The sequence below is a fragment of the Amycolatopsis sp. NPDC041971 genome (assembly GCF_055588925.1).
Map to the genome: position 1 here is coordinate 106693 of NZ_JBVJCE010000023.1, position 43240 is coordinate 149932.

Annotated in this window: 38 protein-coding genes; 19 read left to right on the forward strand and 19 right to left on the reverse strand. The window is 68.9% G+C overall.

The annotated features are described in order from the left end of the window. Positions 1 to 196: 196 nt before the first annotated feature. The gene (rpmB, locus tag ACZ6DT_RS35120; RefSeq protein WP_007031450.1) at positions 197 to 388 is read right to left on the reverse strand and encodes a 50S ribosomal protein L28; all 192 of its coding nucleotides are present in this window, start codon (positions 386 to 388) and stop codon (positions 197 to 199) included. A 133-nt stretch (positions 389 to 521) separates the two neighbouring features. Here rpmB and ACZ6DT_RS35125 point away from each other — a divergent pair, with 133 nt between their 5' ends. The 5 genes from ACZ6DT_RS35125 (at position 522) to ACZ6DT_RS35145 (ending at position 7335) form a co-directional block, all read left to right on the forward strand. Further along, positions 522 to 2108 carry a DAK2 domain-containing protein gene (locus tag ACZ6DT_RS35125; RefSeq protein WP_465603337.1) on the forward strand — a complete coding sequence of 529 codons (1587 nt, stop codon included), beginning with the start codon at positions 522 to 524 and terminating at the stop codon, positions 2106 to 2108. Between the two features lie 4 nt (positions 2109 to 2112). After that, positions 2113 to 4266 (forward strand): ATP-dependent DNA helicase RecG, encoded by a 2154-nt coding sequence (recG, locus tag ACZ6DT_RS35130; RefSeq protein WP_465603339.1) that lies wholly within the window; start codon positions 2113 to 2115, stop codon positions 4264 to 4266. Positions 4267 to 4349: 83 nt separating this feature from the next. Next, positions 4350 to 4739, forward strand: coding sequence for a hypothetical protein (locus ACZ6DT_RS35135; protein ID WP_465603340.1), 390 nt, complete (start codon positions 4350 to 4352; stop codon positions 4737 to 4739). After that, the gene (locus ACZ6DT_RS35140) at positions 4736 to 6829 is read left to right on the forward strand and encodes a caspase, EACC1-associated type (protein ID WP_465603341.1); all 2094 of its coding nucleotides are present in this window, start codon (positions 4736 to 4738) and stop codon (positions 6827 to 6829) included. Before ACZ6DT_RS35135 ends, ACZ6DT_RS35140 begins: the two co-directional genes overlap by 4 nt. A gap of 2 nt (positions 6830 to 6831) precedes the next feature. Next, entirely contained in the window at positions 6832 to 7335 is a 504-nt protein-coding gene (locus tag ACZ6DT_RS35145; protein ID WP_465603343.1) for a GNAT family N-acetyltransferase, read from the forward strand. 777 nt (positions 7336 to 8112) lie between these two features. On the opposite strand, the gene ACZ6DT_RS35150 is transcribed toward ACZ6DT_RS35145, so the two are convergent. Beyond that, positions 8113 to 8721, reverse strand: coding sequence for a TetR/AcrR family transcriptional regulator (locus ACZ6DT_RS35150; protein WP_465603345.1), 609 nt, complete (start codon positions 8719 to 8721; stop codon positions 8113 to 8115). 31 nt (positions 8722 to 8752) lie between these two features. On the opposite strand from ACZ6DT_RS35150, the gene ACZ6DT_RS35155 reads away from it, so the two are divergent. The 5 genes from ACZ6DT_RS35155 (at position 8753) to ACZ6DT_RS35175 (ending at position 16800) form a co-directional block, all read left to right on the forward strand. After that, positions 8753 to 9913: an erythromycin esterase family protein gene (locus tag ACZ6DT_RS35155; RefSeq protein ID WP_465603346.1), complete on the forward strand. Its 1161-nt coding sequence runs from the start codon at positions 8753 to 8755 to the stop codon at positions 9911 to 9913. Positions 9914 to 9982: 69 nt separating this feature from the next. Continuing rightward, positions 9983 to 10882 carry a S8 family peptidase gene (locus tag ACZ6DT_RS35160; protein ID WP_465603443.1) on the forward strand — a complete coding sequence of 300 codons (900 nt, stop codon included), beginning with the start codon at positions 9983 to 9985 and terminating at the stop codon, positions 10880 to 10882. Between the two features lie 88 nt (positions 10883 to 10970). Beyond that, positions 10971 to 14348: a pyruvate carboxylase gene (locus tag ACZ6DT_RS35165; protein ID WP_465603348.1), complete on the forward strand. Its 3378-nt coding sequence runs from the start codon at positions 10971 to 10973 to the stop codon at positions 14346 to 14348. A gap of 150 nt (positions 14349 to 14498) precedes the next feature. Next, the gene (locus tag ACZ6DT_RS35170; RefSeq protein ID WP_465603445.1) at positions 14499 to 15290 is read left to right on the forward strand and encodes an arginase family protein; all 792 of its coding nucleotides are present in this window, start codon (positions 14499 to 14501) and stop codon (positions 15288 to 15290) included. A 220-nt stretch (positions 15291 to 15510) separates the two neighbouring features. Next, entirely contained in the window at positions 15511 to 16800 is a 1290-nt protein-coding gene (locus tag ACZ6DT_RS35175) for a PucR family transcriptional regulator (protein ID WP_465603350.1), read from the forward strand. A gap of 113 nt (positions 16801 to 16913) precedes the next feature. Here the strand turns inward: ACZ6DT_RS35175 and ACZ6DT_RS35180 are convergent, their stop codons facing one another. Next, positions 16914 to 17438: an AbfB domain-containing protein gene (locus ACZ6DT_RS35180; protein WP_465603352.1), complete on the reverse strand. Its 525-nt coding sequence runs from the start codon at positions 17436 to 17438 to the stop codon at positions 16914 to 16916. A gap of 160 nt (positions 17439 to 17598) precedes the next feature. Further along, positions 17599 to 17841, reverse strand: coding sequence for a hypothetical protein (locus tag ACZ6DT_RS35185; RefSeq protein ID WP_465603353.1), 243 nt, complete (start codon positions 17839 to 17841; stop codon positions 17599 to 17601). Positions 17842 to 17853: 12 nt separating this feature from the next. Between ACZ6DT_RS35185 and ACZ6DT_RS35190 the strand changes: the two genes are divergently transcribed. Both ACZ6DT_RS35190 and ACZ6DT_RS35195 read left to right on the forward strand, forming a co-directional pair. Then, positions 17854 to 18207, forward strand: a complete 354-nt coding sequence (locus tag ACZ6DT_RS35190; protein WP_465603355.1) for a hypothetical protein — start codon at positions 17854 to 17856, stop codon at positions 18205 to 18207. Continuing rightward, positions 18123 to 18638 (forward strand): hypothetical protein, encoded by a 516-nt coding sequence (locus ACZ6DT_RS35195; RefSeq protein WP_465603357.1) that lies wholly within the window; start codon positions 18123 to 18125, stop codon positions 18636 to 18638. Before ACZ6DT_RS35190 ends, ACZ6DT_RS35195 begins: the two co-directional genes overlap by 85 nt. 3 nt (positions 18639 to 18641) lie before the next feature. Here the strand turns inward: ACZ6DT_RS35195 and ACZ6DT_RS35200 are convergent, their stop codons facing one another. Both ACZ6DT_RS35200 and ACZ6DT_RS35205 read right to left on the reverse strand, forming a co-directional pair. Next, positions 18642 to 20018, reverse strand: a complete 1377-nt coding sequence (locus tag ACZ6DT_RS35200) for a DUF6801 domain-containing protein (protein WP_465603358.1) — start codon at positions 20016 to 20018, stop codon at positions 18642 to 18644. Positions 20019 to 20099: 81 nt separating this feature from the next. After that, positions 20100 to 20726 carry a DUF6801 domain-containing protein gene (locus tag ACZ6DT_RS35205; protein WP_465603359.1) on the reverse strand — a complete coding sequence of 209 codons (627 nt, stop codon included), beginning with the start codon at positions 20724 to 20726 and terminating at the stop codon, positions 20100 to 20102. 345 nt (positions 20727 to 21071) lie between these two features. Here ACZ6DT_RS35205 and ACZ6DT_RS35210 point away from each other — a divergent pair, with 345 nt between their 5' ends. Beyond that, entirely contained in the window at positions 21072 to 21986 is a 915-nt protein-coding gene (locus tag ACZ6DT_RS35210; RefSeq protein ID WP_465603360.1) for an RCC1 domain-containing protein, read from the forward strand. A gap of 63 nt (positions 21987 to 22049) precedes the next feature. Here the strand turns inward: ACZ6DT_RS35210 and ACZ6DT_RS35215 are convergent, their stop codons facing one another. From ACZ6DT_RS35215 to ACZ6DT_RS35270, 12 genes are all read right to left on the reverse strand, one after another. Then, positions 22050 to 22709, reverse strand: a complete 660-nt coding sequence (locus tag ACZ6DT_RS35215) for a hypothetical protein (RefSeq protein ID WP_465603361.1) — start codon at positions 22707 to 22709, stop codon at positions 22050 to 22052. Between the two features lie 63 nt (positions 22710 to 22772). After that, positions 22773 to 23369 (reverse strand): hypothetical protein, encoded by a 597-nt coding sequence (locus ACZ6DT_RS35220; protein ID WP_465603362.1) that lies wholly within the window; start codon positions 23367 to 23369, stop codon positions 22773 to 22775. Continuing rightward, entirely contained in the window at positions 23366 to 23869 is a 504-nt protein-coding gene (locus ACZ6DT_RS35225; RefSeq protein ID WP_465603364.1) for a hypothetical protein, read from the reverse strand. Before ACZ6DT_RS35225 ends, ACZ6DT_RS35220 begins: the two co-directional genes overlap by 4 nt. Beyond that, positions 23854 to 25047, reverse strand: coding sequence for an MCE family protein (locus tag ACZ6DT_RS35230; RefSeq protein ID WP_465603366.1), 1194 nt, complete (start codon positions 25045 to 25047; stop codon positions 23854 to 23856). The genes ACZ6DT_RS35225 and ACZ6DT_RS35230 overlap by 16 nt, the downstream gene beginning before the upstream one ends. Beyond that, the gene (locus ACZ6DT_RS35235; RefSeq protein ID WP_465603367.1) at positions 25047 to 26102 is read right to left on the reverse strand and encodes an MCE family protein; all 1056 of its coding nucleotides are present in this window, start codon (positions 26100 to 26102) and stop codon (positions 25047 to 25049) included. The genes ACZ6DT_RS35230 and ACZ6DT_RS35235 overlap by 1 nt, the downstream gene beginning before the upstream one ends. Next, positions 26102 to 27094 (reverse strand): MCE family protein, encoded by a 993-nt coding sequence (locus ACZ6DT_RS35240; protein ID WP_465603369.1) that lies wholly within the window; start codon positions 27092 to 27094, stop codon positions 26102 to 26104. Before ACZ6DT_RS35240 ends, ACZ6DT_RS35235 begins: the two co-directional genes overlap by 1 nt. Continuing rightward, complete coding sequence (locus tag ACZ6DT_RS35245; RefSeq protein ID WP_465603371.1) at positions 27091 to 28080, reverse strand: MCE family protein; 990 nt, start codon at positions 28078 to 28080, stop codon at positions 27091 to 27093. The genes ACZ6DT_RS35240 and ACZ6DT_RS35245 overlap by 4 nt, the downstream gene beginning before the upstream one ends. Then, positions 28077 to 29084, reverse strand: a complete 1008-nt coding sequence (locus ACZ6DT_RS35250) for an MCE family protein (RefSeq protein WP_465603373.1) — start codon at positions 29082 to 29084, stop codon at positions 28077 to 28079. The genes ACZ6DT_RS35245 and ACZ6DT_RS35250 overlap by 4 nt, the downstream gene beginning before the upstream one ends. Then, positions 29081 to 30340 carry an MCE family protein gene (locus ACZ6DT_RS35255; RefSeq protein ID WP_465603375.1) on the reverse strand — a complete coding sequence of 420 codons (1260 nt, stop codon included), beginning with the start codon at positions 30338 to 30340 and terminating at the stop codon, positions 29081 to 29083. Before ACZ6DT_RS35255 ends, ACZ6DT_RS35250 begins: the two co-directional genes overlap by 4 nt. Next, positions 30337 to 31200 (reverse strand): MlaE family ABC transporter permease, encoded by an 864-nt coding sequence (locus tag ACZ6DT_RS35260; RefSeq protein ID WP_465603376.1) that lies wholly within the window; start codon positions 31198 to 31200, stop codon positions 30337 to 30339. The genes ACZ6DT_RS35255 and ACZ6DT_RS35260 overlap by 4 nt, the downstream gene beginning before the upstream one ends. Beyond that, positions 31200 to 31994, reverse strand: coding sequence for an MlaE family ABC transporter permease (locus ACZ6DT_RS35265; RefSeq protein ID WP_037311541.1), 795 nt, complete (start codon positions 31992 to 31994; stop codon positions 31200 to 31202). The genes ACZ6DT_RS35260 and ACZ6DT_RS35265 overlap by 1 nt, the downstream gene beginning before the upstream one ends. 423 nt (positions 31995 to 32417) lie before the next feature. After that, a complete protein-coding gene (locus tag ACZ6DT_RS35270) occupies positions 32418 to 33413 on the reverse strand; it encodes an LLM class flavin-dependent oxidoreductase (RefSeq protein WP_465603378.1) in 996 nt (331 codons plus the stop codon). A 174-nt stretch (positions 33414 to 33587) separates the two neighbouring features. On the opposite strand from ACZ6DT_RS35270, the gene ACZ6DT_RS35275 reads away from it, so the two are divergent. Further along, complete coding sequence (locus ACZ6DT_RS35275) at positions 33588 to 37403, forward strand: nSTAND1 domain-containing NTPase (protein ID WP_465603380.1); 3816 nt, start codon at positions 33588 to 33590, stop codon at positions 37401 to 37403. A 268-nt stretch (positions 37404 to 37671) separates the two neighbouring features. Here ACZ6DT_RS35275 and ACZ6DT_RS35280 read toward each other — a convergent pair whose 3' ends face one another. Next, on the reverse strand, positions 37672 to 39786 hold the full coding sequence (locus ACZ6DT_RS35280) for a HelD family protein (RefSeq protein WP_465603381.1): 2115 nt from the start codon (positions 39784 to 39786) through the stop codon (positions 37672 to 37674). Positions 39787 to 39910: 124 nt separating this feature from the next. Between ACZ6DT_RS35280 and rsmD the strand changes: the two genes are divergently transcribed. The 5 genes from rsmD (at position 39911) to ACZ6DT_RS35305 (ending at position 43137) form a co-directional block, all read left to right on the forward strand. After that, positions 39911 to 40465, forward strand: coding sequence for a 16S rRNA (guanine(966)-N(2))-methyltransferase RsmD (gene rsmD, locus ACZ6DT_RS35285; protein ID WP_465603383.1), 555 nt, complete (start codon positions 39911 to 39913; stop codon positions 40463 to 40465). 53 nt (positions 40466 to 40518) lie between these two features. Beyond that, on the forward strand, positions 40519 to 41001 hold the full coding sequence (gene coaD / locus ACZ6DT_RS35290; protein WP_465603385.1) for a pantetheine-phosphate adenylyltransferase: 483 nt from the start codon (positions 40519 to 40521) through the stop codon (positions 40999 to 41001). 99 nt (positions 41002 to 41100) lie between these two features. Further along, positions 41101 to 41793, forward strand: a complete 693-nt coding sequence (locus ACZ6DT_RS35295; protein ID WP_465603387.1) for a ribonuclease domain-containing protein — start codon at positions 41101 to 41103, stop codon at positions 41791 to 41793. Positions 41794 to 41860: 67 nt separating this feature from the next. After that, complete coding sequence (locus ACZ6DT_RS35300) at positions 41861 to 42376, forward strand: SigE family RNA polymerase sigma factor (protein WP_465603389.1); 516 nt, start codon at positions 41861 to 41863, stop codon at positions 42374 to 42376. Continuing rightward, a complete protein-coding gene (locus ACZ6DT_RS35305; protein WP_465603392.1) occupies positions 42376 to 43137 on the forward strand; it encodes a hypothetical protein in 762 nt (253 codons plus the stop codon). The genes ACZ6DT_RS35300 and ACZ6DT_RS35305 overlap by 1 nt, the downstream gene beginning before the upstream one ends. Positions 43138 to 43240 lie beyond the last annotated feature (103 nt).

A 43240-nucleotide genomic window follows, 5' to 3' on the forward strand; every position in this document is an offset into this window, starting at 1 on the left:
TCCTCGCCTCGCGCCCCCCTACCTCCTCTCCCCCTCCCTCCCTTCCCCCCCCCCCCCCCCCCCCCCCACCCACCCCACCCCCCCCCCCCCCCCCCCCCCCGGCGGGCCCACCGGACCCGTGAGAGTCCCAGCGCACCCGGTCCATAAAAAATGGCGGGTGCTCCGAAGAGCACCCGCCATTCCCCAAAAACCCGGCTCAGCCGCGAACGACCTTGCCCGCCTTGATGCACGAGGTGCAGGCGTTCAGGCGCTTGCGCTGGGACAGACCGATCTTGGCGTGAACGGTCTGGATGTTCGGGTTCCACCGGCGGTTGGTACGCCGGTGGGAGTGCGAGACCGACTTGCCAAAGCCCGGTCCCTTGCCACAGACGTCGCACACGGCAGCCACGTCGAACTCCTCTGGATCTGGGACAAAGAATGATGCGCCCAGCATGCTGGGCAACTCGACCATAGTAACCAGTGGCTCAGAGCCCTCCGGCACCGGGTCGATACCCTCGCTGGAACAGCTAGGAGGTTACGGGGTGCGGGTGCTGGACGTGGCGGCGGTGTCGGCCTGGTCGGCGGCCTGTGTGCACAGCCTGTCGGTGCTGCGGCCGGCGATCGACGACATCAACGTCTACCCGGTCGCCGACTCCGACACCGGCTCCAACCTGCTGTTCACCATGACCGCGGCCCGTGACGCGCTGGCGGAGGCCGAGCCGGCGACGACCGCCGAGGCGCTGGCGGTGTTCGCCAAGGGCGCGGTCGCGGCGGCCAAGGGCAACTCGGGGGTGATCATGTCGCAGGTCGTACGCGGGATCGCCGAGTCGGCGGCGGTCAGGGACATCGACGGGCACGGTCTCGCGGAGGCGCTCGGGTGCGCGGACAGGGCCGCGACGGGGGCGGTGAGCCGTCCGGTCGCCGGGACCATCCTGACCGTGCTCCACACCGTCGCCGCGTCCGTCCGTGACGCGACAGGGTCACTCGAAGAGGTGGCCGCCGCGGCGGCGAGCGTCGCCGCCGAAGCCCTCGAAGAGACCCCGAAACAGCTGCCCGTCCTGGCGGTGGCAGGTGTGGTCGACGCGGGCGCCCGCGGCCTGGTCGCGGTCCTCGACGCCCTTTCCGGAGTGATCTCGGGCAGCCTCGTCGAGCCGGAGCATCCGCTCGAGGCACATCATCACCCTCACCCGGTCGACGCGCAGACGGCCTGGGAGGTCATGTACCTGCTCGACGACGTCGACGAAGGCAGTCTCCCCGGGCTCCGCAGGACCCTCAGCGGCCTCGGCGACAGCGTGACGGTCGCCGGGGACGGCGCCGGCGCGTACGCCGTCCACGTGCACTGCGCGGACATCGGCGCGGCGCTGGAGGCCGGGATCGAGCTCGGCCGTCCCCGCAGGGTCCGGGTCGAGCCGCTGATCACGCCCACTCCGGTCGAGGTCGGCGGTGGTATCGACCGTTCGGTGGTCGCCGTGGTCCACGGCGGGCCGCTGGCCGAACTGCTGCGGGCCGAGGGGGTCGCGGTGCTGTCCGTGCCGCCGGGTGTCGCGCCGACGGTCGAGGAGATGCTGGGCCTGATCAACGAGGCCGCCGGACGTCACGTCACCGTCCTCCCCGGTGGTCAGGAGCTGACCGCGGCGGCCGACGCGGCGGCGGGTCACGCGATGGCCGCGGATCGCGACGTCGTGGTCATCCCGTGCGTGTCACCCGTCCAGGTGCTCGCCGCGCTGGCCGTCCACGACAAGGATCGCCGCACCAACGACGACGTGGTCGCGATGGCCGAAGCGGCCGCCGCCACGAGGCGTGGCGAACTGCGGATCGCGCAGGAGGAGTCGCTAACCTGGGTGGGCCGGGCGCAGGCCGGTGACGTCGTCGGCCTCGTCGACGGCGAGGTCGTGTTGATCGAGCCCGCGCCCGCCTCGGAGGCGAGCCTGGTCGTGGCGGCGGTCGGCGTGCTGAACCGGATGCTGGCCCTCGGCGGCGAACTGGTCACCGTGCTGACCGGGGCGGACGTGCCGGTCCGGTTGCCCGGTGAGCTGGCCGATCAGCTGCGCCTGGAACATCCCGAGGTCGAGTTGACGAGTTACGCCGGCGGCCAGTCCGACGCCGTGCTGCTGATGGGGGTGGAGTGACCGGATGACGAACCTGCGCGCGGACCTCAAGCTGGTCGTGGGCGCGGCGACGGCGAAGGCACTCGCCAAGGGCCTCAAGATCGAGACGGTCAGCGACCTCCTGCGCCACTATCCCCGCCGCTACGCCGAACGCGGCCAGCTCACCGACATCGCCGGGCTCGAACTCGGCGAGCACGCGACCGTGATGGCACGCATCGAGCGGGTCAACAAGCGCCGGATGAAGGCACGCAGCGGCACGCTGCTCGAGATGGTGATCACCGACGGCAAACGTCGCCTTCAGTGCACCTTCTTCAACCAGGCCTGGCGCGAAAAGGAACTCGTGCCCGGCAAGAACGGGCTGTTCGCGGGCAAGGTCACGGCCTTCCGCGACGTCCTGCAACTGGCGAACCCCGAGTACGAACTGTTCGACGCCGACCGTCAGGCCGAGGCGATGGACGACTTCCTCGCCGAGATCATCCCGGTGTACCCGGCGGCGCAGGGGATTCCGACCTGGGTGATCGCCAAGGCCGTCCGGCAGGTGCTGGACGTGCTGGAGGTCGACGAAGACCCGATGCCGATCGAGCTGCTGGCCCGGTACGGCCTGCCCAGCCTGGAAAGCGCGCTGCGTGGCATCCACCGTCCGTCGAGCTGGCAGGCGCTGAACTCCGCGCGGGACAGGCTCAAATGGGACGAAGCCATGGCCGTACAGCTGATTTTCGCGCAGCGGCGGCATTCCCTGGTGTCGCGGCCCGCGAAAGCCTGCCCGCACGCCGAGGGCGGCATCCTCGACGCCTTCGACAAACGGCTCCCGTTCGCGCTGACCTCAGGGCAGCAGGAGATCGGCGAGGAGATCGCCGGGGATCTGTCCACCGAGCATCCGATGAACCGGCTGCTGCAGGGCGAGGTCGGTTCCGGCAAGACCGTCGTCGCGCTGCGCGCCATGCTCCAGGTCGTCGATTCCGGGCGGCAGGCGGCGATGCTCGCGCCGACGGAGGTCCTCGCCGCGCAGCACGCCCGGTCGCTGCGCGAGATGCTCGGCGACCTCGGGCAGGCGGGTGAGCTCGGTGCCGCGGAGAACGCGACGCGCGTGACCTTGCTGACCGGTTCGATGGGTGCCAAGGAACGCAAGAAGGCGTTGCTGGAGACGGTCAGCGGCGAGGCCGGGATCATCGTCGGCACGCACGCGCTCATCCAGGACACGGTTTCCTTCGCGGATCTCGGCCTGGCCGTGGTCGACGAACAGCACCGGTTCGGGGTGGAGCAGCGGGACGCGCTGCGCTCCCGCGGCTCCGACGAGACCAGCCCGCACGTGCTCGTCATGACGGCGACGCCCATCCCGCGCACGGTCGCGATGACCGTGTACGGCGATCTGGAGATCTCCGCGCTGCGCGAGATGCCGGTCGGCAGGTCGCCGATCAAGACGTCGGTCGTACCGGTCGCGGAGCGGCCCGCCTGGCTGGACAGGGCGTGGCAGCGAGTCCGCGAGGAATGCGGCAAGGGCCATCAGGCCTACATCGTCTGCCCGCGCATCGGCGACGAACCGGCGTCGGACAAGGGTGACAAACGGCCCGCGCTCGCCGTTCTCGACGTGGCGCCCGAGCTGGCCGAGGGCCAGTTGAAAGGCCTGAAGATCGGTGTCCTGCACGGCCGGATGCCCAGTGACGACAAGGACGCCGTGATGCAGGCGTTCTCCAGGGGCGACCTGGACGTCCTCGTCGCCACCACCGTGATCGAGGTCGGCGTGAACGTGCCGAACGCGACCGCGATGGTGATCATGGACGCCGACCGGTTCGGCATCAGCCAGCTGCACCAGCTGCGCGGCCGGGTCGGCCGGGGCAGCGTGCCGGGGCTTTGCCTGCTGGTCACCGAGACCCTGGACGGGACGACGACCCGCGAGCGGCTGGCCGCCGTCGAGTCCACGACGGACGGTTTCGAACTGTCCAGAATGGACTTGGAGCTGCGCCGCGAGGGCGACATCCTCGGCGCCGCGCAATCGGGGAAGAAGTCGACCCTGAAATTGCTGTCGCTATTGCGCGACGAGGACGTCATCGCCGAGGCGAGGGTCCGCGCGTTGGAAATCGTCGAGAAGGACCCGGCACTGGGGAATTACTTGGGGCTGGCGCACATGATCGCCGACGTCGTCGACGAAGATCGCGTGGAGTATCTGGAAAAAAGCTGACGCGGACATCTCTGCCCGATTGGACCTTGCCGTCGCGCGGGCAGAGGGGTTTCCTCGTTCCGTACGGGCGAGGGAGGCCGGGGATGACGTCAGCGGTTCGTGTCCAGCTCGGTGAGGACGGGGCCGACGCCGAGCGCGTCGACCAGCTCACCGGGTACCTCCGAAGCGCGCTCATCGATCGCGGGGTCGCCGAGGTCGCCGAGGTCAAGGCGCTGCCCGCCGGTCCGGCACCCCCCGGCTCGCGCGCGTTCGACGTCGCGACGGTGGGCGGACTGCTGGTCACGCTGGGGCAGTCCGCCGAGGGCCTGCGCTCGGTCGTCGCGGCCGTGCGGGAATGGCTTTCGCGCGGCGGCCGGGTGAAACGCACCGTCCGGCTGGAGATCGACGGCGACGTGCTGGAGTTGTCCGAAGCGAGCCTCACGGATCAGGACAAGCTCGTCGACCTCTTCGTAAGCAGGCATTCGGCGTCATGACCGGCGAGCGGCGTGCCTTGATCATCGCCAACGGGGAGTACGACAACCCCGGGTTGAGCGCGCTGCGGTCCCCGGCGGCCGACGCCGAAGCGCTCGCCGAGGTCCTCGCCGATCGCACCATCAGCGAGTTCGACGTCCAGGTGGTGCGCGACGAGACCGCGCACGTGATCGCGAGCCGGGTCGAGGATCTGTTCGCCGACAGCGCGCCGGACGACGTCCTGCTGGTGCATTTCTCGTGTCACGGCTTGAAAAGCGAGTCGGGCGAGCTGTTCTTCGCCGCCCGCAACACCCGCCCGGAGCGGCTGGCGTCGAGTGCCGTTCCCGCCGATTTCGTCCAGCGCTGTATGCGGATGAGCCGATCGCGGAGCATCGTCCTCCTCCTGGACTGCTGCTACGGCGGCGCTTTCAGCCAGGGGGTCGCGGTGCGCGCCTCCGGTGAGGCCAATGTGCTCGACGCGTTCCCCGGCGGTGGTTTCGGCGGCCGTGGCCGTGCGGTGATCACCGCGTCGAACTCCATCGAGTACGCCTTCGAGGGCGATCACCTCGCCGACGACCACGTCCGGCCGTCGGTGTTCACCTCGGCGCTGGTCGACGGACTCCGGACAGGGGACGCGGATCGCGACGAAGACGGCTGGATCGCGCTCAGCGAACTCTACGACTACCTGTTCGACAGCGTCCGCGAACGGAACCCGAACCAGACGCCCAGCCGCGACATCGAGATGCAGGGCGAGCTGTACCTCGCCAGGAGCAGACGCCGCCGGATCAAATCGTCGCCGGTCCCGGCCGACCTGCGCGCGGCGAGCGAGGATCCGAACATGTTCACCCGCCTAGGCGCGGTGACGGAACTCCAGCGACGGCTGAGGAGCGAGAACCTCTCCGTCGCCATCGGCGCGCACGAAGTCCTCACCACGATGGCGCAGACCGACATCCAGCACATCGCCGAGGCCGCCGACCTGGCGCGGCGGGCAGCACGCGTGCGAACCGACCCCGACGTGGTGCGGTTCGGTGAGGTCGTCCGCGGAGCGACGCCGGTGGCGCGGATCCGGCTGGAAGGGCCGCCGATCGCGCGGGCCTGCCGGTTCGCGTCGTCGCATTCCTGGTTGGGGGTGACCGAGACCGGCGACGGGGCCGAGATCTCCCTGGACCTGGCGGAACCCGGGGCGTTCGACGGGTGGATCACCGTGACCGGGCCGACCGGCGAGGTGGTGGTGCGGGTCGAGGGGCAGCTCGTCCAGGAACCCGAGCCCGTGCCGGATCCCAAGCCGGTACCGGAACCGCGGCCGGTGCACACGCCCGCGCCGACTCCGGAGCCCTCAAGGAATCCCGAGCCGCCCGTGCTCCCGAAGCCCGAACCGGCCGTGCCCGCGCGACCGAAGCGCGACCCGTTCGCCGTCGCCGCCGGTCTGTTCGCCTTCGCGGCCGCGGTGTACCTGGTGGTCATCGGCGTCCAGTTCGGCAGCAGCGTGGAAGACTTCTTCGAAGACGGCGGCTGGACCGTCTTGCCGCTCGTCGTCTTCGCGATCGGGGCGGGGATCGCGATGTTCCCGCCGAAGACACGCCGGATGACGGGGCCGGGAACGCTGTGCGGGCTGGCGCTGCTCTCGGCGACGCCGTCCGGCCCGGTCGTCCTCGTCCTCGCCGACGGCTGCCTGATCGCCGCGGCCGTCTGCGCGCTGGTGTCGGTGCGGCGTGACCGGAGTTTCCGGCTCGGCCTGGGGAAACCGCGAGGCGCCCTTACTGTGGCGGCTTTCGTTTCCGGGACCGGCGGCGCACTCGGTCTCGTGGTGGAGGCGATCGAACTCGTCGGCTACTCGTCGAGCCGGGCCGACGAGGGCGCGGTCTACTTCGTCGTCTCGCTGACACTCTTCGTCGGGACGCTGCTCGGGGTCTCCCTGCGGCCGGCGGCGTTCGGGGTCGCTTTCCTCGGCGGTGTGGCGGGAGGCGGCATCGTCATGGTGTGCGTGCTTTTCTACGCGATGCCGAGCAGTTCGAGCGTGACCGGCGCGGGCTGGGGGATCGCGCTGTCGATGGTGCTCGCGCTCGCCATCGTGACCGGTCTCGCCGCCCGCAAAGTGACGGCGAAAGACTGACGATGGCCACGGTCCGGCCCGCGACCGTCGATGACGCCTGGCCCATCGCCGAGGTGAACGTCCGGTCGTGGCAGGCGGCGTATGAGGGTCTGCTGCCCGAGCTGTACCTGCGCGATCTTTCGGTCGAAGGCCGGGCGGCCCGCTGGCAGCGGACCCTCGCCGATCCCGCCAACCAGGGCGATGTCCTGGTCCTCGTCGAAAACGGCTCGCTCCTCGGCTTCACCGCCGTCGACCGGATCCGCGGGGAACTGCGCGCGATCTACCTCGAACCCGACCGCTGGGGCACGGGATTGGGCAGGCAGCTGCTCGACACCGCCGTCGCCGCGTTGCGGGATTCAGGGCACCGCGAGGCGACGCTCTGGGTGCTCGACACCAACGAACGCGCTCAGCGCTTCTACTCGGCAGCGGGATGGCTGCCGGACGGGGCGACGAAGACCGACACCATGCCCGGCGAGGACATCCCGCTTTCCGAAGTGCGCTACCGGATCGACCTCGTCAACGGGTGAACTGGGTCAAGCGGGTCGTGGGGGGGGGGGGGGGGGGGGGGGGGGGGGGGGGGGGGGGGGAGAAGGAGGCGGAAGGGCGGGGGGGGGGGGGGTGTCGTGGACGCGCCAGGGACACGCCGTGAACCCGCCATGGCAGGTGGGGGGGGGGGGGGGGTTGGGGTCGCTCCCCCCCCCCCCCCCCCCCCCCCCCCCCCCCCCCCCGAGACCCGGCCCATGCGGTACCGGCACGCTCGCCCCTTCCCGAAGTACCCCGTTGTGACTGGCGGTGCCGCTGAGATTTGTTCCCGTTCCGTGAAGGGACCCTTGAGGGACCCAGAGTCCCTCAAGGGTCCCTTCACGGAACGACGATCGCAGACGCCTCCAGCCCTGACCCGAATCGCCACTCACGACTATCCCCACATCTGCGTGACCGGACCGATCACGCAGAACCGGGGGATTTCGGGTCATTCACACAGTCCCGCATCGAGAGGACTAAATGCGGAATCACTGCGGAGTTCCCGCCCATCGCCTCGACCCACTACAGCGATCCGGCCCGCCCCCAGGAACCCGCCAACCACACCGACGACGGACCCTCGGCATCCCCATCCCGACCGCGACGAAGAACACCGCTGCGAAGGAGCCGAGAACGATCAGGACAGCGTGGACCGCGGTCCTGTCCTCGTGGGGTTCGGCTTGCCGTTGCCCGCGGTTCATCGGCCTCGGCAGCTGGTCCTTGGGCATACCCGGCATACGCCCGCCGGCCACGGCGGGTTGCCCACCCGGCCGCGAACTCCGCAACTAATCGCGTGAACGCACAAAAGCACCTTCACGCGCCGCGACGGCCACCGCCCGAGCCGTGACCCGCGCTTCCGTCACCGTGACACTTTCCCGCGACAGGAACAGCCGGTAGAACATCGGCCCGCAAACCGCCCGCACCAGCTCGTCGCCGTCCGTGCCGGCGGGGATCTCGCCCCGCGCGACGGCCCGCTCCGCGATCGGCGCCATGCGCACGTGCCGGTCCGCGTAGAAGTCGTGCAATGCCTCGGCCGCTTGCGGCGACTGGAACGCCGCCAGTACCGACGCCGTGGGCAGTTCCTTCAACGAGGGTTCGGTGAAGTACCGCACGACCTCCGCCGCCACCTCGTACAGATCGTCCTCGAGCGATCCGGTGTCAGGCGCCTTCCAGTCGTCTTCGGCGCCCATGTGGAGTGCGGCGGCGACGAGGCCGTCCGGTGAGGACCAGCGCCGGTACACCGTGGTCTTGTGCACGCCGGACCGTTCGGCGACCGCGTCCACGGTCAGTTCGCCGAAACCATGTTCGGCCAGCAGGTCGAGCGTGGCGTGCAGGACGGCCTGACGGGTGCGTTCCGTGCGGCCGCCGGGCCGTTGGGTACCGGAGGTTGCCAATTGCTACTCCTGTTGCGTTAGTGTGGCCAGTATGTCAGACCCAGCGAAGATCGCCGAACTCATCGGCGACGCGAAGATCGTCGCCATCGGTGAGAACAACCATCATCTCCACGAGTTCGGAGACCTGCGCAATCGTTTGCTCCGCCATCTCATCGAGCACCACGGCTTCCGTGTCGTCGGGTTCGAGTCCGGTTTCGCCGAGGGAAAGCTCGTCGATGACTGGCTGAAAGGCGCCCCGGGCGACGTCGCCGACATCGGCCGCGACGGCTTCACCTTCTCGCTCGGGGAGTCGCCCGAGGCGCACGAAATGCTGACGTGGCTCCGCGAACGGGGTGACGTCCGGTACTTCGGCCTCGACGTGCCGAGTTCGGCGGGGTCGCCCGTGCCGTCGCTCGACGCGGTCCGCACGTACCTGTCCACTGTGGACGTGGCCGCGGTGAGCCTGGTCGACGCGGCGATCGAGGCGACCAAGGGGTACGCGTCGGCCAGCAGTGCGGAGGCGCCCGCCAAGTACGCCGCGCTCGACGACGCCGCCAAGGACAAGGCGACCGCGGCGCTCACCCGGCTCAAGACGCACCTCACCTCGTTGCGCCCCGTCTACGGGAACACCACTGTCGCGGAGCACCACGTCGAAGGCGCGTTGCGCGTCGACGCCTACCTCGCCGAGGTCGCCGCGATGATGTCCGGCGACGCCCCGGCCCTGCAGAGTGGTTCGCGCGACGCGTACATGGCCGAAACCGTCCGGCTGATCCGGCGACTGCACGGCGACGACACGAAGATCGTCGTGATGCTCCACAACGGACACCTCCAGCGCGTGCCGTTCTCGCCGTTCCCCGGGCTCACTTCACCCTCGGCCGGCACGCATCTGGCGGCCGAGTTCGGTGACGACTACTTCGCGTTGGGGCTCACCGCGGTCGAGGGCGAGACCACCGGCCTCAGGCCGGATCCGGCCGCGCGGCTCGGGTTCACCGTGTACCGCCAGGAACTGGACGCACCGGCGGAAGGCAGCGTCGAGGCCGAAGGCCCCGGACTGGTGGATCTCCGCGCGCGACGCGGAACCGCGGGACCGCGGAGCATCCGGCACGCGCATCTGTTCAACCCCGTCGACGTCGTCGACGCCTTCGACGCGCTGGTCTGCCTCCCGAAGTCGACAGTCAGCGGCCACATCGGGCAAGACCAATCGAACGGGTGACACTCCTGGGTTGCCGCCCCCGGGGTACAGGCGTAAAGCCAAGGCATGATCATTCGACTGGTACGGGTCATGGCCGCGCTCGCGCTTTCGGCCTTCGTGGCGCAGCCCGCCGCCGCGGCGGAAGTCCAGCAGAACCCGCCGAACTGGGGAGTGGACCGGATCGACCAGCGAACGGGCCTCGACCAGCTCTACCACTACGAGACCGACGCCAAGGACGTCACGGTCTACGTGATCGACAGCGGGGTCGACGCGGCCCATCCGGACTTCGACGGCCGGGTGAAGCCCGGTAAGGACTTCCTCGACGGCGGCACGGACACCGCCGACACCAACGGTCACGGCACGTATCTGGCCGGTGTCGCCGCGTCGAGGACCTTCGGCGTCGCGAAGGCCGCGCAGATCGTCCCGGTCCGGGTGCTCGACGCGGAGGGCGGCGGCGCGACGGACAAGATCATCGCCGGTATCGACTGGGTGACGCAGAACGCACAGCAGCCCGCCGTGGCCGTCCTCGGCATCGGCGGCGCCGCCAACGACCGGCTCGACGCCGCCGTCCGCGCGCTCGCGGCGGTCGTCCCGATCGCCCTTCCCGCGGGCGGCGAGGCCACCGACGCGGGGAAGTTCTCCCCCGGCAGGGTCACCGAAGCGCTCACCGTCGGCTCGACCGACACGAGTGACCGAGTCGGGTCGACGTCGAACTACGGCGAGGTCGTCGACCTGTTCGCACCAGGGGTGGACGTGCCGGGACCCAACGCCGGGGGGAGCGGAGGCAAGGTGCTCAGCGGGACGTCGTCGGCCGCCGCGCACGTCGCCGGCGTGGCCGCGCTGTACCGGTCCCTGCATCCCGCGGCCTCCGTGCCGGACGTCACGAAGGCGCTCGTGGACCTCGCCGCGGTCGACGTGCTGACCGGTGTCCACGAGGGCACCGCGAACCGGGTGCTGCAGAGTCCGCGCGCGCAACTCAGGCGGGGATGACGTCCATCACCTGGACGACAACTCCCGTCCTGCGGGACCGAACAGGTAACGTGCCTCACCTACCGATCCGATGATGGGAAGGACCGGCATGTTCCGCAAGGTACTGGTCGCCAACCGGGGTGAGATCGCCATCCGCGCGTTCCGCGCCGGATTCGAGCTCGGCGCGGGCACGGTGGCTGTGTTCCCGCACGAAGACCGCAATTCGCTCCACCGGTTGAAGGCCGACGAGGCCTATGAGATCGGCGAACCCGGTCACCCGGTGCGGGCTTATCTGTCGGTCGAGGAAATCGTCGCGGCCGCCAAGAAGGCGGGCGCGGACGCCGTTTACCCCGGCTACGGTTTCCTCTCCGAGAACCCGGACCTCGCGCGCGCGTGCGAGGAAGAAGGCATCACCTTCGTCGGGCCGAGCGCGGACATCCTCGAGCTGACCGGCAACAAGGCCCGCGCGGTCAAGGCCGCGCGCGAGGCCGGGGTGCCGGTGCTGGGTTCTTCCGAGCCGTCCTCCGACGTGGACGCGCTGATCGCCGCCGCCGAAGGGATCGGTTTCCCGGTCTTCGTCAAGGCCGTCGCCGGTGGCGGCGGACGCGGTATGCGCCGCGTCCAGGACCCCGCACAGCTGCGCGAGTCCATCGAGGCCGCCGCGCGCGAGGCCGAGTCGGCCTTCGGCGACCCGACGGTGTTCATCGAGAAGGCCGTCGTCGAGCCGCGCCACATCGAGGTCCAGATCCTCGCCGACGGCGAGGGCAACGTGATCCACCTCTTCGAGCGCGACTGCTCGGTCCAGCGACGGCACCAGAAGGTCATCGAGCTGGCCCCAGCGCCGAACCTGCCGTCCGAACTGCGGGATCAGATCTGCGCCGACGCGGTGAAGTTCGCCCGCCAGATCGGCTACCGCAACGCCGGCACCGTCGAGTTCCTGCTCGACCGGGACGGCAACCACGTCTTCATCGAGATGAACCCGCGCATCCAGGTCGAGCACACGGTGACCGAGGAGGTCACCGACGTCGACCTCGTCCAGTCTCAGCTGCGCATCGCCTCCGGCGAGACGCTCGACGATCTCGGGCTGTCGCAGGACAAGGTGTACCTGCGCGGCGCCGCCCTGCAGTGCCGCATCACCACCGAGGATCCCGCCAACGGTTTCCGCCCGGACACCGGGATGATCAGCGCGTACCGCTCGCCCGGCGGTTCCGGTATCCGCCTCGACGGCGGGACGGCGTTCGCCGGCACCGAGATCAGCGCGCACTTCGACTCGCTGCTGGTGAAGCTGAGCTGCCGCGGCCGCGACTTCAAGACCGCCGTCGGCCGCGCCCGGCGCGCCGTCGCCGAGTTCCGGATCCGCGGCGTGGCCACGAACATCCCGTTCCTGCAGGCCGTCCTCGACGACCCGGACTTCCGCGAAGGCCGCGTCACGACGTCGTTCATCGAGGAGCGCCCGCATCTGCTCACCGCGCGCCATTCGGCCGACCGCGGGACCAGGCTGCTGACCTACCTCGCCGACAGGACGGTCAACAAACCGCACGGCGAGCGTCCGCGCACTCTCGACCCGCAGGTCAAATTGCCGAAGCTGCCCAAGGACCTCGAACCGGCGCCCGGCTCGAAGCAGAAGCTCACCGAACTCGGCCCGGAGGGCTTCGCCCGCTGGCTGCGGGAGTCGCCGACCATCGGCGTCACCGACACCACCTTCCGTGACGCGCACCAGTCGCTGCTCGCCACGCGTGTGCGGACGAAGGACCTGCTCGCCGTCGCGCCGGTGGTCGCGCGGACCACACCGCAGCTGCTCTCGCTGGAATGCTGGGGCGGCGCGACCTACGACGTCGCGTTGCGGTTCCTGGCGGAGGATCCGTGGGAGCGGCTGGCGAAGCTGCGGGAAGCGGTGCCGAACATCTGCCTCCAGATGCTGCTGCGCGGCCGCAACACCGTCGGCTACACGCCGTACCCGACCGAGGTCACCCACGCCTTCGTGGAGGAGGCGACGGCGACCGGTATCGACATCTTCCGGATCTTCGACGCGCTCAACGACGTCGAGCAGATGCGCCCGGCGATCGAAGCCGTCCGCGAGACCGGATCCGCGGTCGCCGAGGTGGCGCTCTGCTACACCTCCGACCTGTCGGATCCGGCCGAGAAGCTCTACACCCTGGACTACTACCTCAAGCTGGCGGAGCAGATCGTCGCCGCTGGGGCGCACGTCCTGGCCATCAAGGACATGGCGGGCCTGCTGCGGGCGCCGGCGGCGGCGCGGCTGGTTTCCGCGCTGCGCAAAGAATTCGACCTCCCGGTGCACATCCACACGCATGACACCGCCGGCGGTCAGCTGGCGACGTACCTCGCCGCGATCCAGGCCGGGGCGGACGCCGTCGACGGTGCCGTCGCGTCCATGGCGGGCACGACGTCGCAGCCGTCGCTTTCGGCGCTCGTCGCCGCGACCGACCACTCGGACCGGCCGACCGGGCTGGATCTGCAGGCCATCGGCGACCTGGAGCCGTACTGGGAGAGCGTGCGCAAGATCTACGCGCCGTTCGAGGCGGGGCTCTCGTCGCCGACCGGGCGGGTGTACCACCACGAGATCCCGGGCGGTCAGCTGTCGAACCTGCGCACGCAGGCGATCTCGCTCGGTCTCGGCGAGCGGTTCGAGGAGATCGAGGCCATGTACGCGGCCGCGGACAGGATCCTCGGGCATCTGGTCAAGGTCACGCCTTCGTCCAAAGTGGTCGGTGACCTCGCGCTGCACCTCGTCGGCGCGGGTGTCTCGCCGTCGGATTTCGAGGCGGAGCCGAACAAGTTCGACATCCCCGACTCGGTGATCGGCTTCCTGCGCGGCGAACTGGGCGATCCGCCCGGCGGCTGGCCGGAACCGTTCCGCACCAAGGCCCTCGAAGGCCGCGCGCAGCCGAAGCCGGTGCAGGAACTGTCCGAAGAGGACCGTAAGGGGCTGGCCGAGAACCGGCGCGCGACGCTGAACCGGCTGCTGTTCCCCGGGCCCACGAAGGACTTCGAGGCGCACCGCGAGCAGTACGGTGACACCTCGGTCCTGCCGTCCAAGGACTTCTTCTACGGCCTGCGCCCGGGCGAGGAGTACTCGGTCGACCTGGAACAGGGTGTCCGGTTGCTGATCGAACTGGAGGCCATCGGCGAGGCCGACGAACGCGGGCTGCGCACGGTGATGTCCACGCTCAACGGTCAGCTGCGCCCGATCCAGGTGCGCGACACCTCGATCGCGTCGGCCATCCCGGCGACGGAGAAGGCCGCCAAGGGCGACCCGAAGCAGATCGCCGCGCCGTTCGCGGGCGTGGTCACCCTGCAGGTGTCCGAGGGCGACGAGGTCGAAGCAGGCGCGACGGTCGCGACCATCGAGGCGATGAAGATGGAAGCGTCGATCACGGCGTCGACCGGCGGCAAGGTCTCGCGGCGCGCGATCAACGCCGTCCAGCAGGTGGAAGGCGGGGACCTGCTGCTCGTCCTGGAGTGACCTGGCCCCGCACCGGTCCGTGAAGGCCTCCTTGAGGGTCCATCCATGCCCCCGCCGCCACCCTCAACGGAGACGCTGCGCGCCACTGAGTGGAGTCAAGTCCCTCAAGGAGGCCTTCACGGACTTGCGGTGGCCACTAGCCTGAACCGGGTGCTGATCAACGCCGTACCCCAGTTCCAGGGCGCACTGACCGAACGCGCGCCGCGGTTGCCCGAGGGTTGTGTCGCGCTCGCCGAGCTGGCGGGCCACGTGCTGGGCGTGCCGGTGCACCACATCCTGCAGACCCGTGAGACCTCGCCCGCGGTCGACGGGATCGCCAACCGCGAGGTGCTCACCGGAGCGAACCGTGCAGCGCAGCTCGCCGCGCTGGAGGCGCCGGGCGGGCCGGTGCTCACCATCGGCGGGGATTGCGGGGTCGAACTGATCCCGATCGGCGTCGCGCGCTACCGCTTTGGCCCCGGCCTCGGTGTCGTCTGGTTCGACGCGCACGCGGATCTGAACACCGCGGAGACGTCGCCGTCGGGCGCGTTCCACGGCATGGTGCTGCGGTCACTGCTCGGCGAGGGCGACCCGGAGTTCGCCGCGAACCCGCCGATCGAACCCGGACGCGTCGTCCTCGCCGGGACAAGGGCCTTCGACGCCGCCGAGCGGGCCGTGGTCGATCGCGGGCTCGTCGTCGAGGCCGATCCCGCTTCCGGCCTGGCCGGTGCGGACAAGGTCTACCTTCACCTCGACCTCGACGTGCTCGATCCGGCGGAGTTCGACGGGCTGAACTACCCGGAGCCAGGTGGCTTGACGATCGAGCGGCTGGTGGCGATGCTTCGCGGGCTGAGCGGCTTCGAGGTCGTCGGGGCGGGAATCACTGAATGCGTCGGCACCGAAGTCCGCGTGCTGGAGCCCGTGCTCGAAGTACTCGGGGAATTGCTCACCGGAAAGCAGTGACGCTCCGTATTCATCGGCCGTTCGTACGTACCGTATGAGGCGTTTGCCAGGCACTTGTCATCAAAGTTCAGGGATGACCGGTGATTTTGTCACGATGGTGACAAGAAATCGGTTTCTTCTGCGAGAGGTGACACATTCACGAGCGACTTCGCGATGTGTTCGTTGTCACCCCACGACGATAGTGGGATGCCAGAACGCTGGGCGGAGCAAAGGAGCTGCGATGTCGGTGGAGCGCGGAATCGAACACGCTGCGCAGCCTCCCGCGACACTACCGCGCAAGCTCGCCGACATTTTGCGACCGGAACTGGGCAGCCTCGCCAACGAGATCGTCGACGAGATCCGGGCGACCATCCCCGCGTACGCGCGCCCGCTCGACGGGCCCTACGGCAAGTCCATCCGGGCCGGCGTCGAATACGCGATCACGTTGTTCGTCGCCCAGATCGCGGATCCCAGCGTCTCCAAGGAACAGTCGCACGAGGTCCACCATCGGCTCGGGCAGAACGAGATGCGGGAAGGCCGCAGCCTCGACACCCTCCAGTCGGCGTACCGGGTCGGCGCGCGCGTCTCCTGGCGGCGCATCATGCGCGTCGGCCGCCGCAGCGGGCTTTCGTCCGCGGTGATGTCGCAACTGGCCGACACGATGCTCGCGTTCATGGACGAACTCGCGTCCGTCGCGCTGGACGGCTATCTCGAGGCGAAGGCGCGCACCGCGGGGGCGCTGGACACATGGCGCCGCAAACTGCTGCACCTCGTGCTGGAAACCCCGCCCGCGCCGCAGAAGGCGATCGCGGAACTCGCGCAGCTGACCGGCTGGGCGGTGCCCGAGCGAGCGACGCCGGTAGTGCTGCTTCCGCTCGGCGACAGCGCCAGACCCCGGCGGCACCACGCCGTCGATTCGGACGTCCTCGCCGAACTCGACTCCGCTGAGCCGCGTCTGCTCGTCCCCGGCGAGATCTCCGGCGCCCGCCTGGCCACCTTGCAGGCCGCGCTGCCGGACTACCGGCTGTCGATCGGCCCGTGCCGTCCGCTGGACTCCGTCGCCGATTCCCTCCGCTGGGCGCGCGACGCCCTGCACCTCTCCGAACGCGGCGTCATCCAGGCCCGCCGGGTGATCCGCGCCGAAGACCATCTCGCCACCCTGCTCGTGAACGCGGACGCCGCGCTCACCCGCCAGCTGCGTGACCGCCTGTTCGCCCCGCTCGCCGAGATGACCGGGAAACAGCGGGAACGGCTGCTCGAAACCCTTCGCGCCTGGCTCGACAGCCAGGGCAACGTGGTCGACATCGCCGAGCGTCTCCAGGTGCATCCGCAGACCGTGCGGTACCGCATGCGGCAATTGCAGGCGACCTTCGGTGAGCACCTGCGCGACCCGGGGGCACGGTTCGAAATGGAGCTCGCACTACGGGCCGGGGTCGCGCCCGCCGGTCAGCGAACGGCTATGGACCACGCGATCCCGGAGGTACTTCCGGTGCCGCGTCGCAGTCCACAGTGGACGCCGAGTGGGTCTTGATCCTTCCGGCGCTGTCGAGTCCCGGATGCCATGAACGGTCCGTTACTTGCAAAATTTGCAAGTAACGGACCGTTCATGGCACGCCGTGGGCGCGGGAGAGGGACGGTGTTACCTCAGCCGGTGACGGGATGAGGAGCGCTCGCCTGCCACACGATGTCGGTGGCGTACCCCGTCGCCGTGTCGTACGGGTGCTGCCCGCTGGTGTTCGCCGCCCACACCTGGTTCTGGAACTGGCGCGGGAACCTCCCGCGCAGGGTGAACGACTCCAGCGTCGCGGTGGTCCCGGTCGTGCCCGCCTTCGTGCACCAGGTCGCGTCCGAGCGGAACTGGTCGGTCCCGTCGGAGGGCGCGATGACCACTCGCTGCCCGGACTGGCGCGGATAGTGTTCCGGGAACCGGACCGATTCGAACGAATGGCAGGTCACGTCCGCCTTGCCGGGCACGACCCGCCACGTCGCGTCGGCGCCGTCGCCGCCGGGGACTCCCGAGGCCACGACGGCGGCACCGGACCCGCGCGGATAACGGTCGCTTGAAAACCGCAGGGATTGCGTCAGCGCGGCGTCTTCATACTGCCCCAGGCGAAGGAACACCTCGACGTCGTCGTCGGTCCCGGCGAGTGCCGCGTTCGCTGCCACCACCAGGGTCGGATGCACCCGGCCCTGGTCCGCCCTGGTCCTGAGTTCGAAGGCGAGACGCCGGTCGGCCTCTCCCTTCTTCTTGAGCCAGGCCAGCCAGTCCTTGAGGTTCGCCCGATGGATCCCGTTACCGATGTAGGCGGTCAGGTCCGCCGGATTCGGGCTACGCAGCGCCCGTTCCGCCGCGGCACGCCACCACCACCGCCGCCCGGATCCGGGCGACCCGCGCGGTGCGCCTGGCCTTCTCGTCGGCGTCGGCGTGTTCGTCGGCTTCGACGATCGCCTTCTGGTCCGCCGCGCGAGCGGTGAAGATCCCGGTGAGGATAAACGCCTTCAGGCTGGCAGGCGAACCGTCGTACGCCGCCAGCGCCGCCTCCTTGAGCAGCGGACCCGGCGCGGTGCGCACGGTGCGTCGGGAGTGGCTTTCCTGACCCGGCTGTTCACAGCGGACGATGGCGGGAGCGGGTTCCGGCTCCGCCCGGCGATGCTGGTGTGCGCGGGGATCCTCGCGGGTGGCCGTGCTCCGAAGCGGGGGGAACCGGTCGTCGCGGCCGCGGCCATGCTGGCCATGCTGGCCGCGCTTGCCTTGCTGGGACCGACTCCGGCTCCTCGAGACCGGCGCGGCGTCGACTGGGAATCGGCCACCACCGTGCTGGCCGGGGACCACCTTCTGGGCCAGCCTCGCGATTGGTCGCCGAGGCCGCGCCCGCGCTGCCCTGGGCGCTTGCCGACTGGCTCGGTGAACTGGCCGCACTCCGCGCCGCCGACCTGACGTCGGCGGAGCTGTCGGGTGTTGCGGAGTCGTTGTTCGAGTTCCCGTTGCGGATCGGAGCGCACCTCGCGGGCGTGTCGCGCGACGAGCTCCGGGCCTTGCGAGACTACGGATCGGCGCTGGGGCGATTGGTCGCCGGGGTGGAGGACGTCCTCGCCCTGCGCGGCGAACGGACCAGGATGGACCTCACCCTCGAAGCGATGCTGGCAGGGAAGACCTCGACACTGACCCGCGTTGGTGCGGCGGCCGGGTTTGACCATTCGCGACTTCGACGAACCCGGCCTCGCGGCGGCCTCTTTGGACGCCGCCGTCCGAGAGGGAGGCGTCTCTTGGCCGAGACGCGCGCCGCGCTGTCCGAAGTGAACGGGCGGACGGCGAGACTCGTCCTCGAAGCGTTCGCCGGATCGGTGGCCTCGCCGATCCTCCGCTGACCCTCAGCGGCGCGCCACCGGCGGATCCACGTTGGGGCACTTGCGTTCGAGGTCCCACGGCAGGCCGACCTGGTTGATCCCGACACACGCCTGGTTGCCCGGCCCCGACGCCATCCCGGTCAGCAACGAGTCGAGGTCTTCCTTCACCCCACAACCGGAGAACGCGGGCAAGGTGAAGTCCTTGTAGGCGGGGTCCTCCCACTGCGGATCGGTGCGCACGACTCCGCCGGTGAACATCCCGTACCTCTCGCCGCGAAGATTGATCTTGATCGGCTCGGCCGTGAGGCAGTTTTCGCCGACGTCGAGACCGACCCCGTTGATGGTGACCTCGCTCAGTTTCCCGTAGACCTTGAGCGGAGTGAGGACCGTCGAGCTTCCCGACGGCTCCGGGATCGCCACACCGTCCACGTCGATGACGTGGTTGCCGGTGGTGTGGTCCTCGGGCAGCAGTTCCATGGTCGCGCTGATCGGGACGAAGCCGAAACCGAGGAACGTCATCCGGCTCGGCGGCATGATGAGCGAGCCGGTGACCTTTCCGGGGCCCTCGGTGTTCTCCAGGTCGACTTCCCAGACCGCATTGATCATGATCGCGGGCTTCAAACGCGCGAACGCGCCGAGTTTCTTGATCGACGACGTGCCCTGCAGTTCGAACGGCTGCAACGCGATGGGGTACAGGCCGCTGGCATGGACGTCGTCCGCGGCTCGCGTACCGGCCTCGGGCTTCTTCTGCTCACCGGGTTTGCCGGACTGCGGCTTGGGCTTCCCGATGGGCAGCAGCGCGACACTGCCGAGCAGTGTGTCCTGGCCCGGGGCCTGGGTGCAGGTGATCGGCTTGAGCGGTGTTTCGGCGGCGGTCAGGGCCAATGACGGTACCCCTGTGCTCAGCCGCAGTTCGGACGGCACGTTCAGCAGGATTTCGGGGACCTTACCCGTCGCGACCAGCTTCAGTTCGCCGGTGGCGGCTATTTTCGTCGCCGGGATCGTCAGAGACACCGGTATCGGGGTCTTCTTGTCCCCGTTCGCGGCCGTGAGCTCGACGGTCGCTCCACCCGCGACTTCGGTGGCGGCCCCGAGCGATCCTTCAACGATGGTGAAGGAGAGAGAGAAGTCCTTGATCTGCACCGGTTTCCCGGTTTGGACGACCTTCGGCAACGTTGCCCTGGTGTCCACTGTGACCGGTCGCGCCCCGACGGGATCCGGGAAGACGCAGGTGTTGGCCAGGGTTCGCTGTGCGGTAGCCTCGCCTTGCAACGGCGTCGTGGGCGGTGCCGTCGGATCGGTCGCCGCTGACGAAGCCAGCGCGCCGTGGACCCCCGCGAGCAGGATGACGCCCGCCAGAACGGGAAACCTCCCGAGTGCCCGGCGAACCTGCTGCGTCATAGGGGTTCCTCTCCTGCCTTGAGCCGGTGTGTGCATGGTGACCGTGTGGGACGGGCGTCCCCGCCCCACACGGGTGGTTCATCAGGTGATCGGGATCGCCGGGCTGAACGCGCGGTTCTGCGCGGGGTTGGTGTTCTTCACAGTGCAGTTGAAGTTCCACGCCGTCCAGGTGCCGTCCTTCTTGTGGAAGTCCAGCGGCGCGTTGATCGTGGTACCGAGTGAAGCGGTCGCCGAACCGGGCGTACCGGCGGTGAACGTGGGAACACCGGTGCCCGCGTCCTGGACGATGTTGAACGTCCGCGGCCCCGGCACGTACGGGTTGATCTGGGTCGGGACGTTCAGGTTCGTCACCGTCGCCGAAGCGGGAGTGGCGTTGGTGACCGTGACCGGCATGTTCGCCTTGCCGCGGACGCCGTCGTAGTTGGCGGCGTTGAGCAACGCGTTGATGGTGGCGTTGATGGTGGCCGAGCCCCCGACGGACGCCGGCGTGAAGGTGCCGCCGGAAGCGACCGAGTCGGGTCCGCTGAAGTTGGCCTTCACGTCCAGCTGCTGCTGGCCGATGCCGGGGAAGTTGCACATGTACGCGACGCTGCCGGTGGCGTAGTTGGTCACGGCCGCGGCGGTGCCGGCGGTGAGCACGGCCACCGCGCCGAACACGATGCCGGTGGTGGCGACGCCTGCTGACAACTTGCCAAGTCTACGGGACATACCTGTCATCTCCTTTGATCCAGTTTACGTCTCGGGCGGCTTTCCCCATGCGCCTTTCGGCGGATTTTTCTGATCAAATATGCTCGACTTGAGCGGCTTTCTCGATGGTGGGGTAAACCGAGGTTACCCGCGAGTTGTGTACGTAACAAGGATTCATGTCGACATGTTTCGTGGTGGGTGAGAGACCCGTTCTTTCTTGTCAGTGTCCGCTGAATGCGATTATGAAGTTTGTCCGCCGATGACAAAGACGAGGCCGATCGGCGGAATCGGGCTAACATTTCGCGTATGGCTTCAGTCAATCGACTATCCACGACACGGCGCGTGACCACTGCCACCATAGCCGTAATGATCGCCACGGTTTCCCTTTCCGGTATCGCCCACGCCGTGCCCACCGGCGAAGCGCGGCCTTGGGGAAGCAACGACTACGGGCAGGGGACCATCCCCGCCGAGGCGCTCGGGGCGAGCGCGGTCTCCGCGGGCGCGATCACCCACCTCGCCCTCAAGAACGGAGGCGTGATCGCCTGGGGCAATGACAGTTACGGTCAGGCCACCGTTCCGGCGGCGGCCACATCCGGGGTTTCGGCGATCGCCGCGGGCTGGGCGCACGAACTCGCGCTCAAGAACGGAGGTGTGATCGCCTGGGGCAACGGCTTCTACGGCCAGAACGTCGTCCCCGTCGCCGCGACCTCCGGCGTCATCGCGATCTCCACCAGCGCGTACTTCAACCTGGCGCTGAAGTCGAACGGCAGCGTGCTGAGCTGGGGCTCACGGACCGCCGTTCCCGCGACGGTTTCATCCGGCGTCTCGGCGATTTCGGCGGGCGGCGACCACGGGCTCGGGCTCAAGAACGGCGGCGTCGTGGCCTGGGGTAGCAACGGGAAGGGGCAGATCACCGTTCCCGCGGCGGCGACGTCCGGGGTCTCGGCGATCTCGGCCGGCTTCCGGCACAGCATCGCGCTGAAGAACGGCGGAGTCATCGCGTGGGGGGACAACTTCTACGGCCAGGCCACGGTTCCGCCGGAAGCGCAGTCCGGCGTCGTCGCCATCGACGCGGGTTTCAATCACAACGTCGCGCTGAAGTCCGACGGGAGCGTCTTCGCCTGGGGCAGCAACGTGAAGCAGGAGAGCCGGGACGTCAGCACAGAACCGCCGACCGACTTCTGGAAGTTCTCCGGTGTCTGCGCTCCCGTCTACACTGTTTCTGCAGGTGACAGCACTGGAGTGGCGCTCGTGGACCCGAACGCGCCGTACTTCTGCTGAGGCCGAGAGGTGGAACTCGTGAGTGGTAAGGACGGTTAGAACCGTCCTTACCACTCACGAGTTTCAGGACAGGTTCGACTTCATGTTCAGGTTGATGGTGTTGTCCGGACCGGAGATCAACGCCCCCAGCGCGAGGTCGTTGATGAAGCAGTCCTTGAACTCCGGGATGGTGAACGTTCCCGAAGACGGGATGGACGGGGCGAACAGGTCGACGTTCTTCGACACCAGGGTCAGGTCCAGCGGTTTGACGGTCTTGCAGGCGTTCGGCACCGTCGGGAGCGGGACGACCGGCCAGAACAGGCCGACCACGATGTTGTCGATCAGCATGTTCGCCTGCGAACGGGTGGTCAGATCGCCGTTGGCGAGGGTGCCGGTGACCGGGCCGGTCGGCTCGATCCGCACGCGGGCCTTGATCTTGAAGACCCCCGAGACCAGCGAGATGTTCGCCGTCGAGGGCGGCAGGGACAGGTTGCCTCGGATGCCGACGTTGTCACCGTCGATGACGAGGGCACCGTCGAGCTGGCCGGGGCCGAGGTCGAGGGTGCCGCCGGTCTTCTTGACCGTGGTCTTCCCGGTGACGGTGTAGGACACCGGGATCTCCACCGGGTCGTCCGCGAGGGCGGGGGACGCGGCGAGGCTGCCCGCCACCGCGATCGCGGACGTGAGCGCGGCGACCGTGCCGAGACGGCGACGGGCGGTTTTCGGGCGCGTTCGACCGAACATGGGATTCTCCTCGTTTTCTCTCCTGTTTTACAAAAGCGGACGAAAGGGGGAATGACCGGTTTGTCACCGGGGGACAAGGTCGGTGATGATCCAGTTCTCGCCTTCGCGTTCAGCGGTGACCGAAAGCTGCGCGGCGGCCGTCGTCGAAGAATTGTTGTCGGCTCTCGTCGCCGCTTGATCGAGGAATACCAGCAGCCTCGCTTTACCGCCGCCGAGTTCCTGGACGGCGGATGAGGAGACGCGGGTCGTGAGGACGAGTTTCTGTGCCGGTGCCTTTTCCCGGACTTGGGTGAACAACTGGTTGTACGACTCCAGAGCCTTGCCTCTCAGCACCGAAGCGGCCGCTTTTTCGGTGACGTCGGTCCGGTCGTAGGAATAGGAGAAGACCTTGTTGAGCGCCACCGTCACCGCGGAGTTCACCTCGGCCGTCGCGCCGACGTCGGTGAGCGCCGTGTTCGCCGCCGACGGAGCCGCCGAGATCGACCTCGCCTCCAGGGTGAACCACCCGCCCGCCACCACCAGCACGGCAGCCGCTACCAGCAGGATCAACGGCAGCTTAGGCCGGCGGGCCGGCGTCTCGGTGACGTCTTCTTCCACGACGACGGCATCGGTCTCAGCGTCGGTGTCGGTGTCGGTGTCGGTGTCGGCCGTGGCGGTCATCGCGCACCCACCGGGAGCTGGTCGAGCGCGCTGAGCTTCCAGCCCTCGCCGGTCCTGGTCAGCCCGGCGGCGAACCGGTTGCGCTTCGTCGTCGGCGCCGCGCCTTCCTTCGCCATCGTGATCTCCACCGAGGCCAGCATCTTGGCCGTTCCCGCGTGGTCGTCCAGTTCGCTGATGGCCGCGTCCAGCACCTTGCCCGTCGAGACCGTCGCGTCCTTGGTGAGCGTCTGCTTCGTCGTGTCGTCGGTCTTGCCCAGCTGATCACGCAGTGGGCCGGTGGACGCGGCGAGCCAGTCGGCGATGCCCTGGTCGACACGATGGTGGTCGAGGCTGGTCAGCCGGGCGACGAGTTCGCGCCCGCTCTTCAGCGCCTCGTCGCGTGAGTTCCCGTAGGCGACGGCCGCCGAACCCGTCGCGGTGAACCAGGTGTACCCGGCCCATCCCGCGAACGCGCAGGCCGCGGCGAACACGGCGATCGCGATCTTCAGTTGCGCAGCCACAACATCTCCTCGAGGCTGGTGGACGTCGGCTGGCCGTCGGCGCCGAAGCCGCCGGGGATCGCGGCGGGCGGGACGCCGCCCTTCGGCGCGTTCTGCGAGCCGCGGACCGAACTCGGGTTGCCCTTGTCGAGCGTGCACGCGGCACCGGTGTTGAACGGCAGCGGCGAGAGTTCCGCGCTGCTGCGGATCCTCGTGCCCTCGTACCCCTTGGTGCAGGGCATCGGGTCGAAGAAGGTCAGTACCAGTTCGATCTTCCCGGACTCCTCGTCGACGGAGGCGTCGACCGCGGACACCGCCTTCGGGGTGTTGATCAGCAGCTGACGGAGGCCGTCGGTGCGCGCGGAGAACACCTGCGACGTGGTGAGCAGGTTCGCCAGCAGGATCGGCAGGCCCGGTTCGTTGTCCCGCAACAGCCCGGAGAGCTGAGTCGCCGCTTCGGGCGCGGTCGTGATCAGCCGTCGAAGGTCACCGTCCGAACGGGCCAGTTGTTCGGCGAACTGCTTGGCGTTGCCGCTGAACTGCCGCCAAGCCAGTGACGAGTCGACCTGGGTCTTCAGCACGGTCAAGCCGTCGGTGAGCAGCTTCTCCGTCTGCGGCAGGTGGTCGGCGGCCTGCTTGGTGAAGTCGGTGGTGGAGTCCAGCAGCACCTGGAGGTTCGCGCCGGAACCGCGCAGGGCGTTGTCGAGTTCGTCGACCACGATCCGCAGATCCTCGGTCGGCACGGAGGCGGTCAGCGAGTCCAGGTCGGTCAGCAGATGCTGTACCGGCAGCGGCACACTCGTCGCCTCACGCGGGATGACCGAACCCTCGGCGAGGAACGGCCCGTCGCCGGTCCGCGGCTGCAGGTCGACGAACTGCTCGCCGACCGCGGACCGGTTCGCCACGACCGCCCGCGAGTTCGCCGGGATCCGCGGGGCGTCGTCGTCGATCAGGAGATCCGCTTCCATGCCCCCGGCGGTGAGGCGCAGTTCACCGACCCGGCCGACGGCCACGCCGCGATAGGTCACTTCGCCGTTGGTGAACAGGCCGCCGCCGTCGGTCAGCGCGAGCTTAACGGTGTACCCGCTCGCCCCGAAGAGCCGGTCGAGCCCCGCGTAGTTGGCGCCGACGAACGCCGTCGTCGCCAGCGCGAGGACGACGAACGCGATCACCTGGATCCGGACACGGGCGGTGAGCATCAGCTACCTCCGGAGGGCGGCAGCGGCAAGGTCGGGAGGCCCGGCGGGACACCTTCGCCGGGCGGAGGGAGTTCGACGCCCGGTGCGGGGATCATCGAGGCGTAGACGTTCAGGTAGTCGCCCTTGATCCCGTCGCGGACGGCGTCGGTGAACGGGAACGTCGGCAGGATCTCCAGCGATTTGGGCAGGCTCTCACCGGCGTCGGCCAGCCGTTTGAGGATCGGCGCGAGCGCGGTGAGGTCCGCGACGAGGTCGGCCCGGCTCTTCTTGATCACGTCGACACCGACCTCGGAAAGCCGGTCCAGCGCCTGCAGCATCGAGACGAGTTGCGTGCGCTGGTCGGAAAGGCTCTTGAGACCGGGGGTGAGGTCGGTGAGCGCGCCTTCGACCTGCTTCTTCCGGTTGGCCAGTGTCGTCGAGAGCCGGTTGAGCCCGTCGAGCGCCGAGGTGATCTCCGAGCGATGCGAGTCCAGGTTGGACACCAGCTGTTCCACAGTGGACAGGAAAGAGCGGATCTCCTCCTCGTTGCCGTCCATCACCTTCGACAGCTCGCGGTTGATGGTCTGCAACTGGCCGATCCCGCCGCCGTTGAGCAGCAGGGACAGCGCGCCGAAGACCTCTTCGAACTCCGGGTTGCGGTTCGTGCTCGCGACCGGGATCACCGAGCCGTCGCCCAGCCTGCCTTCGGCCTTCGTCGCGCTCGGGGCGAGCTCGATGAACTTCTCGCCGAGCAGGCTGGACTGCCGCAGCCGCGCGATGGCGTTCGCGGGCAGGTGGACGTCGCCGTTGACCGCCAAGACGGTCTCGGCCGTCCAGCCGTCCTCGCCGAGCCGGATCTTCTCGACCCGGCCGACCGGGACGTCGCCCACCTTCACCGCGGCCTGCGGGACCAGGTCGAGTACGTCGGCGAACTGCACGGTCACCCGGTACGGATGGTCGCCGATGTCCGCGCCGCCGGGCAACGGCAGGTCGTAGACGCCCTTGAAATCGGAGGAGCAGGCGGTGAGCGCGACACAACACGCGGCGAGTACGGCGATCGACCTTTTCGTGGCCATCAGCGCCCCCCGGTGTAGGTGTCGCCGGCGACCGGCAGCGGGAGCGGGGCGTATTCGAGCATGTTGCCGCGGCTCTGCAGCTTCCCGGTCTTCGGGTCGACGGCGCCGAGCACGTTCGTCACCGCCAGCGGGATCGTGTCGAGGGTTTCGGCCAGCGCGGCGCGTTTGTCGACCAGCGTCCCGGTGGTCACCGCGAGCTTGTCCACATTGGACTTGATCTGCGCACGGTTGTCCCGGATGAACTGCTGGATCTCCGCGAGCGCTCCACCGAGGCCGTTCAGCGCGCGGGCGAGTTCGTCCTTGTTCCGCGCGAGCGTGCCGGTCACCGAAGCGAGCTGCTTGTTGACCTCGCTGACGTTCCGGTCGTTGGTCGCCAGCATCGAGGTGAACCGCTGAAGTTCGTCGACGGTGGCGAACAGGTTCTGCGAGTTGCCGGACAAGGTCCTGGCGAGATCGGCGAAGTTGCGCACCGACTCGTTGAACGGCCTGCCGTTGCCCTGCAGGTTCTTCGCACCGGTGCGCAGCAGTTCCGAAAGCGCGCCGTCGGCGTTCGCGCCCTTGGGGCCGAGCGCCTTGGCGAGGGTGTCGAGGCTGGAGTAGAGCTGGTCGAGTTCCACCGGCGTGCCGGTGCGCTCGACCGGGATCACCGCGCCGTCGTGCAGCTGGTTCCCGGCGCGGGTGAGCTTGGTGAACTGGACGTACCGGTCGGCCACCACGCTCGGCGCCACGACCAGCACGCCTGAGTCCGCCGCGATCGGGGTCGACCCGTCGACGGTCAGGACGACCTTGACCTGTTCCCCTTCCGGGGTCACGGATTCGACCTGACCGACCCGGACCCCGAGCACCCGCACGTCCGATCCACTGTAGACACCGACGGCCCGTGAGAAGTACACCGTGACGCGGTCGAGCCCGTTGCCGGAGAAGATCCACCAGAGACCGCCGACGACGACCAGCGCGAGTACCAGCGCGAGGGTGACGAATCGGCTGGTCATCGGCCACCTCCCGGAATCTTCGGCAGGCAGGGGTCCCGGTTCTCCGGGACGAGCCCGCACAGATAGCCGTCCACCCAGCGTCCGTTGCCGAGCGAGTTGTTCACCACACGGAAGTACGGCGCGGCGAGGTCGAGGCTCTTGGCGAGATTGTCGTTCTGCCGCTGCAGGATGTCGGTCACCTCTCCGAGCCTGGCGAGCGCGCCGCCGAGCTGGTCCTTGTTGTCCTTCACCAGGCCCGAAAGCTGGGTGGCGAGCTCCTGCGAGCCGGTCAGCAGGTCGTGGATCGCCTGCCGCCGGTTGTCCAGTTCGGTCAGCAGCAGGTTGCCGTCCGAGAGGAGCTTGGCGAAGTCGTCGTTCGAGTTCGCCAGCGTCGTGGTGAGACCGTGCGCGTTCGACAGCAGGCTGGCGAGCTCGTTGTCCCGCGATGACACGGTCTTCGACAGCGACGTCAGCCCTTCGAGCGCCTTCTTGATGTGCTCTGGCGAGTTCTTGAACGTGTCGCTGAGCGTGGTGAAGCTTTCCGCCAGCTGATCGGTGTCGATCGCGCCCGCGGTGTCGGCCAGCCCGTTGAACGCCTCGGTGACGTCATAGGGCGTCACGGTCCGGGTGCGCGGGATGACCTGCTTCGGGTTCTGCACGGTCTCGCCGGTCGGGCGCAGCGCGAGGAACTTCCGGCCCAGCAGGGTCTTGATCTTGATCTCGGCCGCGGTCTTGTCCCCGACCCAGGCGTCTTTGACCCGGAAGCTGACCACCACGTGGTCTTCGGCGAGCCGGACGTCGCTCACCTCGCCGACCTTGATCCCGGCGATGCGGACCTCGTCGTCGGCCTGCAACCCGGCAGCTTCGGAGAATTCGGCCTGGTAGGTGGTCCCCGAGCCGATGATCGGGAGGGCCTCGTAGTTGAGCGTCGCGGTCAGCAGCCCGGCGGCGATGACGCTGCCGACGACCCCGATGACGATCGGGTTCCGTTCCTTGAAGGGTTTCACGCCGTGCACCTCTCCGCCGTCGCCGGGACCCCGCGCGGAGGTTTGGTCAGCAGGACGGACGAGCACAGGTAGAAGTTCATCCACGATCCGTAGGAGCCGATCCGGCCCAGTTCGTTCAGTTTTCCGGGGAGCACGGTCAGGACGCGGTCGACTTCGGCCTTGCCCTCGTCGGTCGTCAGCTGACCGGCCAGCAGGCCGAGCCCCTCGATGCTGTCCTTGAGCGGTTTCCTGCCCTGTTCGAGCAGACCGGCCGTGGCGGTGGTGAGGTCGGCGAGCCCGGAGACGGCCTCCCCGATCTCGGTGCGGTCACCGGCGAGGCCGGATACCAGATCCTTCAGCGTGGAGACCAAAGTGGACAGTGCGTCGCCCTTGCCGTTGATGCTCTTCAGCACCGTGTCCAGATTCGTGATCACGTCGCCGATCACCTTGTCGCGGCCGGCGAGCGTGGTGGTCAGCGAACCGGTGTGCGCCAGCAGGCTTTCCACCGTGCCGCCTTCGCCCTGCAGTACCTGGACGATCTCGCCGGAGAGCTGGTTGACGTCCTTGGGGGACAGCGCCTGGAACAGCGGTTTGAAGCCGTTGAACAGTTCCGTGAGATCCAGCGCGGGCGTCGTGCGCTCCAGCGGGATCTCCGCTCCTGGCTCCAGGAGTTCACGGGTGCCCTTGCCGCGTTCGAGTGCGATGTAGCGCTGGCCGACCATGTTGCGGTACTTGATCACCGCGGTCACATCGGCGGGCAGACCGCGCTGCGAGTCGAGGGAGAACCGGACGCGGGCCAGGCTGTGGTCGGCGATTTCGAGTTCCTCGATCTGGCCGACCCGCACCCCGGAGATCCGGACGTCGTCGCCGACGTTCAGCGACGTCGCGTCGAGGAACTTGGCGCTGTAGGTCTTGGTGTCGCCGAGGCCGGTGTTCGTGATGGACACCGCCAGCAGCACCGTGGCCAGCGTCGTGACGACGACGAAGATCAGCCCCTTGATCAGCGGGCTCACGAAGTTCCTCATCGCAGGGTCACCTCCGTGCCCCGGTAGAGCGGGCCGACGAGCACGCTGCCCCACGCGGGGACCTGGTTGGCCGGGACCCCGATCGACGGCGCGACCAGGGTGGAGATCAGTTCCCGTTCCTGTGGCGAGTTCGCCAGGCCGAGGTCGCCCTGCGCGCCGGGCGTCGAAACGGTGTCGATTGCTTCGATCCCTCGGCTCATCAGGCCGTTCGAGGGATAGCAGCGCGGTTCGCCGGTGGCGTCGTAGACCGGGTCGTCCTTGCCCGGCACGTATTTGCCGCGCGGCTGGGTGACGATGATCTCCGCGTGCAGACCGGGCTCGTCCGTGCCGGCGCCCAGCACCTTGTCCATCTGGGGCTTCAGTGCGGCGAGCGCCTTCAGGGTGCAGGCGAAACTCGGCGAGTACTTCGCGGCGACCTCCAGCGGTGCCCTGCTGTCGGCGGCGAGCGCGATGATGTTGGCGCGGTTGTTGACGAGGAACGTCGTGACGTGCTGGGAGGACGACGTCACCTGCTGGTACACCGTCGCCAGTTCGGCACGTTTCTCCTTGACGGTGTCGAGGGTGACCGCCGAGGCGCTCAGCGCGTCGAGCAGATCCGGCGCGATGTCGCCGTACAGCTTCGACACCGTGGCGAGGTCGCGGATGTTGTCGTTCAGCTTCGGGAGGTTCGGGTTGAACTTCTGGAGGTATTCGGCGGCGGTGGCCAGGGTGTCGCCGATCTGGTCGCCGCGACCCTCCAGCGCGGTCGCGACCGTGGTCAGCGTGGTGGCGAGCTTCTGCGGCTGCACCGCCTTGAGCAGCGGTAACAGGTTGTCGAAGACCCGCTCGAGTTCGATCGCGTTGGCCGAACGGTCCTGGGTGATCACGTCATCCGCGCTCAACGGTTCGGCGGGTGATCCGTCCGGAATGGACAGTTGCACGTACCGCTCACCGAACAGGGTCTTCGGCACGAGCAGCGCGGACACGTTCTTCGGCAGCTGAGAAACCTTGCCGGGCTCCATCGCCAGGTCGATCTCCGCGCCGCCCGGCGTCGCGCGGACATCACGGATCTCGCCGACCACCACGCCGCGCGCCTTGACCTGCCCGCCCACGCGCAACTGGTTGCCGACCCGGTCCGCCTGCAGCGTCACCGGCACGGATTCGACGAAATCCTTGCGGTAGATCTTGATCGACAGCAGCACGAGGGCGGACATCACCACGAGGAACAGCACCCCGGCGGTCCTGACCCCGGCTTTGCGCAACCCGCGGCGGCTCATCCGGCCACCTGCACCGTCGTGGTCGCGCCCCAGATCGCGAGGCTGAGAAAGAAGTCCAGCACGCTGACCGCCACGATCGCGGTCCGCACCCCGCGTCCGACGGCGACACCGACACCGGCCGGGCCGCCGCTCGCGCGGAAGCCGTAATAGCAGTGGGCGAGCACGATCACGACGCTGAACACCAGCACCTTGCCGAACGACCAGAGCACGTCACCCGGTGGCAGGAACAGCAGGAAGTAATGGTCGTAGGTGCCCGCGGACTGGCCGTAGAACCAGACGGTGATCTGGCGTGACGCGAGATACGAGGTCAGCAGGCCGATCGCGTACAACGGGATGACCGCGAGGAAGCCCGCGATGATCCGGGTGGTCACCAGGTACGGGACGCTGGGGATGCCCATCACTTCCAGCGCGTCGATCTCCTCGGAGATCCGCATCGCGCCCAGCTGCGCGGTGAAGCCGCAGCCCACGGTGGCCGACAGGGCCAGCCCGGCCACGAGCGGCGCGATCTCGCGGGTGTTGAAATACGCGGAGACGAACCCGGCGAACGCCGACGTGCCGACCTGGTTGAGCGCCGAGTAGCCCTGGAGCCCGACGACCGTGCCGGTGAACACGGTCATCCCGATCATCACGCCGATCGTGCCGCCGATGACCGCGAGCGCGCCGCTGCCGAAGCTGACTTCGGCCAGCAGGCGGGTGATCTCGCGGAGGTAGCGGCGCACCGCGCGCGGCACCCAGGCGAGTGCCTTGAGGAAGAAGAGGATCTGGTCGCCGAGCGTGTCCAGGAACCCGAACCGGCGATCGACGGCTTCGCGGACCCGCGCCGCCCGGGTGCTCGTGGGGGGAGGCGTCGTCGTGACCATCAGCTGCCCTTCGCCGGGACGAGCTGCAGGTAAAGCGTCGTCAACACGAGGTTCAACAGGAACAGGAGCAGGAACGTGATCACCACGGATTGGTTCACCGCGTCACCGACGCCTTTCGGGCCGCCTTTCGGATTGAGCCCGCGATAAGACGCGACGATCGCGGCGACGAAACCGAAGATGACCGCTTTGATCTCGCTGATCCAGAGGTCCGGCAGTTGCGCGAGAGCGGAGAAACTGGCCAGATACGCACCCGGTGTCCCGTTCTGCATGATGACGTTGAAAAAATAGCCACCGAGGACGCCGACCACGCTGACCATTCCGTTGAGGAACGCAGCGACCCCCATCGCGGCGAGCACGCGCGGCACGATCAGGCGCTGGATCGGGGAGACCCCGAGCACCTCCATCGCGTCGATCTCCTCGCGGATCGTGCGGGATCCGAGGTCCGCGCACATCGCCGACCCGCCCGCGCCCGCGATCAGCAACGCGGTCACGATCGGGCTGGCCTGCTGGATGATCGCCAGCACACTGGCCGCGCCGGTGAAGGACTGCGCGCCGATCTGCGCGGTCAGCGAGCCGATGTGCAACGCGATCACCGCGCCGAACGGGATCGCGACCAGCGCGGTCGGCAGGATCGACACACTCGCGATGAACCAGAACTGCTGGATCAGCTCGCGGGCCTGGAACGGCCGCCGGAAGGTCAGGCGGACGACGTCGAGACCGAGTGAGTAGAGCCTGCCGGTCTCCCGGAGCGCACCCGCGCCGGGGAATGAGGGTGCGTTAGTCCGGACGCCCACGCCGACCCTCCAGTTTTCCGGGCACGGCGAATACACCCCTGCTTGCGCAATTCCTTTGCTCCGAATGGCGGAACGGAATCGTTGAATAGGCTCAACGGGGTGTTACCGTGCGGTTTGCTACTGGTCGGTACGCTAATCACGTGCCTGCCTGGTGACAAGAACTTCGGTGTGATCAAGACGTCACGTCCTGGTAACCGGTGAATTCTTGTTCTTTTTTGACAAAGGTGAACGGGGGTCTTGTCCGTTCTTTCGTGCTCGGCGGTGCGTTGGTCCGTTCGGGGAGAGCGGCGGCTCCCGGAGCCGCGGCAGCCGGCCGGGCCCAAGTGTCAGCTCCTGGATGCCATGAACGGTCCGTTACTTGCAAATTTCGCAAGTAACGGACCGTTCATGGCATCCGGGAAGCGGGCAGACGCGTGCAGACCCTCAGCGCGCCAGTTCGGCCACCAGTTCGTAGGACCGCACCCGGTCCGCCTGGTCGTGCACCATGGTCGTGATCATCAGCTCGTTCGCGCCGGTGTCGGCCAGCAATGTCTCGAGTCCCTTGTGGACGGTCTCGGACGAGCCGATGATGCTGCTCGCGGCCCGGTCCTCGATGAACACGCGCTCGATGTCGGTGTACGGGTAAGCCGCGGCCTCTTCCGGCGTCGGCAGCGGGATGGGCCGCCCCTTGCGCAGACTGAGGAACGTCAGACCGCTGGGAGCGGCCAGGTACTGGGCGCGCTCGTCGGTCTCGGCGGCGACCACGGAGACGCCGAGCATCACATACGGCTCGTCCAGGATGTCCGACGGTTTGAACGCGTCGCGGTAGAGCGCCACGGCGGGGAGCGTGTTCTCGGCGCTGAAGTGGTGTGCGAACGAGAACGGCAGGCCCAGTTCGCCCGCCATCCGCGCGCTGAAGCCGCTCGACCCGAGCAGCCACACCGGCGGCTTGTTGCCCTCGGCGGTCACGGCGTTGACCGCGCGCTGGTCGGAGTGCTCGAAGTAGGCCAGCAGTTCCGCGAACTGCTGCGGGAAGTTCTCGGCGGAGAGCCCGCCGGGGCCGCGCAGTGCCAGCGCGGTCCGCTGGTCGGTACCCGGCGCGCGCCCGATGCCGAGGTCGATCCGCCCCGGGTGGAACGCCTCCAGGGTGCCGAACTGCTCGGCCACCACCAGCGGCGCGTGGTTCGGCAGCATGACCCCGCCGGAGCCGACCCGGATGCGTTCGGTGGCGGCGGCGACCTGTCCGATCATCACGGCGGTCGCGGAGCTGGCGATCCCTGGCATGTTGTGGTGCTCGGCGAGCCAGTACCGGTGATAGCCGAGCGCCTCGGTCCGGCGCGCGAGGTCGAGGGTGTTGCGCAGCGAGTCGCGCACGCCGCCCCCGGCCACCACGGGCGAGAGATCGAGCACGGACAGCGGGATGTCAGGCAGAGAGGTCACGTATCGGTACAACGCGGCGGGTCCCCGATCCCTTCCCGTGACATCGAGCACCTGTCGACCGATCGAAATTAACCGACTCGATGTACCCGGTACTCGGCGGGGTTCCCCCGTTTCCACGGTACGGTTGCCTCCGAATGCGACAGTGGGAAAACCACTGAAAAGAAAGGATCGAGGGTGCCGCGTCCGGAGCGACCTTTGGACCAAGGGGACGATCCGTTACTGGAGTTCGCCGCCGATCTCCGGCGTCTGCGGGAGAAGGCCGGAAACCCGACGTACCGCGAGCTGGGCAGGCGTGCCCATTACTCCGCGGGCACCCTCTCCGAAGCCGCCGGCGGGAAGAAGATGCCCAGCTTGGCGGTCATGTCGGCCTATGTCCGGGCGTGCGGTGGCCCCGAGGAGGAGTGGGAGGCCCGCTGGCATGACGTGGCCGAGCGGACGCGCATTGGAGTCAGCGATTCACCGGTTGCCCCGCTGAATGGGGAATCGGCCCCTTATATCGGTCTGACCGCATTCGGGCCGGATGACGCGAGCCGATTCTTCGGTCGCGAACGACTCGTCCGCAAACTCGTCACAAGGCTTTCGGACCAACGATTCTTGGCGGTTCTGGGCGCTTCCGGTTCCGGTAAGTCGTCCTTGCTCCGGGCGGGTCTGCTCCCGGCGGCGCGCGAGACGTCCGTGACCCTGCTGATGACCCCCGGCTCGCGGCCGTTGCAGGAGTGCGCCGTCCAGTTCGGCGCCGCGCTCGGGCTCGTGCCCGGCGGGCTGCTCGCCGAGTTCGCCGGACATCCGCGCAACCTCGGCCTCGCCGCCCGTCAGCTGGTCGCCGACCGCGGGGGCGACGTCGTGCTGGTCGTCGACCAGTTCGAAGAGGTCTTCACACTTTGCCAGGACGTCGACGAACGGGCCGCCTTCCTGTCCGCGCTCGTCACCGCGACGACCGAACCGGAGAGCCGGACCAGGGTCGTCCTCGGCATCCGTACAGACTTCTACACACACTGCGCGCGGCATCCCGAGCTGGTCGAGGCGATGCAGGACGCGCAGATCCTCGTCGGCCCGATGAGCACCGAAGAGCTGCGGCAGGCCATCTCGCGGCCGGCCATCGACGCCGGGTACCGCGTGGAGAACGCGCTGGTCTCGCGGCTCGTCGCCGACGCGACCGGGCAGCCCGGCGTGCTGCCGCTGCTCTCACACGCGCTGCTGGAGACCTGGCGCCGTCGCCACGGCAACACCCTCACCCTCACCGGCTACGAGTCCACCGGTGGGATCGAACGGTCGGTCGCGCAGACCTCCGAGCACACCTTCACCGCGCTGAGCGAACACCAGCAACGCCTGGCGAACCAGATCTTCCTGCGGATGACCGCCCTCGGCGAGGGCACCGAGGACACCAAACGCCGCATCACCCGCGACGAGGTGGACGCGGACGACCCGGACGTCGCCGTCGTGCTCGACAGGCTGGCGTCGTCGCGGCTGGTCACCCTCGACGACAACGGCATCGAGATCGCGCACGAAGCGCTGATCCGGGGCTGGCCGCGCCTGCGTGAGTGGCTCGCCGAGGACCGTGAGGGTCTTCGCGTGCACCGTCAGCTCACCGAGGCGACCGACGCGTGGGAATCGGTCGGCCGCGACGACGGCTGGCTCTACCGCGGCGCGCGACTGTCCATCGCCAGGGAATGGGCGGCGGAGCACGACAGCGCGCTGTCCCAGCGTGAACGCCGGTTCCTCGACGCGAGCGTGGCGATCGAGAACCACGAACAGACCATCGCGCGGCGCCGCACCCGGCGGCTGCGCCAGCTGGTCGCGCTCCTGGCGGTACTGCTGGTGCTGGCGACGGCCGCGATGGTGTACGCCGTCCGGGCCGAGCAGACCGCGACGAGCCAGCGCAACAACGCCCTCGCGCAGAAGGTCGCCGGGCAGGCGATCGAGATGCGGTCGACGAACCCGGCGCTGGCCGCGCAGCTCGCGCTGGCGGCGTACCGCGTCGATCCGAGTGTGGACACCCGCGGCAGCGTGCTCGGGATGTTCGAGTCGCCGTACTCGACCCGGGTCAGCGGGCACGGGCACCGCGTCAACGCGGCCGCCCTGCGCGGCGACGGCCAGGTGATGGTGACCGGCAGCTGGGACCACACGGCCAAGCTGTGGGACGTCGGCGATCCCCATCGCCCGAAGGAACTGGCCACGTTGTCCGGGCACACCGAGAACGTCAACTCGGTGGCGTTCGGTGCCGGCGGTGGCGTGGTCGCGACGGCGGGCTGGGACAAGACCGCGCGGCTGTGGAACGTCGCCGATCCGGCGAAACCCGGGCCGGGCGTGGTGGTCGGGCAGCATCCGAGCCGGGTCAACGCGGTGGCGTTGAGCCCGAAGGCCGCGGTGCTCGCCACCGCGGACGGCGGCGGCACGGTGCGCCTGTTCGACGTCCGCGATCCCGCGAAACCGGTGCTCGCGGCCACCCTGACCGGGCACACCGGCAACGTCAACGGTCTCGCCTACGCCCCCGACGGGCGGACGCTCGTCTCGACCGGCGCCGACAAGACCACGCGGTTGTGGGACGTCGCCGACCCGCTGAAGGCCAAACCGCTCGGCGTGGTGAACGGACACACGGCCGGTGTCCACTCCGCGACGTTCAGCCCGGACGGCCGGACGCTCGCCACCGCGAGCATCGACCAGACCGCGCGCCTGTGGAACATCGCCGACCCGCTGGCGCCGTCGCCGCTGGGGACGATGGCCACGCACCGGACCATCGTGCGGTCCGTGGCGTTCAGCCCGGAGGGGACGACGCTGGTCACGACCGGTTTCGACCGCGCCGCGCGGCTGTGGGACATCACCGATCCGGCGAAGCCGCGTGAGAAACCGGCGCTCATCGGGCACACCGCGGCCGTGGTCTGGGCGGTGTTCTCGCCGGACGGCCGCACGCTGGTGACCGCCAGCGACGACCAGACGGTGCGGCTGTGGGATCTGCCGGGGCCCGCGATCAGCGGCCCGGCCCGGTCGGCCTGCCGGGCGGTCTACAGCTCCGAGGGGAAACTGCTGGCCACCGGAAGCCAGGACGGCGTGGTGCGCCTGGTCGACGTCGCCGACACCCGGAACCCGCGTGAGCTGGGCAAGATCGGCGGCTTCGGCCAAGGTGTCTGCGGTCTCGCGTTCAGCCCGGACGGCCGGACGCTCGCCGCCGGCTCCTGGGACCGCACGATGCGGCTGATCGACGTCACCGATCCACGGAAGCCGGTCGACACCGGCGTCTTCTACCGGCCGGACGAGGAGATCGACCCCGTCGCGTTCGGTCCGGACGGCCGGACGCTCGCGACCGCGGGCAGCGGGCACACGGTGAAACTGTGGGACGTGGCGGACATCCGGCGGCCCGTCGAACTCGCGACCCTCACCGGGCACGAGGACGACGTCCATTCGCTCGCGTTCAGCCCGGACGGCCGCACCGTGCTGAGCGGCGGCTGGGACCACACCGCGAGGCTGTGGGACATCTCGATGGCGAAGGCGCCGAAGCAGCTTTCGGTGCTGGAGGGACATTCCGACACGGTGTTCTCGGTGGCCTACAGCCCCGACGGCAAACTCGCCGCCACCGGGAGCGCCGATCGCACCGGACGGCTGTGGGACGTCACGAACCCGGCGGCTCCCCGGCAGGCAGCGCTGCTGCCGGGGCACACCGACAACGTCATCTCGGTCGCGTTCGGCGGGGACGGGAAGACTCTCGCGACCGGCAGTTACGACCGGTCCGTGCGACTATGGGATGTCTCCGATCCCGGAACGGTCCGAGAATCGGCGAACCTGACCGACGACGTCGATCGGGTCAACGCGGTGGCGTTCGCTCCCGACGGGCACACCCTCGCGGGCTCCGTCGCGGACGGCAGCGTGCGGTTGTGGGAAACCAGCCCCGAACGCGCCGCCGAACGCATCTGCGCGACCGTGTACCCGCGGATCACGGCCGAGGAATGGGAACAACACCTGCCGGGGCTCGAGTACCGGCCTCCGTGTCCGTGACCACGGCCGATCCGTTGTTCGGCGTTGTTGTTCGGTGGAGCAGCCGTGACACCGAACAACGAATAGGCGCTAGAAATACCCCTGGACGTGCGATGCGTCCCCACATCGTTCACTCACCGGGGGTCTGAAGGGCTCCTTCAGGGCATTCACCAGTGTCCTGAAGGAGCCCTTCAGCTTTTTGCCGGCCCGCCCCTGAAGGCATTTCGTCCTCTGGATGCGGTAGTTGCGCGTGCAAGTACCGCATCCAGAGGACGAAACGCGTGGGGGATCAGGCGGCCGGGATCCAGTCCGGGTTCGAGGCCAGGACGGTCAGCTGCTGGGTCGCGCGGGTCAGCGCGACGTACAGCACGCGGCGGCCGGTGGTCGACTCGGTGATGAGGTCGTTGGGCTCCACCAGGACGACGGCGTCGTATTCGAGGCCCTTGGAGTCGAGGCTGCCGACGACCTTGAGCCGCTCGTCCGAAAGTCCGTCGAGCCAGCCCTCGACCTCGGGCACCCGGTCCATGGCGGTGATCACGCCGACGGTGCCTTCGACGGCCCCCATCAACTCCTTCACCGCGGCCTGCGTGGCCGCCTCCAGCCCGGCGGCCTCGACCGGCCGGACCTCCGGCGTGATGCCGGTCTGCCGCACCGCGCGCGGGAGCTCGTCGGCCTCGGCGTGCCCGGCGACGACCTTCGCGGCCAGGTCGAAGATCTCCGCCGAGTTCCGGTAGTTGGTGCGCAGCGTGAACCGGCGCCGCGTCGTCTTGAGCCCGAACGCCTGGTCACGCGCCCTCGCGGCCTCGGCCGGATCCGGCCACGAACTCTGCACCGGGTCGCCGACCACGGTCCAGCTCGCGTACTTCCCGCGCCGCCCGACCATCCGCCACTGCATCGGCGAGAGGTCCTGCGACTCGTCGACGACCACGTGCGAATACTCGTCGTAGTGCTGGGGCCGGGTCGGGGCGCCGCCGCGTTCCGGGTTGACCTCGATGCTCTGCCTGCCCTTGCGCCGCTTCGGCGGCTCGCCGATCAGGACGCGCAGCTCGTCGAGGAGCGCGACGTCCGCGATGGTCCAGCCGCGCGAACGGTCGGCGAAGTCGGCCGCGAGCAGGCTGATCTCGTTGCGGTTGAGCAGGCCCTTCGCCGCGGCGGCGAGCCGCTTCTCCACGCCGAGCCACCGCAGGATCTGCGCCGGGTACAGGATCGGCCACCAGGCCACCAGGAACCGGTGGAACTCGATGCGCTCACCGAGTTCGGTGATCAGCTCGGCCTTGTCGACCTGACGGCCGTCGTCCTTCGCGTGCTGCTCGGCTTTCGCGGCGAGCGCGTCGAGCAGCAGTTCGGCGGCACGGATCCGCGACCGGTTCGGCGGCCCGCCCGCGGTGTGCACCTTGCGGCGCACCTTGTCGAGCTCGCGCGCGTTGAGCCGCAGCACCTCGCCGCGGTAGACGATCTTCATGTCCTCGGGCGCGTCTTCCGGCGTGTCCCGCAGCGCGCGCAGCAGGATCTTGCGCATCCGCAGCGACCCCTTGATCGCCGCCAGCGGCGCCGGATCCTGACGGGTCGCTTCGAGGCCGTCGAGGACCTCGCCGAGCGCGCGCAGTTCGACGTTCGTCTCACCCATCGACGGCAGCACCCGCGAGATGTAGCTGGTGAACACCCCGGACGGGCCGATCACCAGCACGCCCGCGCCGCCGAGCTGGCGGCGGTGACGGTAGAGCAGGTACGCCGCGCGGTGCAGCGCGACCGCGGTCTTGCCGGTGCCGGGGCCGCCGGTGATCTCCGTGACCCCGCGCCACGGCGCCCGGATGACCTCGTCCTGCTCCTTCTGGATGGTGGCGACGATGTCCCGCATCTTCTCGCCGCGCGACCGCCCGAGCGCGGCCATCAGCGCGCCTTCGCCCACGATCCGCATGTTCTCGGGGACCGCGTCGGCGATCAGGACGTCGTCGTCGACGTCGAGCACCGTCTGGCCGGAGCACCGGATCACCCGGCGCCGGACGACGTCCATCGGCTCCTCGGCCGTCGCCTGGTAGAAAGCCGCGGCCGCGGGCGCGCGCCAGTCGGTGACGAGGTTGTCGAACTCGGCGTCGCGGATGCCGAGACGGCCGACGTAGATGTGGTCGTTGTCGAGATGGTCGAGCCTGCCGAAGACCAGGCCTTCGTACTCCGCGTCGAGGGTCTGCAGGGTCTGATTGGCGTGATACACCATCATGTCCCGTTCGAACAGCATCGACGCCTGCTCGAAGATCGCTTCCCGCCCGGCGCCATGGCCGATCTCATAGCCCTTGGTACGCATGGCCTCAGCCTGGGCTCGCAGTTCGGCGAGCCGGGTGTAGACGGTGTCCACATGGGCTTGCTCGATGGCGATCTCGGCCCGTCTGACCCGAGGTTCGGACACGCAACGCTCCTAAACGCTTCTATCGCCTCCGAGGGCGAAGGACGACTCTACGCGAGCTGGGCGGCGGCTTCACCAAGTCCCGGCCAACGCCCGCGGTGGAAGGCGTTGAGGCACGATGCACCCCATGACCAGGATCGTGGCGGGGACCGCGGGCGGCAGGCGGTTGAAGGTCCCTCCGAAGGGCACGAGGCCCACGTCGGAACGCGTGCGCGAGGCGCTGTTCAACGCGCTGGAGGTCGCCGGCGAGCTGCAGGGAGCCCAGGTCCTCGACCTTTACGCCGGTTCGGGCGCGCTCGGGCTGGAGGCGTTGTCCCGTGGTGCGTCGGGTGCGCTGTTCGTCGAGTCGGACCGGCGCGCGGTCGAAGTGCTCAAGGGGAACGTCGCCGCGCTGGGACTCGGCGGCACGGTCCGGGCCGGGGCCGTCGAGTCCGTCGTCGCCGTTCCGGCGCCGGAAACGTTCGACATCGTCCTCGCGGATCCGCCGTACGCTGTGGATTCCACCCGGCTGGGGGAGGTCATGGCGGCGCTCGCGGCCGGCCGGTGGATCGCGGACGGGGCGCTGCTGGTCATCGAACGCGCCGCGCGGGACGGCGAGCCGGACTGGCCGCCGGGCTTCGAGCCGGCGCGGACGAAACGCTACGGCGACACCGCCCTCTACTGGGCCGAGTATCAGGTGTGACGCCGCACTGAATGAACGCGCAGGGGGGCCGTCTCCTTGGTACCGTCCGCGCCATGCGGCGTGCGGTCTGTCCCGGGTCCTACGACCCGGCCACCAATGGACATCTCGACATCATCGAGCGGGCGGCGAAGCTGTTCGACGAGGTCGTCGTCGCGGTGGGGGTGAACAAGAGCAAGAAGGGCCTGTTCACCACCGAGGAGCGGATCGACATGCTGCGCGAGATCACCGCGAAGCTGCCGAACGTGCGCGTGGATTCCTGGCAGGGCCTCCTGGTCGACTACTGCCGCGAGAACGACATCGTCGCGGTCGCGAAGGGGCTGCGCTCGGTCAGCGACTTCGACTACGAACTCCAGATGGCGCAGATGAACCGCGAGCTGACCGGGCTCGAAACGCTGTTGATGGCGAACAACCCGGAGTACGGGTTCGTGTCGAGCTCGCTGGTCAAAGAGGTGACCGCGCTCGGTGGCGACATCGAGCACCTGGTGCCGCCGGTGGTGTTCGAACGCCTCGGGGAGAAGTACTCCGAACGAGGTTGACCCGAACGGCCGGAGCCCTTGGTCGGCAGGCGATGAACGGCGGTGAAGAGTTCATCTCGGCGCCTTCTGGTGAATACACGATCGGGTTACGGTCCGAAAATGACCGACAAACGATCGCGGATCGCCGCCGCGCTGCTCGTTCTACTAGTCACCTTCTTCGGTGGGCTCAGTGCCGCGCAGGCCACGGCCGCCCCCGTCTCGATCCAGCAGAATCCTTGCGGGGATCTCACCGGGTTCAAGCACGTATCGCTCTCGTCGCTGCCCGCTGAGGCGACGACGACCTACAACCTCATCCAGAAGGGTGGCCCGTTCCCGTACCCGGACAAGGACGGCACGGTCTTCTCCAACCGCGAGAACATCCTTCCGAAGTGCGCTGCGGGTTACTACCGCGAGTACACGGTCCCGACCCCGGGTTCGCCCGATCGCGGTGCGCGCCGCATCGTCACCGGTAACGCCGGCGAGCACTTCTACACCGCCGACCACTACAAGACCTTCTCCGTGATCGACGCCAACGGGACGCCGTCGCCGTCCTGCGGGGACACCTCGAAGCTGACGAAGATCGGTTACTCGACGCTGTCGTCCGCGGCGAAGTCCGTGGTGGACAAGGTCCGCGGCGGCGCGACCGGCACGGTCTACGAGAACCGCGAAGGCGTGCTGCCGTCGTGCGCCGCCGGCTACTACCGGCTGTTCCCCGTCGGCACGAGCGACCGCGTGATCTCCGGCAAGGGCGGCGAGATCGTCTACACCCCGGACCGTTACGCGACCTTCAAGCTGGTGAACCTCAACGGCTGATCCGCGCATGCAACATTTCGTGCCTCCCCGTCCGTGAGATACACCGGAACACGGACGAGGAGGCACGATGCGGGCTGAGGACGATGCGAGCTTCAGGGAGTTCGCCAGGGACAAGGCGTTACCGCTCAGGCGGACGGCGTACCTGCTCTGCGGCGACTGGCATCTCGCGGAGGATCTGGTCCAATCCGCGCTCATCAAGCTCTACCGGGTCTGGCCGAAGGTCCGCCGGAAAGGGCCCGTCGACAACTACACGAGGCAGATCCTGATGCGCTGCTGGCTCGATGAGCGGCGGCGACCGTGGCGGAACAGAGAAAACCGCGACGGTGTCGTCCCCGAAGAGCCCACAGCCCCGGCCGACGCCGGGATCTCGGATTCGCTGCTTCGCGCCCTCGCCGAAGTTCCGCCGAAACAGCGCGCCGTCGTCGTGCTGCGCTACTGCGCCGATCTCCCGGTCGCGGAGGTCGCCGTCGCGCTGCGCTGTTCGGAAGGGACGGTCAGGAGCCAGGCCGCGCGAGGACTCGACGTCCTCCGCGCGGCCCTGCAGAGACAGCACGACAAGGCTGTCTCCGGGAGGAGCGCGTGATGGACGAACTCGAAAACAGGCTGCGCGGGATCAAGCCGGCCGAGCCCCCGCTCGGCTTCGACCCCGACGAGGTCGCCGTCACGGCGGCGAAGAAGATGCGGAACCGGCGGGCGGTCGCGGTGACGGGGGTCGCCACGCTGGCGGTGATCGCGGCGGCGGTGGTGTTCGTGGCACCGGGTAACGGCCCTGCGCGGCTCGCGCCGGCGGCGTCGTCGGCGCAGGCCGCACCGAAGGACGATCTTCAGCACCTGAAGGACGTAGTGCCGCGGGTGATCGTGGGTGCGAAGGACATCGAAGTGAGGAACTTCGTGGGGCACGGAGACCTGAAGACCTCGGAAGTCAGGTACACCGACCCCGAAGGGAGGCCCCGTGGCGTCAACCTCACGATCGCCGGTCCGGTGAGCACGAAGGAGGGCTTTCCGCGCGAAGGACAGTGCAAGCTGGAGAACCGGGCCGACGCGATCGGTTCGGATCGGAAGCCGACGCGGTGTGTGGAACTTCCCCAGCCGGGCGGAAACCTCGTGGTGATCTCCGAAACCGCCCCGAAGTCCGCCGAAGCCGAGGAGGGCGACGTCATCGTGGGCCAGGGTGTCTCGACCGCGAAGGTGGTCACCCGCAACGCGATCGCCTTCCGGACCGGTGGCGGCTCGGTCAACGTTTCCGATCTCGGCACGCTGGACGACGCCGACCGCGGTGGCCCGTCCCTGACCGACCGGCAACTGCTGGCTCTGGTCCTGGATCCGGCGTTCGTCCCGAGGTGATCATGGCGCGGGGGGGGGGGGGGGGGGGGGGGGGGGGGGGGGGGGGCGTGGGGGGGGGGGGGGGGGGTGGGGGGGGGAGGAGGGAGGGGGAGTGGGGGGAGGT

What these genes read in the sequence shown, in the direction of transcription:
- recG (WP_465603339.1), top strand. Translation starts at nt 2,113, where the DNA reads ATGACGAACCTGCGCGCGGACCTCAAGCTGGTCGTGGGCGCGGCGACG.
- ACZ6DT_RS35135 (WP_465603340.1), top strand. Translation starts at nt 4,350, where the DNA reads ATGACGTCAGCGGTTCGTGTCCAGCTCGGTGAGGACGGGGCCGACGCC.
- ACZ6DT_RS35140 (WP_465603341.1), top strand. Translation starts at nt 4,736, where the DNA reads ATGACCGGCGAGCGGCGTGCCTTGATCATCGCCAACGGGGAGTACGAC.
- ACZ6DT_RS35145 (WP_465603343.1), top strand. Translation starts at nt 6,832, where the DNA reads ATGGCCACGGTCCGGCCCGCGACCGTCGATGACGCCTGGCCCATCGCC.
- ACZ6DT_RS35155 (WP_465603346.1), top strand. Translation starts at nt 8,753, where the DNA reads ATGTCAGACCCAGCGAAGATCGCCGAACTCATCGGCGACGCGAAGATC.
- ACZ6DT_RS35160 (WP_465603443.1), top strand. Translation starts at nt 9,983, where the DNA reads ATGGCCGCGCTCGCGCTTTCGGCCTTCGTGGCGCAGCCCGCCGCCGCG.
- ACZ6DT_RS35165 (WP_465603348.1), top strand. Translation starts at nt 10,971, where the DNA reads ATGTTCCGCAAGGTACTGGTCGCCAACCGGGGTGAGATCGCCATCCGC.
- ACZ6DT_RS35175 (WP_465603350.1), top strand. Translation starts at nt 15,511, where the DNA reads ATGTCGGTGGAGCGCGGAATCGAACACGCTGCGCAGCCTCCCGCGACA.
- ACZ6DT_RS35200 (WP_465603358.1), bottom strand. Translation starts at nt 20,018, where the DNA reads ATGACGCAGCAGGTTCGCCGGGCACTCGGGAGGTTTCCCGTTCTGGCG.
- ACZ6DT_RS35205 (WP_465603359.1), bottom strand. Translation starts at nt 20,726, where the DNA reads ATGTCCCGTAGACTTGGCAAGTTGTCAGCAGGCGTCGCCACCACCGGC.
- ACZ6DT_RS35210 (WP_465603360.1), top strand. Translation starts at nt 21,072, where the DNA reads ATGATCGCCACGGTTTCCCTTTCCGGTATCGCCCACGCCGTGCCCACC.
- ACZ6DT_RS35215 (WP_465603361.1), bottom strand. Translation starts at nt 22,709, where the DNA reads ATGTTCGGTCGAACGCGCCCGAAAACCGCCCGTCGCCGTCTCGGCACG.
- ACZ6DT_RS35220 (WP_465603362.1), bottom strand. Translation starts at nt 23,369, where the DNA reads ATGACCGCCACGGCCGACACCGACACCGACACCGACACCGACGCTGAG.
- ACZ6DT_RS35230 (WP_465603366.1), bottom strand. Translation starts at nt 25,047, where the DNA reads ATGCTCACCGCCCGTGTCCGGATCCAGGTGATCGCGTTCGTCGTCCTC.
- ACZ6DT_RS35235 (WP_465603367.1), bottom strand. Translation starts at nt 26,102, where the DNA reads ATGGCCACGAAAAGGTCGATCGCCGTACTCGCCGCGTGTTGTGTCGCG.
- ACZ6DT_RS35240 (WP_465603369.1), bottom strand. Translation starts at nt 27,094, where the DNA reads ATGACCAGCCGATTCGTCACCCTCGCGCTGGTACTCGCGCTGGTCGTC.
- ACZ6DT_RS35250 (WP_465603373.1), bottom strand. Translation starts at nt 29,084, where the DNA reads ATGAGGAACTTCGTGAGCCCGCTGATCAAGGGGCTGATCTTCGTCGTC.
- ACZ6DT_RS35255 (WP_465603375.1), bottom strand. Translation starts at nt 30,340, where the DNA reads ATGAGCCGCCGCGGGTTGCGCAAAGCCGGGGTCAGGACCGCCGGGGTG.
- ACZ6DT_RS35260 (WP_465603376.1), bottom strand. Translation starts at nt 31,200, where the DNA reads ATGGTCACGACGACGCCTCCCCCCACGAGCACCCGGGCGGCGCGGGTC.
- rsmD (WP_465603383.1), top strand. Translation starts at nt 39,911, where the DNA reads ATGACCAGGATCGTGGCGGGGACCGCGGGCGGCAGGCGGTTGAAGGTC.
- coaD (WP_465603385.1), top strand. Translation starts at nt 40,519, where the DNA reads ATGCGGCGTGCGGTCTGTCCCGGGTCCTACGACCCGGCCACCAATGGA.
- ACZ6DT_RS35295 (WP_465603387.1), top strand. Translation starts at nt 41,101, where the DNA reads ATGACCGACAAACGATCGCGGATCGCCGCCGCGCTGCTCGTTCTACTA.
- ACZ6DT_RS35300 (WP_465603389.1), top strand. Translation starts at nt 41,861, where the DNA reads ATGCGGGCTGAGGACGATGCGAGCTTCAGGGAGTTCGCCAGGGACAAG.
- ACZ6DT_RS35305 (WP_465603392.1), top strand. Translation starts at nt 42,376, where the DNA reads ATGGACGAACTCGAAAACAGGCTGCGCGGGATCAAGCCGGCCGAGCCC.